43 protein-coding genes are annotated in these 45,639 nt (G+C 72.4%); 28 read left to right on the top strand and 15 right to left on the bottom strand.

Annotated elements, in window-relative coordinates:
* Positions 1–9: 9 nt before the first annotated feature.
* Together ACIA8N_RS25350 and ACIA8N_RS25345 are read right to left on the bottom strand one after the other, a co-directional pair.
* Positions 10–1,230, bottom strand: a complete 1,221-nt coding sequence (locus ACIA8N_RS25350; protein WP_365778677.1) for an acetyl-CoA C-acetyltransferase — start codon at positions 1,228–1,230, stop codon at positions 10–12.
* A 126-nt stretch (positions 1,231–1,356) separates the two neighbouring features.
* Positions 1,357–2,514 carry an SGNH/GDSL hydrolase family protein gene (locus tag ACIA8N_RS25345; RefSeq protein ID WP_365778679.1) on the bottom strand — a complete coding sequence of 386 codons (1,158 nt, stop codon included), beginning with the start codon at positions 2,512–2,514 and terminating at the stop codon, positions 1,357–1,359.
* Positions 2,515–2,617: 103 nt separating this feature from the next.
* On the opposite strand from ACIA8N_RS25345, the gene ACIA8N_RS25340 reads away from it, so the two are divergent.
* From ACIA8N_RS25340 to ACIA8N_RS25325, 4 genes are all read left to right on the top strand, one after another.
* Positions 2,618–4,006, top strand: coding sequence for a cystathionine beta-synthase (locus tag ACIA8N_RS25340; protein WP_030220318.1), 1,389 nt, complete (start codon positions 2,618–2,620; stop codon positions 4,004–4,006).
* Positions 4,007–4,443: 437 nt separating this feature from the next.
* Positions 4,444–4,866 (top strand): peptidase inhibitor family I36 protein, encoded by a 423-nt coding sequence (locus ACIA8N_RS25335; protein WP_365778681.1) that lies wholly within the window; start codon positions 4,444–4,446, stop codon positions 4,864–4,866.
* A 112-nt stretch (positions 4,867–4,978) separates the two neighbouring features.
* Positions 4,979–5,908: a hypothetical protein gene (locus ACIA8N_RS25330; RefSeq protein WP_365778683.1), complete on the top strand. Its 930-nt coding sequence runs from the start codon at positions 4,979–4,981 to the stop codon at positions 5,906–5,908.
* A 62-nt stretch (positions 5,909–5,970) separates the two neighbouring features.
* Entirely contained in the window at positions 5,971–6,804 is an 834-nt protein-coding gene (locus tag ACIA8N_RS25325; protein WP_365778685.1) for a MurR/RpiR family transcriptional regulator, read from the top strand.
* Between the two features lie 64 nt (positions 6,805–6,868).
* On the opposite strand, the gene ACIA8N_RS25320 is transcribed toward ACIA8N_RS25325, so the two are convergent.
* The 6 genes from ACIA8N_RS25320 to ACIA8N_RS25295 all read right to left on the bottom strand — a co-directional run bounded on the left by ACIA8N_RS25320 (position 6,869) and on the right by ACIA8N_RS25295 (position 10,972).
* The gene (locus ACIA8N_RS25320; protein WP_365778687.1) at positions 6,869–7,240 is read right to left on the bottom strand and encodes a hypothetical protein; all 372 of its coding nucleotides are present in this window, start codon (positions 7,238–7,240) and stop codon (positions 6,869–6,871) included.
* A gap of 41 nt (positions 7,241–7,281) precedes the next feature.
* Positions 7,282–7,674, bottom strand: coding sequence for a roadblock/LC7 domain-containing protein (locus ACIA8N_RS25315; RefSeq protein ID WP_359204577.1), 393 nt, complete (start codon positions 7,672–7,674; stop codon positions 7,282–7,284).
* Positions 7,675–7,715: 41 nt separating this feature from the next.
* Positions 7,716–8,486, bottom strand: a complete 771-nt coding sequence (locus ACIA8N_RS25310; protein WP_365778689.1) for a transcriptional regulator — start codon at positions 8,484–8,486, stop codon at positions 7,716–7,718.
* Entirely contained in the window at positions 8,483–8,914 is a 432-nt protein-coding gene (locus tag ACIA8N_RS25305) for a hypothetical protein (protein ID WP_365778691.1), read from the bottom strand. The genes ACIA8N_RS25310 and ACIA8N_RS25305 overlap by 4 nt, the downstream gene beginning before the upstream one ends.
* Before the next feature lie 187 nt (positions 8,915–9,101).
* On the bottom strand, positions 9,102–9,581 hold the full coding sequence (locus tag ACIA8N_RS25300) for an SRPBCC family protein (protein ID WP_365778693.1): 480 nt from the start codon (positions 9,579–9,581) through the stop codon (positions 9,102–9,104).
* 65 nt (positions 9,582–9,646) lie between these two features.
* Positions 9,647–10,972 carry a diaminopimelate decarboxylase gene (locus ACIA8N_RS25295; RefSeq protein ID WP_365778695.1) on the bottom strand — a complete coding sequence of 442 codons (1,326 nt, stop codon included), beginning with the start codon at positions 10,970–10,972 and terminating at the stop codon, positions 9,647–9,649.
* Between the two features lie 105 nt (positions 10,973–11,077).
* On the opposite strand from ACIA8N_RS25295, the gene hutU reads away from it, so the two are divergent.
* The 6 genes from hutU (at position 11,078) to ACIA8N_RS25265 (ending at position 18,195) form a co-directional block, all read left to right on the top strand.
* Positions 11,078–12,763 (top strand): urocanate hydratase, encoded by a 1,686-nt coding sequence (gene hutU / locus ACIA8N_RS25290; protein WP_365778697.1) that lies wholly within the window; start codon positions 11,078–11,080, stop codon positions 12,761–12,763.
* Positions 12,760–13,977 (top strand): allantoate amidohydrolase, encoded by a 1,218-nt coding sequence (locus tag ACIA8N_RS25285; protein ID WP_365778699.1) that lies wholly within the window; start codon positions 12,760–12,762, stop codon positions 13,975–13,977. The genes hutU and ACIA8N_RS25285 overlap by 4 nt, the downstream gene beginning before the upstream one ends.
* On the top strand, positions 13,968–15,305 hold the full coding sequence (locus tag ACIA8N_RS25280) for a formimidoylglutamate deiminase (RefSeq protein ID WP_365778701.1): 1,338 nt from the start codon (positions 13,968–13,970) through the stop codon (positions 15,303–15,305). Before ACIA8N_RS25285 ends, ACIA8N_RS25280 begins: the two co-directional genes overlap by 10 nt.
* Before the next feature lie 17 nt (positions 15,306–15,322).
* Positions 15,323–16,570 (top strand): imidazolonepropionase, encoded by a 1,248-nt coding sequence (gene hutI, locus ACIA8N_RS25275; RefSeq protein ID WP_365778703.1) that lies wholly within the window; start codon positions 15,323–15,325, stop codon positions 16,568–16,570.
* A 93-nt stretch (positions 16,571–16,663) separates the two neighbouring features.
* Positions 16,664–17,461, top strand: coding sequence for a hypothetical protein (locus ACIA8N_RS25270; protein WP_365778705.1), 798 nt, complete (start codon positions 16,664–16,666; stop codon positions 17,459–17,461).
* Between the two features lie 143 nt (positions 17,462–17,604).
* Positions 17,605–18,195, top strand: a complete 591-nt coding sequence (locus ACIA8N_RS25265; RefSeq protein ID WP_365778707.1) for a hypothetical protein — start codon at positions 17,605–17,607, stop codon at positions 18,193–18,195.
* Between the two features lie 52 nt (positions 18,196–18,247).
* Here the strand turns inward: ACIA8N_RS25265 and ACIA8N_RS25260 are convergent, their stop codons facing one another.
* A complete protein-coding gene (locus ACIA8N_RS25260; protein ID WP_365778709.1) occupies positions 18,248–18,601 on the bottom strand; it encodes an ADP-ribosylation/crystallin J1 in 354 nt (117 codons plus the stop codon).
* A 247-nt stretch (positions 18,602–18,848) separates the two neighbouring features.
* Between ACIA8N_RS25260 and ACIA8N_RS25255 the strand changes: the two genes are divergently transcribed.
* From ACIA8N_RS25255 to ACIA8N_RS25230, 6 genes are all read left to right on the top strand, one after another.
* The gene (locus ACIA8N_RS25255; RefSeq protein WP_365778711.1) at positions 18,849–19,940 is read left to right on the top strand and encodes a GNAT family N-acetyltransferase; all 1,092 of its coding nucleotides are present in this window, start codon (positions 18,849–18,851) and stop codon (positions 19,938–19,940) included.
* A 141-nt stretch (positions 19,941–20,081) separates the two neighbouring features.
* Positions 20,082–21,380 (top strand): glycosyltransferase, encoded by a 1,299-nt coding sequence (locus ACIA8N_RS25250; protein WP_365778713.1) that lies wholly within the window; start codon positions 20,082–20,084, stop codon positions 21,378–21,380.
* Positions 21,377–22,186 carry a polysaccharide deacetylase family protein gene (locus ACIA8N_RS25245; RefSeq protein ID WP_365778715.1) on the top strand — a complete coding sequence of 270 codons (810 nt, stop codon included), beginning with the start codon at positions 21,377–21,379 and terminating at the stop codon, positions 22,184–22,186. Before ACIA8N_RS25250 ends, ACIA8N_RS25245 begins: the two co-directional genes overlap by 4 nt.
* The gene (locus tag ACIA8N_RS25240) at positions 22,183–24,099 is read left to right on the top strand and encodes a hypothetical protein (RefSeq protein ID WP_365778717.1); all 1,917 of its coding nucleotides are present in this window, start codon (positions 22,183–22,185) and stop codon (positions 24,097–24,099) included. Before ACIA8N_RS25245 ends, ACIA8N_RS25240 begins: the two co-directional genes overlap by 4 nt.
* The gene (locus tag ACIA8N_RS25235) at positions 24,096–24,518 is read left to right on the top strand and encodes a hypothetical protein (protein WP_365778719.1); all 423 of its coding nucleotides are present in this window, start codon (positions 24,096–24,098) and stop codon (positions 24,516–24,518) included. The genes ACIA8N_RS25240 and ACIA8N_RS25235 overlap by 4 nt, the downstream gene beginning before the upstream one ends.
* Entirely contained in the window at positions 24,515–25,576 is a 1,062-nt protein-coding gene (locus ACIA8N_RS25230) for a glycosyl hydrolase (protein WP_365778721.1), read from the top strand. The genes ACIA8N_RS25235 and ACIA8N_RS25230 overlap by 4 nt, the downstream gene beginning before the upstream one ends.
* 9 nt (positions 25,577–25,585) lie before the next feature.
* On the opposite strand, the gene ACIA8N_RS25225 is transcribed toward ACIA8N_RS25230, so the two are convergent.
* From ACIA8N_RS25225 to ACIA8N_RS25215, 3 genes are all read right to left on the bottom strand, one after another.
* Complete coding sequence (locus ACIA8N_RS25225; RefSeq protein ID WP_365778723.1) at positions 25,586–27,685, bottom strand: lipopolysaccharide biosynthesis protein; 2,100 nt, start codon at positions 27,683–27,685, stop codon at positions 25,586–25,588.
* Complete coding sequence (locus ACIA8N_RS25220; RefSeq protein WP_365778725.1) at positions 27,682–28,872, bottom strand: DegT/DnrJ/EryC1/StrS family aminotransferase; 1,191 nt, start codon at positions 28,870–28,872, stop codon at positions 27,682–27,684. The genes ACIA8N_RS25225 and ACIA8N_RS25220 overlap by 4 nt, the downstream gene beginning before the upstream one ends.
* A 210-nt stretch (positions 28,873–29,082) precedes the next feature.
* Entirely contained in the window at positions 29,083–30,006 is a 924-nt protein-coding gene (locus tag ACIA8N_RS25215) for an RNA polymerase sigma factor SigF (RefSeq protein ID WP_365778727.1), read from the bottom strand.
* A gap of 222 nt (positions 30,007–30,228) precedes the next feature.
* On the opposite strand from ACIA8N_RS25215, the gene ACIA8N_RS25210 reads away from it, so the two are divergent.
* The 6 genes from ACIA8N_RS25210 (at position 30,229) to ACIA8N_RS25185 (ending at position 35,353) form a co-directional block, all read left to right on the top strand.
* Positions 30,229–30,597 carry an STAS domain-containing protein gene (locus tag ACIA8N_RS25210; RefSeq protein WP_365778729.1) on the top strand — a complete coding sequence of 123 codons (369 nt, stop codon included), beginning with the start codon at positions 30,229–30,231 and terminating at the stop codon, positions 30,595–30,597.
* Positions 30,598–30,770: 173 nt separating this feature from the next.
* A complete protein-coding gene (locus ACIA8N_RS25205) occupies positions 30,771–31,190 on the top strand; it encodes an ATP-binding protein (protein ID WP_365778731.1) in 420 nt (139 codons plus the stop codon).
* A gap of 110 nt (positions 31,191–31,300) precedes the next feature.
* Complete coding sequence (locus tag ACIA8N_RS25200) at positions 31,301–31,999, top strand: peptidase (RefSeq protein ID WP_365778733.1); 699 nt, start codon at positions 31,301–31,303, stop codon at positions 31,997–31,999.
* Positions 31,999–32,838, top strand: coding sequence for a hypothetical protein (locus ACIA8N_RS25195; RefSeq protein WP_365778735.1), 840 nt, complete (start codon positions 31,999–32,001; stop codon positions 32,836–32,838). Before ACIA8N_RS25200 ends, ACIA8N_RS25195 begins: the two co-directional genes overlap by 1 nt.
* Positions 32,835–33,917: a hypothetical protein gene (locus tag ACIA8N_RS25190; RefSeq protein WP_365778737.1), complete on the top strand. Its 1,083-nt coding sequence runs from the start codon at positions 32,835–32,837 to the stop codon at positions 33,915–33,917. The genes ACIA8N_RS25195 and ACIA8N_RS25190 overlap by 4 nt, the downstream gene beginning before the upstream one ends.
* Before the next feature lie 14 nt (positions 33,918–33,931).
* A complete protein-coding gene (locus ACIA8N_RS25185) occupies positions 33,932–35,353 on the top strand; it encodes a hypothetical protein (RefSeq protein ID WP_399416792.1) in 1,422 nt (473 codons plus the stop codon).
* A 68-nt stretch (positions 35,354–35,421) separates the two neighbouring features.
* Here ACIA8N_RS25185 and ACIA8N_RS25180 read toward each other — a convergent pair whose 3' ends face one another.
* Positions 35,422–36,942: an oligopeptide:H+ symporter gene (locus tag ACIA8N_RS25180; protein WP_365778741.1), complete on the bottom strand. Its 1,521-nt coding sequence runs from the start codon at positions 36,940–36,942 to the stop codon at positions 35,422–35,424.
* Positions 36,943–37,400: 458 nt separating this feature from the next.
* Here ACIA8N_RS25180 and ACIA8N_RS25175 point away from each other — a divergent pair, with 458 nt between their 5' ends.
* A complete protein-coding gene (locus tag ACIA8N_RS25175) occupies positions 37,401–38,078 on the top strand; it encodes a response regulator transcription factor (RefSeq protein WP_030555456.1) in 678 nt (225 codons plus the stop codon).
* 24 nt (positions 38,079–38,102) lie between these two features.
* Entirely contained in the window at positions 38,103–39,374 is a 1,272-nt protein-coding gene (locus tag ACIA8N_RS25170; RefSeq protein WP_365778743.1) for an ATP-binding protein, read from the top strand.
* A 9-nt stretch (positions 39,375–39,383) separates the two neighbouring features.
* Here the strand turns inward: ACIA8N_RS25170 and ACIA8N_RS25165 are convergent, their stop codons facing one another.
* On the bottom strand, positions 39,384–39,899 hold the full coding sequence (locus ACIA8N_RS25165) for a GtrA family protein (protein WP_365778745.1): 516 nt from the start codon (positions 39,897–39,899) through the stop codon (positions 39,384–39,386).
* Between the two features lie 134 nt (positions 39,900–40,033).
* Between ACIA8N_RS25165 and ACIA8N_RS25160 the strand changes: the two genes are divergently transcribed.
* The 4 genes from ACIA8N_RS25160 to ACIA8N_RS25145 all read left to right on the top strand — a co-directional run bounded on the left by ACIA8N_RS25160 (position 40,034) and on the right by ACIA8N_RS25145 (position 44,012).
* The gene (locus tag ACIA8N_RS25160; RefSeq protein ID WP_365778747.1) at positions 40,034–41,227 is read left to right on the top strand and encodes a 5-(carboxyamino)imidazole ribonucleotide synthase; all 1,194 of its coding nucleotides are present in this window, start codon (positions 40,034–40,036) and stop codon (positions 41,225–41,227) included.
* Positions 41,228–41,262: 35 nt separating this feature from the next.
* Positions 41,263–41,760 (top strand): 5-(carboxyamino)imidazole ribonucleotide mutase, encoded by a 498-nt coding sequence (gene purE, locus ACIA8N_RS25155; RefSeq protein WP_051751520.1) that lies wholly within the window; start codon positions 41,263–41,265, stop codon positions 41,758–41,760.
* Positions 41,757–42,965, top strand: a complete 1,209-nt coding sequence (locus ACIA8N_RS25150; RefSeq protein ID WP_365778749.1) for a dipeptidase — start codon at positions 41,757–41,759, stop codon at positions 42,963–42,965. Before purE ends, ACIA8N_RS25150 begins: the two co-directional genes overlap by 4 nt.
* 123 nt (positions 42,966–43,088) lie before the next feature.
* Positions 43,089–44,012: a membrane dipeptidase gene (locus ACIA8N_RS25145; protein WP_365778751.1), complete on the top strand. Its 924-nt coding sequence runs from the start codon at positions 43,089–43,091 to the stop codon at positions 44,010–44,012.
* Between the two features lie 62 nt (positions 44,013–44,074).
* Here ACIA8N_RS25145 and ACIA8N_RS25140 read toward each other — a convergent pair whose 3' ends face one another.
* Positions 44,075–45,400, bottom strand: coding sequence for a UDP-glucose/GDP-mannose dehydrogenase family protein (locus ACIA8N_RS25140; RefSeq protein WP_365778753.1), 1,326 nt, complete (start codon positions 45,398–45,400; stop codon positions 44,075–44,077).
* Positions 45,401–45,639 lie beyond the last annotated feature (239 nt).

Raw genomic sequence — 45,639 nt, 5'->3', positions numbered from 1 at the left:
CGCTCCGGCTCAGCTCAGGCGCTCGATGACCATCGCCATGCCCTGGCCGCCGCCCACGCACATGGTCTCCAGGCCGAACTGCTTGTCGTGGAACTGGAGGCTGTTGATCAGGGTGCCGGTGATGCGGGCGCCCGTCATGCCGAAGGGGTGGCCGACGGCGATGGCGCCACCGTTGACGTTCACCTTGTCCAGGTCGAGGCCCAGGTCCTGGTAGGACGGGATGACCTGGGCGGCGAAGGCCTCGTTGATCTCGGCGAGGTCGATGTCGCCGATGGTCAGGCCGGCGCGCTGGAGGGCCTGCTTCGACGCCTCGACCGGGCCGAGGCCCATGATCTCGGGGGAGAGGCCGGAGACGCCGGTGGAGACGATCCGGGCCAGCGGGGTCAGGCCGAGCTCGCGGGCCTTGGTGTCCGACATGATGACGAGCGCGGCGGCGCCGTCGTTCAGCGGGCAGCAGTTCGCGGCGGTGACCAGGCCGTCGGGGCGGAACACCGGCTTGAGGCCCTGCACGCCCTCCAGGGTGACGCCGGCGCGCGGGCCGTCGTCCGTGGAGACGACGCTGCCGTCCGGGAGCGTCACCGGGGTGATCTCGCGCTCCCAGAAGCCGTTCTTGACGGCCTGCTCGGCGAGGTTCTGGGAGCGGACGCCGAACTCGTCCATCTCCTGGCGGCTGATGCCCTTCCAGCGGGCCAGGTTCTCGGCGGTCTGGCCCATCGCGATGTACGCGTCCGGGACGATGCCGTCCTCGCGAGGGTCGTGCCAGGTGGAGCCCTCGGACGCGGCGACCTCCGCCGTGCGGGCCTCGGCCTCGGCGAAGAACGGGTTGTGCGTGTCGGGCAGCGAGTCCGAGTTGCCCTTCACGAAGCGGGACACCATCTCGACACCGGCCGAGATGAAGACGTCGCCCTCGCCGGCCTTGATCGCGTGCAGCGCCATCCGGGAGGTCTGCAGCGACGAGGAGCAGTAGCGGGTGACCGTGCAGCCCGGCAGGTGGTCCATGCCCATCTGCACGGCGACGATCCGGCCGAGGTTGTTGCCCTGCTCGCCGCCGGGCAGGCCGCAGCCCAGCATCAGGTCGTCGATGTCGCGCGGGTCGAGCTCCGGCACCTTCGCCAGGGCGGCCTGGACGATGGTCGCGGTGAGGTCGTCCGGCCGCAGGTCCTTGAGGGAGCCCTTGAAGGCCCGGCCGATGGGCGAACGGGCGGTCGAGACGATCACGGCTTCGGGCATCACGGCTCCATGAGGGTGCGGAGTGGGCGGACTGAAAGGGAAGTTACCCGTACGTACCGCAGGGGTCACCGCCCTGACAGTGTGACGCGGGCCTCTTTTCTAAGCGAGCGCTCAGTCAGAGCCCTCTCAATTATGACCCCCCGAGGCCGAACCCGATCCGGGGGCGGAGCCCGAACCCGCCCCTGACGCGGACTCCGGCCCCGCCCCTGACGCGGATCCCGAAGCCTCCGTGCCGATCTCCGGGCCCGATTCCTTGCCCGTCTCCCCGCCGGACTCCCCGCCCGTCTCCGACCCCGTCCCGGCCCGCGTCTCGCCCTCCGCCGGCATCGGCAGCCGCCGGCGCCGCCGGTGCTTGAGCAGGGCCCACGGCGCCCGCGCGCCCGTCACCTCCGTGCCCGCCTCCCTCGCCGCCTCGGCCGCCGCCTTCGCGACCGGCAGCATGTTCTCCCGGCGGGCCGGTTCCAGGCGGTCGGTCTCCGGCCATACGCCGAGCGCCGCGCACAGCGTCGGGAGGACGGCCATCGCCGCCGTCGCGTACCCCTCCGCCGAGGGGTGGAAGTTGTCCACACCGAACATCTCGCGCGGGTTCGCCGCGAACTCGGGACCGAGCAGGTCGCCGAGCGACACCGTCCGCCCGCCCTGCTCCACCACCACGATCGTCTGCGCCGCCGCGAGCTGCCGGGAGGCCCGCCGGGCCAGCCAGCGCAGCGGCTGGTACACCGGCTCGATCGTCCCCAGGTCCGGGCAGGTGCCGACCACCACCTCGGCGCCCGCCGTCCGCAGCCGCCGTACTGCCGACGCCAGGAGCCGTACCGACTCGGTCGGCGGCATCCGGTGCGTCACGTCGTTCGCCCCGATCATGATCACGCACACGTCCGGCGGCCCCAGGGGCTGGGCGAGCAGCAGGGACACCTGGCGCTCCAGGTCGTCCGAGCGCGCCCCGGACAGCGCCACGTTCCGCAGCACCACCGGTCGCTCGGCGACGGCCGCGAGTCCCGAGGCGAGCAGCGCGCCCGGCGTCTGACCCGAGCGGCGCACGCCCTGACCGGCCGCCGTGGAATCACCCAGAAGGGCCAGCCGCAGCGGGTCGTCCGTACCGAACGCCCGGCCGTACAGACCGTCGGCGCCGGGCGGCAGCGGCGCCGCCCCGCCGCCCACCGTCCGCTTCGCGAGCTGCATCTCCGCCAGCAGGACGCCCACGGACGCCACACCGAGCAGCCCGATGCTCCCGCCGCCGTACGCCGCACCCGCCGCGATCCGCCGCGCCACCCTCGCCCTCGACATGGGGGCGTCACCTCCTTCAAGCCGTTCAGGGTCTAACTGCCCCGTAACCCGCTCCGACTACGCATACGCTGACCACACCATTACGGAGACCCCGGAGATTACGGTGCAATTCCACGACTCGATGATCAGCCTCGTCGGCAACACCCCGCTGGTGAAGCTCAACAACGTCACAGCGGGCATTCAGGCGACCGTCCTGGCCAAGGTCGAGTACTTCAACCCCGGAGGCTCGGTCAAGGACCGGATCGCCGTGCGGATGATCGAGGCGGCCGAGCAGAGCGGTGAGCTGAAGCCCGGCGGAACCATCGTCGAGCCCACGTCCGGCAACACCGGCGTCGGCCTGGCGATCGTGGCCCAGCAGAAGGGCTACAAGTGCATCTTCGTCTGCCCCGACAAGGTGTCCCTCGACAAGATCAACGTGCTGCGGGCGTACGGCGCGGACGTCGTCGTCTGCCCGACGGCCGTCGACCCGGAGCACCCGGACTCGTACTACAACGTCTCGGACCGGCTCGTCCGTGAGACGCCCGGTGCCTGGAAGCCCGACCAGTACTCCAACCCGAACAACCCGCGCTCCCACTACGAGACCACCGGTCCCGAGCTCTGGGAGCAGACGGACGGGAAGATCACCCACTTCGTCGCGGGCGTCGGCACCGGCGGCACCATCTCCGGCACCGGCAACTACCTCAAGGAGGCCAGCGGCGGCTCCGTGAAGGTCATCGGCGCCGATCCGGAGGGCTCCGTCTACTCGGGCGGTTCGGGCCGCCCGTACCTCGTCGAGGGCGTCGGCGAGGACTTCTGGCCCACCGCCTACGACCGGAACGTCACGGACCGGATCGTCGCGGTGTCCGACAAGGACTCGTTCCAGATGACCCGCCGCCTCGCCAAGGAGGAGGGCCTCCTCGTCGGCGGCTCCTGCGGCATGGCCGTCGTCGCCGCCCTCGAGGTCGCCAGGGAGCTGGGTCCGGACGACGTCGTCGTCGTCCTGCTGCCGGACTCCGGCCGCGGCTACATGTCCAAGATCTTCAGTGACGAGTGGATGGCCGGCCACGGTTTCCTGGAGGACACCTCCACCTCCACCGTCGCCGACGTCCTGCGGCACAAGGAGGGCGTCATGCCCTCGCTCGTCCACATGCACCCGGACGAGACCGTCGGCCAGGCCATCGAGGTGCTGCGCGAGTACGGCGTCTCCCAGATGCCCATCGTGAAGCCCGGCGCCGGCCACCCCGACGTGATGGCCGCCGAGGTCGTCGGCTCGGTCGTCGAGCGCGAGCTGCTCGACGCCCTCTTCACCAAGCGGGCGTCCCTGGAGGACCCGCTGGAGCGCCACATGAGCGCGCCGCTGCCGCAGGTCGGCTCCGGCGAGCCCGTGGCCGACCTGATGTCCGTCCTCGGTGAGTCCTCCGACGCGGCGATCGTCCTGGTCGAGGGCAAGCCGACCGGCGTCGTGAGCCGCCAGGACCTGCTGGCCTTCCTGGCCAACGGCGGTACGAAGTAGGTAAGCCCCAGGTAAGAAGCAGGTAAGGCGCAGGTGCGCATCAGTTCGCACAACTGGTACGAGGGCGACACGTACGCGCAGCACCGGCTTAACACGCGTCCGGCACATTGGTGGTTGTCGGCGTCACGGACTAACGGAGCGGCTCCCGGGCCTCCTGCGGCGCCACGGACGCGGAGACCGGCCCTGACCCGGGCCCGTGTCCCTCGCGGGGACCGCCGTCGTCCCGCCCCCCGGTAACGGGGGTGCGGCGGTCCCCGCGCAACTCCCGTACGGCAACGGGCCCTTCGCTCACGCGAGGGGCCCGTTGTCATGTGATCCAGATCACCGGGTGATCACCCCGTGAGGAGCGCCCGATAGTAGTGACGTTGCGTCAATTCGCCGCCCTTGGCACCTGCTAGCTTCTGGCATTCCGCTTGCAGGGATCGAAAGGGAATCTGATGAATATCAAGCGCCTCGTCGCATCCAGTGGCATAGCCCTGGCCCTCACCGGATCGATGCTCACCTTCGCGGCGCCGGCCAACGCCGTCATCGGGTGCGAGGACTTCCACGCCTGCCTGTACTACAACTCCGACTACCAGGGGGCCATGTACAAGCAGGAGTACGACACCCCCGACTACGCCGGCCGCTACTTCGAGGCCAGCCTCGCCGGCAGCAACGGCGCGGGCGTGGTGGTCAAGAACAACGCCGCCTCCGTGGACAACTGGGACAGGCTCAGCCGTATTCGGATCTACTACAACTCGAACTACAACGGCTCCTACGCCTACCAGACCATCGCGGCGAACGGAAAGGCGAACCTCAACAGCACGATGAAGAACAACAACGCCTCCGGGAAGTTCATCGACTACGGCGGCGGCAAGTAACTCCCCGACGAGAGAAGGGGCATTCCGGCCGGGCGAATCCGGTGGAATCCGGCGGAGTGCCCCTCCCGTATGTCTTCGCCCCGGATCTCAGCCTTCGAAGGAACCGACGCTCATGGGCACGTCCCTCTCCCGCACTTTCCCGGCCGTCCTCGCGGCCCCGCTCGCGGCGGCCCTGCTCGCCGGATGCGGCGGCCCTTCGGAGGGCGGGGTCGTGAAGGCCACGGACGTTCCCGCGGCCCCTGCCCGGATACCGAAGATCACCACGGCGGTGATCGAACCCGTCCCCGTGGAGGCCTATCTCCTCACCGAGGAGCAGTGGACCACGCTCGGGAAGGCCGAGCACGCGCTGCGCGTGCGCTGCATGGAGCGCTTCGGCTTCGCGTACGAGGAGCCGCTTCCGGTCGGGGAGGCCTCGGGCCAGACCATCTCCCAGTACCGCTACGGCAAGCTGGATCCCGCGAAGACCGCCGTCCACGGGTACAGAATGCCGCCGGCTCCCTCCTCCTCTTCCTCCTCCGGGGAGGGGCGGAAGAAGCCCACCGCCGCCGAGCGCGTGGTTCTCAGCGGCACCGCCGACCTCACGGCGAAGAGCGGGAAGGGCGGCCAGAAGGTCAACGGCGGGACGGTGCCGGACGGGGGCTGTGTCGGCGAGGCGCAGCGGAAGCTGGGCGACTACGGGGACGCGCAGGTCGCCGACGACGTGAACCTCGGCAGCTTCGGCAAGTCGCTCAAGGACGGTCGGGTGCACGCGGTGTTCGCCAAGTGGTCGCGCTGCATGGCGGAGAGCGGCTACCGCTACGAGAACCCGATGGACGCCTCCGAGGACGAGAAGTGGCGCACCGAGACGCCCTCCGCCGAGGAGAAGACCGTCGCCACCGTGGATGCCCACTGCAAGATCAAGAACAATGTCGCGGGAGTCTGGTACGCCGTCGACGTCGCCTACCAGAAGCAGGCCATCGAGGAGCACGCCGAGGAACTCGACCAGGTGCGGAAGGCCATCGCGGGACAGCTGAAGACCGCCGCCGACGTCCTGGGAGACTGACCGACCCGGTTGTGCATATCCTTATACATGTTCTTCTTGGGTGAATAGGTGGGAGGGGCGGCATGAGCGACAGCCCGGCCGGTCGGCTGCAGGCGCTCTTCGAAGGGCACCGGCTGACCCCGACGCAGCGACGGATCGCGCACTGCATGGTGCGCCGCGCCGGTGACGTGCCGTTCCTCTCCAGCGTCGAGCTCGCCGAACTCGCCGGGGTCAGTCAGCCCTCCGTCACCCGCTTCGCCGTCGCCCTCGGCTTCGACGGGTACCCGGCACTCCGCAAGCACCTGAGGGAGAGCATGCCGGCGGCCGCCGAGGAGACCTCGGGCCACAACGAGTACCAGCAGGCCGTACTCGCCGAGATCGAGAACCTCCAGCACCTCGCGGGACTGCTTGCCGACCCCGCGCCCGTCGAGCAGGCCGGCCGGCTGCTCGCCGGCTCCCGGCCGCTGCCCGTCCTCGGACTGCGGGCCGCCTCCTCGCAGGCGCGCGGCTTCGCCTACTTCGCCGCCAAGGTGCACCCCGACGTCCGGCTCCTCGACGAGGCCGGCTCGATGCTCACCGACCGCGTCGACGCGGCCGTACGGGCCGGGGCCACCGCGCTGCTCTGCTTCGCGCTGCCCCGGCACCCGCGGGAGGTCGTCGAGGCCCTGGAGTACGCGCGGGCGGCCGGGCTCACGGTCGTGACCGTCGCCGAGTCGGCGTTCGCGCCCGTCGCCGCCCACAGCGACCTGCTGATCCCGGCCGCCGTCGGCACCGGGCTCGCCTTCGACACCGCCTGCGCGCCGATGATGCTCGGCCGGGTCCTCCTGGAGGCCATGGCGGACGAACTCCCGGACGCGCAGGCGCGCCTGGAGGAGTTCGACGCGAAGGCGGCGGCGCGGGGCCTGTTCGTCGAATAGGCCCACGCCCACGCCCCACGCCCCACGCCCACGCGCGCGCGTGGCCCGGGCTCGCGTGGGCCCGTCAGACGTCCAGCTCGGCCTCGATCTTCTTCAGCTGGTGGCGGGCCATCGCCAGGTTCGCCCGGTCCTTGTGGAGGGCCAGGTAGAGGAAGAGGCCGTTCGTCCCGCGCCCCTTGAGCAGCCGGATCAGGTGGTAGTGGGTGCCGAGGGTGATGAGGATGTCCTCGATCTCGTCGTTGAGACCCAGCATCTCCATCGCGCGGACCTTGGCCCGGACCACGTCGGTGTTGCCCGCCGCGGCCACGTTCAGGTCCAGCTCCTTGCCGCCGCCGATCGTGCCGAGCGCCATACCGCTGGTGTAGTCGACGAGGGCCGCGCCGATCGCGCCGTCGATGGAGGCCGCTTCCTTGAGGGAGGTCTCGGTGTTCGCCATGGTGTCGTACTTCTTCCTTCTCGGATGATTCGGACTCGGTGTCAGTTCAGGTCTCTGCGGTCGAGCGCGCCGTCGACGAGTTCGCCTATCCGGGCGCTGGACCTGCGGGCCTCCAGATGGAGCCGGCCCACGTTGATCCGGGGTTCGGCGAGCAGGGTCAGGACGGCCGCGCCGCCCGCCGCGTACGTCGCCACGTAGCCGTTCTCGCCGCGCACGAGCAGCTCGCGGAAGCGGCCCTGACCGGTGGAGTCGGTCAGCCGCTGCCCGACGCCGAGCGCCGCCGCGGTGAGCGCGGCCACGCTCTCCGCCTCGCCGTCCACGGTGTCGTGGGCCAGGACGAGTCCGTCGGCGCTCGCCGCGAGCGCCCCGGTGAGCTGGGGCAGTCGGGCCCGCAGCCGTCGGAGCTCGCCGAGGACCTCGGCTTCTGCCGTCATGAGCTGTTTCCTTTCGGCGCGCAGGCGCAGGGCACGCCTCATCACAGGTGTGCCTCCAGGGCGTCACGGAGCCGGCGCAGCAGGGCGATGTCGGGATCGGCCACCGGCAGGACCGGTAAGGGGGGCGGTGGCGTTGGTTCGGGTCCGGGGTCGAGCGGGGTCGCGACGAGCCCGGCGGCGGCGAGCCGCCGTACGTCGAGGAGGGTGTGGAAGGCGGGGCGGCCGAGCAGCCGGGCCAGTTCCGCCGGGGTCCGCTCCCCGTCCGCGGCGGCGAGCAGGGCGCGCCTGCGGGCCCCCACGGTCTGGCCGGGGGCGGCGGGGCGCGGCACGACGGGGGCGGTGTCCACGGCGGCGTACGGCCAGACGGCGTCGAGCAGTTCACGGCGGCGTACCGTCTCGCGCTCGACGGCCTCGGCGGAGACGGGCCGCACCGTCCCGAACCAGTGCCCCACCCCGTACCGGAAGCGGGTCGGTCCGCTGGTGGGGGAGAGCGCGAAGAAGGCCGCGTCGAAGACGGCGCCGAGGTGGCAGATCTCCAGCTCGCCGTCGTGGAGCCGGCCACTGTCGACGAGGAAGCGGCCGACGGCGCGGTGGGCTCCCGCCCGGTCGACGGCCTCGTCCCAGCCCTCGCGCGGCAGCCGTCCGCCGGTGGTGAGGAGGACGTCGACGCCGGGGGCGGCGGGGCTCTCGGCGTGCACGATCCTGCCGTCGACGAGGTAGAGGGTGCCGTGGTCGCGGAGCAGGGCGCCGGTGGCCTTCTCGGCGGCGAGCCGGACGAGCATCGGGGAGACGGGGGTGGCGACGGCACTCATCCGAGGACCAGTCTTTCGGCGAGGTCGCGGAGACGGATCCGGGCGAGGGCGAGGTTTCCGGTGTCGCGGTCGAGCCAGAGGTGCAGGAAGACGCTGCTGTCGAAGGAGGTCTCGACGAATCGGAGGACGTGGTAGCCGGTGCGGGTGGTGACGATCAGGTCCTCGACGTGGGGGCCGCCACCGGGGTTGTCGTCGGCGGCGCCCGCGAGGCCGTCGTTCCCTGTACTCTCGCCCCTCGTCCCGAAGGTGTCGAACTCGGCGGCGGAACGGGCTAGTTCGGCGGTCTCGGCGGCCGTCGTATCGTGGCATCCGACCGGTGAGTCGCCTGCCGTCCCGAGGGCGAGTCCGCTGGTCCAGTCGACCAGGGAGGCTCCGCGAGCGCCCGGCAGGGCCATGGCCTCCAGAAGGCACTCGTCGATTCCGGGCACGCGGGTTCCCCTCCCGATGCGGCGTGCGTATGTGCGGCAGTGACGGTGACGTTACTGAACGCAGCGCTCCGGGGCAGGCGTTCTGGCATTTTCCATCGGAACATGCCAGCAAACCTGTATGGGCACGGGCCGGTCGGCGGGCGAGCGGCGGCGGGTCGACGGGCGGGTCGACGGGCCGGTCGGCGGCTCAGATGCGTGACTCCACGGTGTTCGCGATGTCGGACAGGTCCTTCGCGAGCGCCTTGGCGACGGCCTTCGCGCCGAAGCGCGCGAGCAGCCGGGTGAAGAAGCCCGGGGTGCGGCCGTGGGCGGGCCGGGCGGAGAAGGTCATCCGCAGCGTCGAGCCGTCGGCGCCGTCGGAGGTGAGGGTGAGTTCGGAGACGTAGTGCATGCCGTGCGAGTCGGCGACCGCGACGTACCGGTCGGGCGGCTCGCACTCCGTCACGGTCATCTCCTCCGTGGCCTCCTTGCCCAGCATCCGCCGCGTCTCGCGCCAGCGGGTGCCCACCCCGAAGCCGCCCTCGGTGAGCACCTCCACCTTCTCGACGCCCGAGAGGACGCGGGGCATGTCCGGCAGGTCGGTGATCGCCTCCCAGACCCGCCCGGGGGAGGCGGCGACCCGGCGCTCGACGACGACGGAGGTGGTGTCCGAACCGGTTCCAGTCATGGCTTCATGGAAGCCGGGCCGCCGGGCCCGCGCTACCGGACGCCTCCGTTCCCGCGCCGCCACCGCTACCGCAGCAGGGCGTCCGCATGCGCCCCGCCCGACTCGGCGACGATCTCGGCGAGCGTCTGGGGCGTCCGTACCGTCGTGAAGGCGACCGTCCCGTCGTCGGCCACCGTGAAGCCGTGGATGCCGGGCCGGGGCAGGCTGTTGTACGCGTAGTGGTGGGCGAAGTAGTACGCGCCGGTGTCCGGGACGGCCACGACGTCGCCCGGGTGGAGCAGCGGCAGCTCCCGGCTGGTGGCGAGCAGGTCGCCGGCGAAGCAGGCGGGGCCCGCGACGTCCTGGACGGTGGTCTCCCCGGCGCGGGGGCGGCCCTCCGAGTCGTACGCGAGGACGCGCAGCGGCCAGGACTCGGGGGCGTAGACCGTACGGGTGGCCAGTTGCACGCCCGCGTGGGTGACGGCGATCGGGCGGCCGCCGGAGGTCTTGGTGTACTCCACCCGGGCGAGGACCGTGCCGTGCTTGGCGAGCAGCGAGCGGCCGAACTCGGTCACCAGGCGGTAGCGGCCGTCGAAGAGTCCGGGGACGGTGTCGGCGAGCAGCCGGGCGTACTCCGCGTACGTCGGCGTCTCCTCGTCGGAGTCGAAGTTGACCGGCAGGCCGCCGCCGATGTCGAGGGTGTCGATCTGCTGCCGGCCGGCCGTGCGGTTGATCTCCTCGGCGAGGACGTAGGCCTCTCCGATCCCTTCCGCCATCAGGGCGAACGGGACGCCCTGGGAGCCGGTGTGGGTGTGCAGCCGGGTCAGCCAGGGCCGGTCGAGGAAGGCCTGGACGACGGCCTTGCGGGCGCCTTCGTCGCGGAGCGTCACGCCGAACTTGGAGGTGGCCGTCGCGGTCGAGAGGGCGCCGATGGAACCGGCTCCGACCTGCGGGTTCACCCGGAGGCCCAGGGGGGAGGCGGTGGGCGCCGAGGCGACGAGGGCGTCGATCCTGGCCAGTTCCTGGAGGTTGTCGGCGTTGACTGCGATGCCGAGCGCGAGGGCCTGGCGGAGTTCGGCGGGGGTCTTGGCGGGGGAGTCGAGCACGGTGTGCGAGGGCGGGACGCCGGCGGCGCGCGCGAGGGCCAGCTCGCCGGGGCTGGCGACCTCGACGCCGAGACCGGCGTCGTGGAGCAGGCGCAGGACGGGGACGAGCGGGGCGGCCTTGACGGCGAAGGCGTGCAGGACGTGGGTGTCGGTGACGGCGGCGAACGCGCTGGTCAGGGCGGCGGCGGAGGCGCGGATCCCGGCGGTGTCGAGGAGGGCGACGACCGGTTCGGAGGGGGAGAGGAGTCCTTGATCGACGGAGGCTCGGACGGCGAGATCACGACGGTAGGAGGCCATGGTGCCCATCCTCGTCCATGGCGTCACCGGGACGGGTGAGGGCGGCCCTGTTGACTACAACTATTCATCAGGTCAGGATGTGAATATCTGTACGACATCCAAGGAGGCACCGCCATGTCAGGACCCCGCCCCGTACGAGCAGCACGCGGTACGGAACTGAGCGCCCTGGGATGGCAGCAGGAAGCCGCCCTCCGGATGCTCCAGAACAACCTCGACCCCGAGGTCGCCGAGCACCCCGACAAGCTCGTCGTCTACGGCGGCACCGGCAAGGCCGCCCGCGACTGGCGCTCCTACGACGCCATGGTCCGCACCCTGCGCACCCTCAAGCAGGACGAGACGATGCTCGTCCAGTCCGGCCGCCCCGTCGGCGTCATGCAGACCCACGAGTGGGCCCCCCGCGTCCTCCTCGCCAACTCCAACCTGGTCGGCGACTGGGCCAACTGGGAGGAGTTCCGGCGCCTTGAGCACCTCGGCCTCACCATGTACGGCCAGATGACCGCCGGGTCCTGGATCTACATCGGCACCCAGGGCATCCTCCAGGGCACGTACGAGACCTTCGCCGCCGTCGCCGCCAAGAAGTTCAACGGCACCCTCGCCGGGACCATCACCCTCACCGCCGGCCTCGGCGGCATGGGCGGCGCCCAGCCGCTCGCCGTGACCATGAACGACGGCGTCGCGATCTGCATCGACGTCGACCCGCGCGCCATCGAGCGCCGCATCGAGCACCGCTACCTGGACGTGAAGGCCGACAGCCTCGCCCACGCCCTCGCCCTGGCGACCGAGGCCCGCGACGCCCGCCGCCCGCTCTCCATCGGCCTCCTCGGCAACGCCGCCGAACTGCTCCCGCGGATGCTCGCCGAGGGCGCCCCGATCGACATCGTCACCGACCAGACGAGCGCCCACGACCCGCTCGCGTACCTCCCGGTCGGCGTCGCCTTCGACGACATGGCCGACGCGGCGGCGAAGGACCCGGCCGGCTTCACGCAGCGGGCCCGCGAGTCGATGGCGAAGCACGTCGAGGCCATGGTCGGCTTCATGGACGCGGGCGCCGAGGTCTTCGACTACGGCAACTCGATCCGCGGCGAGGCCCAGCTCGCCGGCTACGAGAGGGCGTTCGCCTTCCCCGGCTTCGTCCCGGCGTACATCCGCCCGCTGTTCTGCGAGGGCAAGGGCCCGTTCCGCTGGGCCGCCCTCTCCGGCGAGGCCTCGGACATCCACAAGACCGACAAGGCGATCCTCGATCTCTTCCCGGAGAACGAGTCGCTCCACCGCTGGATCAAGATGGCCGGCGAGCGCGTCCACTTCCAGGGCCTGCCCGCCCGCATCTGCTGGCTCGGCCAGGGCGAGCGCGACAAGGCCGGCGACATGTTCAACGACATGGTCGGCAACGGCACCCTCGCCGCCCCGCTCGCGATCGGCCGCGACCACCTCGACTGCGGCTCCGTGGCCTCCCCGTACCGCGAGACCGAGGCCATGCTCGACGGCTCCGACGCCATCGCCGACTGGCCGCTCCTCAACGCCATGGTCAACGTCGCCTCCGGCGCGTCCTGGGTCTCCATCCACCACGGCGGCGGCGTCGGCATGGGCCGCTCCATCCACGCCGGCCAGGTCTCCGTGGCCGACGGCACCAAGCTCGCCGGCGAGAAGATCCGCCGCGTCCTGACGAACGACCCCGGCATGGGCGTCATCCGCCACGTCGACGCGGGCTACGACATCGCCGAGCGCGTCGCCGACGAGAAGGGCGTCCGCGTCCCCATGCGCGAGGGTTCCGAAGAGGGTTCTGAAGAGGGTTCCGCGTGAGCGACAGCTTCCACGCCATGTGGCGGTCGCTGCGGCCCATCGGCCGCAGCGCCGCCACCGGCGGCTACCGCCGCTACGCCTGGACCGAGGCCGACGCCGACTGCCGGCTCTGGTTCCGGATGCAGGCCGAGGCCCGCCGCCTGGACGTCGAGACCGACCGCAACGGCAACCAGTGGGCCTGGCTCGGCGACCCCACCGCGGGGAACGCCGTCGTCACCGGCTCCCACCTCGACTCCGTACCCGACGGCGGCGCCTTCGACGGCCCCCTCGGCGTCGTCTCCGCCTTCGCCGCGCTCGACGAACTGCGCTCCCGCGGCGTCTCGTTCAAGCGGCCCCTCGCCATCACCAACTTCGGAGACGAGGAAGGCGCCCGCTTCGGCCTCGCCTGCGTCGGCTCCCGCCTCACCGCGGGCCGGCTGACGAAGGAGCAGGCGTACGAGCTCCGCGACGCGTCCGGCACCAGCCTCCCGCAGGCCATGGAGGCGGCCGGTCACGACCCCTCGGGGATCGGCCCGGACCCGGAGCGCCTTGCCCGCATCGGGGCGTTCGTCGAACTCCACGTCGAGCAGGGCCGCGCCCTCGACCTGTCCGGCGACCCCGTCGGCATCGCCTCCTCCATCTGGCCGCACGGCCGCTGGCGGTACGACTTCGCCGGCGAGGCCAACCACGCCGGCACCACCCGGCTCGTCGACCGCCGCGACCCGATGCTCACCTACGCCGAGACCGTCCTCGCCGCCCGCCGCGAGGCCGAACTCGCGGGCGCCGTCGCCACCTTCGGCAAGATCGCGGTCGAGCCCAACGGTGTCAACGCCATCCCGTCGATGGTCCGCGGCTGGCTCGACGCCCGCGCCGCCGACCAGGACGCCCTGGACAAGGTCGTCACCGGCGTCGAGGCGGAGGCCAGGGCGTACGCCGACCGCCACGGCATCGACCTCACGGTCGTCCAGGAGTCCTTCACCCCGGTCGTCGACTTCTCGCACACCCTGCGCGACGAACTGTCCCGGATCCTCGGCACCACCGGAAAGGTGCCGGTCCTCGGCACCGGCGCGGGACACGACGCGGGCATCCTGTCCGAATCGATCCCGACCGCCATGCTGTTCGTACGGAACCCCACCGGGGTCTCGCACTCCCCGGCCGAGTTCGCGGCCGAGGACGACTGCGCGGCCGGTGTCATCGCACTCGCCGACGTACTGGAGGAGCTGGCGTGCCGCTGACGACGTACTGGCTGGAGCACGCCTGGCTCGACACGCATGTCGAGCCGGGCGTGACCCTCGAGGTGGTGGACGGCAGGATCGCCGCCGTACGCACGGGAGCGGAGGCGCCCCCGCCCGGCGCCGTCGTCCTCCGCGGCCTCACGATCCCCGGCCTCGCCAACGCCCACTCGCACGCCTTCCACCGCGCCCTGCGCGGCACCGTCCAGGTCGGCAGCGGCACGTTCTGGACGTGGCGCGAGGTCATGTACAACGTCGCCCAGCGCCTCACCCCCGACAGCTACTTCGCCCTCGCCCGCGCCGTGTACGCGGAGATGGCCCTCGCGGGCATCACCTCCGTCGGCGAGTTCCACTACCTCCACCACGCGCCCGGCGGCGCCCCGTACGCCGACCCCAACGCCATGGGCGAGGCCCTGATCGCCGCCGCCGCCGACGCCGGCATCCGCATCACCCTCCTCGACACCGCCTACCTCTCCTCCGGCTTCGGCGCCGCACCCGAGCGGCACCAGCTCCGCTTCACCGACGGCACCGCGGGCGCCTGGGCCGAGCGCGTCTCGGCCCTGAAGGACCGGGACGGCGTACGCGTCGGCGCGGCCATCCACTCCGTCCGGGCCGTCCCGGCGGACCAGCTCGCCACCGTCGCCCGCTGGGCCCAGGACCGGCGGGCCCCCCTCCACGTCCACCTCTCGGAGCAGACCGCGGAGAACGACGCCTGCCAGGCCGCGCACGGCATGACCCCCACCCAGCTCCTCGCCGAGCACGGCGTCCTCGGCCCCCGGACGACGGGCGTCCACAACACCCACATGACGCGGACCGACGTGGGGCTCATCGGCTCGACATCGACCGGCACCTGCATGTGCCCCACCACCGAACGCGACCTCGCGGACGGCATCGGCCCGGCCGTGGCCCTCCAGCGCGCCGGCTCCCCGCTCTCCCTCGGCAGCGACAGCCACGCGGTCATCGACCTCCTGGAGGAGGCGCGGGCCATGGAACTGAACGAGCGCCTGCGCACCCGCACCCGCGGTCACTGGACGGCGGCGGCCCTCCTCCGCGCGGCGACGGCGGACGGCCACGCGGCCCTCGGGTGGCACGAGGCGGGAACGCTGGAGCAGGGCGCGCTCGCCGACTTCACCACGATCGCGCTCGACTCGGTCAGGACAGCGGGACCGGCACCGCGTCTGGCAGCCGAGACGGCGGTATTCGCAGCGTCGGCCGCGGACGTCCGGCACACGATCGTGGGCGGCCGCCATGTCGTACGGGACGGGGTCCACGCCTCCGTACCGGACGCGGGCCGTGCCCTCGCCGACTCGATCGCCGCCCTGCGCGACTGAAGGAGACACCCCTCACCATGAACAACGGCCCCGCGGCGACGAACAACCCGGCGGCGATCTCCGCCCCCACGAGCGCGAACAGCGCCGTGGCGAAGACCGCCACCGCCATCGTCAACATCGCCAGCCTCGTCACGAACGATCCCTCCCTCGGTGATCACACTCCCCTTGGCCTGATCCAGGACGCGGCCGTCGTCATCGACGGCGACCGAGTCGTCTGGGTCGGTGAATCCAGCAAAGCACCGGCCACTGACAACCGGGTCGACGCGGGCGGCCGGGCCGTGATCCCAGGCTTCGTCGACTCCCACTCGCACCTCGTCTTCGCGGGCGACCGCACGGCCGAGTTCAACGCGCGGATGTCGGGCGAGGCGTACAAGGCGGGCGGCATCCGCACCACGGTCGCGGCCACCCGCGCCGCGAGGGACGAGGACCTGGAGCGCAACGTGACGCGCTACCTCGACGAGGCACTCCGCCAGGGCACGACCACCTTCGAGACGAAGTCCGGCTACGGCCTGACCGTCGAGGACGAGGCCCGCGCCCTGCGCATCGCGGCCGGACACACCGACGAGGTGACCTACCTCGGCGCGCACATCGTCTCCCCGGACTACGCGGACGACCCGGCGGCCTACGTGGACCTGGTGACGGGCGAGATGCTGGACGCCTGCGCCCCGTACGCCCGCTGGATCGACGTCTTCTGCGAGAAGGGCGCCTTCGACGGCGACCAGGCCCGCGCGATCCTCACCGCGGGCAAGGCGAAGGGCCTCCACCCCAGGGTGCACGCCAACCAGCTCACGTACGGCCCCGGCGTCCAGCTGGCGGTGGAACTCGACGCGGCCAGCGCGGACCACTGCACCCACCTGACGGACGAGGACGTGGACGCCCTGGCGCACTCGTCGACGGTCGCCACCCTCCTGCCGGGCGCGGAGTTCTCCACCCGCGCCCAGTGGCCGAACGCCCGCCGCCTCCTGGACGCGGGCGCGACGGTCGCACTCTCCACGGACTGCAACCCGGGCTCCTCCTTCACGTCCTCCGTCCCCTTCTGCATCGCGCTCGCGGTAAGGGACATGGGCATGACGCCGAACGAAGCGCTCTGGTCGGCCACGGCCGGCGGCGCCGCGGCCCTCCGCCGCACGGACGTGGGCCGTCTGACGCCCGGCGCACGGGCGGACCTGACCGTCCTGGAGGCCCCGTCCCACGTCCACCTGGCGTACCGGCCGGGCGTACCGCTGGTGGCGGAGGTCTGGCGGAAGGGCGTACGGGTGGTCTGAGCACGCGGGTGTGAGCACGCGCCGGGCGAAGGGCGCGGCGGTTGAGTAGGCGTACTCATGTGCGCCCCCACCGCCCGCGCGCAGACTTCCGGCATGACCTCCTCGCTCGTAACGCCCTTGAAGGACAGCCGAGTCGGCGCCGCCGTGGCTGCTGCGCTGTGCGCCCTCGCGCTCACCGCCTGCGGCACGGAGACGGCCGGAGGCGGGACCTCGGCGGGCGCGGGCGCAAGGTCCGGAGCCGCGCAGATCGCGGCCCCGGCGCCGGTCGCCACGCCGCCCGCGACCGCGACCCCGACCGCACCGGTCGGCGACCCGGCGGACGACCCCCGCCTCACCCCGGAGCAGCAGGCGGCGGAGTTCAGGATGCTGGAGCTCGCCGTCGAGCTCGCCGAGCCGTGCGTCGTGGACGGCCCGCCGCCCCTTCCGCCCGAGGTCGCCCCGGGGGAACCGGACGGCCCGCCGCCCGCGTATGGCGAGAAGCCCCCCGCCGGTCTCCCCTCCGAGCGTCCCTCCGGACCTCCGCTCGCGGAGGAGGAGCCGCCCTCCGAGAAGCCCTGGGACTTCGAGCGGGCCCGCCAGGAGACCGAACTGGGCGACGTCGAGAAGTGCGTGGCCCCTCTCCACGGCAAGCGCATCGCGAAGGCCCTGGACGGCAAGGCCGATCCGGACCCGGCCTCCGTCGAGAAGGTCCTCCACGGCCTCGGCTACGACATCGACTACCGCCTCCACGGCCCTCAGGAGGCGAACGGCGAGGTCGAGTTCACCCTCGACCTCCGGTTCATGGGCGCCGAACTGTGCCTCACCGGCCGCTACGACGGCACCCGGACCACCTTCGACCCGTACGGCGCCTCCGTGGAGGTCCGCTGCACGGACGTGAAGCGCCGCGCCTGAGCGGCAGGCCTGAGCGCCGCGCCTGAGCGCCGCGCCTGAGCGCCGCGCCTGAGCGCCGCGCCTGAGCGCCGCGCCTGAGCGGCGGGCCGGCCGCGAGGATAAGCGGTGGCCCGGGGGCGGGGCCTCGTGCGAGCGTGGGCGGCATGGGGAACTCACGGGCGCACGCCGTCTTCGCGACCACCGACGCCGAGGAGGCGTACGCCAGGGCGCGACGGCTCGTCGGGCTCCTGGAGCACGTCGACGCCGAGGTGTACGTGGACGCCGAGGTGCGCACGGTCGAGGAGGCGCGACGGGTCGCCCAGCTGCTGCCGGGCGCGGCCGTCGACTGGGCGGAGGACAGGCGTGACCCCGTGACCGGGGAGTACCTCTACTGCGCTCTCGACCCCGGGACGGCGGCGGACGACGAGATCCGTGCCGAACTGCCGCTGTACCTCTCCGCCGACGTGCCCGCCGCGACCGTCGGGCCGGAGATTGTCCGGGCCGTCGGCGAGGGCACCACCGAGATCGGCTGGCACGGACGGTGGCCGGACGACCCGGAGACGGACAGTCACAGCTCCGCCCAGTACGACGGCGTCCAGCTCGTCCTGCACGGCGACCGGGCCCAGATCGACGCGTGGACCCCGCACCACACCGTCTTCGTCCACGTCAGCAAGTGGGGCGACCGTACCCGGGCCGAGAAGCTGGCCGCCGAGATCGGCGGCGAGGTGATCGGGGACGTCCAGATCGGCTGGTAGTCCCTGATGGTCCCTGCCGGCCGGGGGCCGGCCGATCCGGGCCCCCGGGTCGTCAGTGGAACTCGTGGACCACCTGGATCTCACCGACGATGTGCGCGTTGAACTCGTCCAGCTCCTCCGCGGGTACCCACAGTTCGAGGATCGTCCGTCCGCCGGCCTGCTGGACGGGGTACCTGCGCAGGAACTCCGTGTCGACCTCGAAGCGCGTCACGAAGCCGGCGCCGTCGTGCTTGACGTTCCAGTCGCGGGCGATCCGGATCGCGTACTCCTCGTCGAGGACCGGATAGAAGATCGGCTGCTCGGGCAGCCGCGGCGGCCAGGCGCGCAGGTCGAGCTCACGGACCAGGGCCAGCTCGACCGGTCCGGTGGGTCGCCACAAGGTGGTCGTCGTGCGCTCGCTGGTCATCGGTCGCTCTCCCCTGGAGGTGCTGGAGGCCCGACGGTAGCCACCGTCACCACCCGGCGGCCAGCGGGTTTCGCGGCGGTCGGCCAACTCCACCGAGAAGCGCGGTCCTTGGGCGACCCCTCTCCCGACGTGTCCCACCTTCACGGGTTGGTCACGGAAAGACCGAGTATCCCTGTCTCGGAGGGTTCCGGACCGGTACCGTCCTGTCTTGGCAGCACTCAGGGGGGAAGACCGGGGGGTCGGCTAGGTGAGCGCTTTTCGTGTGCGGATCGTGAGGCCGGGGGAGCTGAGCGGGCGCGAGATCGAGGCATGGCGGGAGCTGCGGGCCAAGGCCGGCGTTCCCGCGAACCCCTTCATGGAACCGGAGTTCACGCAGGCCGTGGCCGCCGTGCGCCCCCGTTCGCGGGTCGCCGTGTGGCAGGAGGGGGACGAGCCCGTCGGGTTCTTCCCCTTCGAGAAGGGGCCGTGGGGTCTCGGGCGCGCCGTCGGGTTCGGCGTCTCCGACAGTCAGGGTGCCGTCCTGCGGCCCGGTCTGCGGCCGGGCGCGCGGGCCGTGCTCCGTGCCTGCGGGATCGCGATGTGGGAGTTCGACAACCTGGAGGACGGCCAGCCCGTCTTCGAAGGGGCCGCCACCGAGTCCTTCGCCTCGCCCGTGATCGACGTCGGCGAGGGGTACGCGGCCTACGAGGCACTGCTGCGCGTCCAGTCGCCCAAGTTCCTCAGGACCACCCTTGCCAAGGAGCGCAAGCTCGGCCGCCAGGCCGACGGCGAGGTCCGGTTCGTCTTCGACGAGCGCGACCCGGCGGCCCTGCGCACCCTCATGGAGTGGAAGTCCGCCCAGTACCGCAGGACCGGTCGCGGCGACCGCTTCGCCAAGGAGTGGATCACCGCCCTCGTCCGGCGCCTCCACGAGCAGCGCACGCCCGGCTGCTCCGGGGTCCTGTCCGTGCTGTACGCGGGGGAGCGGCCGATCGCCGCCCACTTCGGGCTGCGGTCCGCGACCGTGCTGTCCTGCTGGTTCCCCTCGTACGACCCCGAGTTCGCGAAGTACTCGCCCGGCCTCGTCCTGCATCTGCGGATGGCCGAGGCGGCGGCGGCCGCGGGGATCGGGATGCTGGACCTGGGCCGCGGCGACGCCGAGTACAAGGACGCCCTGAAGACGGGCGAGCTGACGGTCTCCGAGGGGGCCGTCTTCGTGCCGGGCGCGCGGGCCGCCCTGCACTGGCTGCGGCGCGAGCCCGCCCGGCGCGCCCACAGTTTCGTCCGCGGCCGGCCCGCCCTCGCGGCGCGGGCGCGGACCGCGCTCAACGGGGTCGCCCGGCTGCGGGGGAACCGCTAGCCGCGGCGGCTCCCCGCCCGGGCCCCGGCCCCAACGCGTCGCCCCGCCGCGTACCCGCCCCCGTACCCGAACACCTCCTACCGCTCGTCCTCCGTACCCGAACGCCTTCCGTACCTCCCTGACCTCCCTGGGGGATCCCCGTTGAGCAGTCGACCGCCCCGCGTCCGCGCCCTCTCCGTCGCCGAGCTCGACCTCGACGCGCCCGACGGGACCGTCCTGTCGCTCCGGCCCGCGCCCGGCGGCCCGGACCTCGCGGACGGTGACGTGTACGCGCTCGTACGGCTCCGGGGCCGGCCCGTCGCCACCGTCGTCGGGACCGTCGCGGCCGGCGAGGACCCGGCCCCGGTGCTCGCCGCACTCGCCCGCGAGCGGCTCGCGGCGGCCGGGCCGCGCGGTGACGCCGAGCGGCTCGCCGCCCGATCGGAGCCGAAGCCCGGACCCCCGCCCCGTACGTCCGTCGTCGTCGGCACCCGTGAGCGCCCCGAGCAGCTCGCCCGCGCCCTGGACTCGCTCCTCGTCCAGGACCACCCCGACTTCGAGGTCGTCGTCGTCGACAACGCCCCCTGGTCCGCGGACACGTACGACCTCGTGACCGGGAAGTACGCCGACCGCGTCCGCTACGTCCGGGAGGACACCCCGGGGCTCGCCGTCGCCCACAACACCGGGCTCGCCGCCGCCGACGGGACCGTCGTCGCCTTCACCGACGACGACGTGATCGCCGACCCGCACTGGCTGACCGCGCTCACGGAGCCGTTCGCCGCCGACCCGGGCCTCGGCTGCGCCACCGGTCTGATCCTGCCCGCCCGGCTCGGGACGCCCGCGCAGGTCCTCCTCGAATCGCACGGCGGCTTCGCCAAGGGCTTCGCACCCCGCCTGTACGACCCGGCGGAGCCGCCCGCCGACGAGCCGCTGTTCCCGTTCACCGCGGGCAGCTTCGGCTCCGGCGCCAACATGGCCTTCCGGGCGGACGCCCTCCGCCAGGCCGGCGGCTTCGACCCCGCGACCGGCACCGGGACCGCCGCGAAGGGCGGCGACGACCTGTATGCCTTCGTCGCCGTCCTCTCCGCCGGCTTCCGGCTCCGCTACACCGCCGAGGCCCTCGTCTGGCACCACCACCGCGACACCTGGCAGGACGTACGGAACCAGGCGTACGGCTACGGCGCCGGCCTCACCGCGTACCTCACCGCGACCCTCGTCCGCAGCCCCCGCCTGCTGCCCGCCCTGCTCGCCCGACTGCCGCGCGGCCTCGCTCACGCCCGCACGATGACCGCCCAGCGCGGCGAGACGGCCGGAGGGGCGGCCGACGCCGGCGTCCCCGGCGCGCACGGCACCCACCACCACCCCTGGCCCCGAAGCCTCTCCCGACTGGAGCGACGCGGCATGCTCTACGGCCCGATCGGATACGCGAAAGCCCGGCTGAGGCAGGCGGGCGCCCGATGACCCCAGCCCCCCTCACCGGCCGGATCCCCGTCCTCCTCTACCACGCGGTGATGGACGACCCTCCGGACTGGATAGCCGAATTCACGGTCAGTCGGGCGGAGTTCGCCTCCCAGCTCGACGCGATCGTCGCCAGCGGCCGTACCCCGGTCACCGTAGGCACCCTGGCCGCGCACCTCGCCTCCGGCGCCCCGCTGCCGGACCGGCCCGCCGTCATCACCTTCGACGACGGCTTCGCCGACCTGGTGGGGCCGACGGCCGAGGCGCTCGCCGCCCGGGGCCTGCCGGCCACCGCGTACCTCACCACCGGGGCCATCACCCGGGGCCGGCCCTGCCTCCTGCCGCCCGCGCCGATGATGAGCCTCGCCCAGGTGCCGCGCCTGGAGGAGTACGGGATGGAGGTCGGCGCCCACACCGCCACCCACGCGCAGCTCGACACCCTGCCCCCGGCCGCCCTCCGGCGCGAACTGCGCGAGTCCAAGGCGGTCCTGGAGGACGCCCTCGGCCACGAGGTGCGGCACCTCGCCTACCCGCACGGCTACAACAGCCCCGCCGTGCGCCGGGCCGCCGCGGCCGCCGGCTACACCTCGGCCGCCGCCGTCCGGCACGCCCTGAGTTCAGGGAACGACGAGATCTACCGCATCGCCCGGCTCATCGTGCGCCGCACCCACACCGCCGCCGACGTGGAGCGGTGGATGGAGGGCCGGGGCGCGAAGACCGCCCCGTACCGGGACTCACTGCCCACGGTGGGCTGGCGGATGTACCGGAGGACGCGCGCGTTGGTGCGAGGAGTGGAGTTCGCGGGATGACGAAGAACGTGTTCACACCGGTCGCGGAGAGCGGTGTGCCGCCGTCCCCGGCCCGGGACCAAAGCGGTACGGCTGTGCCGCGCGCCAGCCGTACCGCGCTGCCCGATCTTGTCTGGCTGCCGCCCGCCGTGCTGCTGCTCGGCCTCGGTCTGTGGGCGTTCGCCCTGCCCGGGATCGAGTTCCGCACCATGGGCGACTACGGGCTCCTGGACCGGCTGCCCGCCGCCTTCTACGCCTCCCTGCTCGTCCTCACCGCCGGGTTCCTGGCTGTACTGCGACGCGCCGGGACCTCGCCGGGGTGGCCGCTCACCTACTGCGTCGCGCTGCTCGTCGCCCTCAAGGCGCCCCCGGCCCTCCTCTACGACTCCGTGCGCTACCCCTGGGCCTCCAAACACGACGCCGTCGTCAACGTCGTCCTCGGCGCAGGAGAGCTGCGGCCCAACGCGGCCCTGTCCGGGAACATGTCCGCCTACGAGCAGTGGCCGGGCTTCTTCACCCTCAACGCTGCGCTCGTCCGCGCCTTCGGCGTCGAGAGCACCGCCGTCTACCTCAACTGGGCGCCGATCGTCCTCGGCCTGATCGCGCTTCCCCTGCTCGTGCTGATCTACCGAACCTTCGCCGAGGACTGGCGGCTGGTGTGGACGGCGGTGTGGATCTTCCAGCTCGCCAACTGGGTCGGTCAGGACTACCTGGCGCCACAGGGGCTCGCGTACATCCTGCACCTGTCCGTACTCGCTGTCGTGATGCGGCACTTCGTACGGCCCGGTTCCGCGGGGCGGCTGCGCGACCGGGCGTACCTCGACCCGGCCGCGACCGCCGTGCCGCCGCCGACGGGTCTGCGGCAGCGCGCGGTCTGCGTGTTGATCATCTCGCCACTCATCTTCGCGATCAACGCCGTCCACCAGCTCACGCCGGTCATGCTCTGCGCCGCGCTGTTCGTCCTCGCCCTCACGCGCCGCTACCGCAACTACGGCCTGCTCGTGGTCACCGGGCTGCTGATGCTGACCTGGAACCTCACCATGGGCCGGCCGTTGTTCCTGGAGACGCTCGGCACGCTGCGCGAGTCGATCGGCCGGCTCACCGAGAACTCCCGTGCCGGATACGCCGGACAGCTCACCGGCCCCGGACCCGAACTGGCCGGCCGGGCCGGCATCGTCATGGCACTCACCGTCGTCGTGCTCGCGGGGATCGCCGTGCTCGGCCGCCGCCGGCTGACCCGCAGCGCGCTGCCGCTGCTGCTCGTCTCGATCGCCCCGGTCCCGCTCTTCGCCGTCAACGACTACGGCGGCGAAATGCTCTTCCGGGTCTATCTGTTCGGCCTGCCCGGCGCCGCGTTCTTCGCGGCGGCCGCCCTTGTCCCCGCTGCCGCGGGCGCCCGCCGGAGCCGTGGCGCCCTCGTCCGGCGCCGCGTCGCGGCCGTCGCCCTGCCGGTCGTCCTCATCGCCCTGACGGCCGGGTTCCTGCCCGCGTACTACGGCAAGGAGACGATGTACTACACCCCGCCCGCCGAGTCGGAGCTGGTCACCCGTGCCATCGACCGGCTGCCCGAGGGCGGTCTGCTCCTCGCCACGGCCGGCTCGTTCCCGGAGGCACTGCACCGCTACGACCAGGTCGAGCACTGGTTCTTCGCCGAGCAGGAATTGCCCGAGAACGAGAAGATGCTCGCCGACCCCGCCCGCTACCTCGCCGACGGCATCCCCCGCGGCACCACCGCGCATGTCGTCCTCACCCGGACCCAGGACATCTACACGGCGGGAGAGGGCCTGCTGCCGCCGGGCGGCTTCGAGGCCCTGCGCACCCGGCTGAAGGCCTCCCCCCTCTTCAGGACCGTCGAGGAACATCCGTACGGAATCGTCCTCGCCTACACCCCGGCGTCCCCAGCGACCCCGGCCACCTCGGGCGGTACACCGTGAAGTCGACCCAGAACCGGATCAGAGGAGCCGTCGCCGTCTCCGGATGGGTGGCCCTCGCGGCGACCCTGCTGCCCGGCGGCTCGCCCCTGCGCTGGCTGCCCGTACTGCTCTTCGTCTGCCTCGGTCCCGGCCTCGCCCTGCTCCACCCCCAGCCGCGTGGGCTGCGGCCCGGCGCCCGCCTGGAGGCGTTCGCGCTCGCCGCGCCGATCAGCCTCTCCCTCGCCGCGCTGACCGCCACCCTCCTCTTCCTCGTCGAAGGGTTCTCCGTGACCGCGTTCCTCGTCCCGCTCGCCGCGTTCTCCACCGTTGTCGCCCTCCTGCCAGGCCTGCCGCTGCCCGCAGCCACTCGTGGCGCGGTCGAACCCGAGGGAACCGGATCGTTCCGGTTCCGCAAACGAGGGCCCGGTGGAGGTCGATGACCGGGCGCCACTCCAAGGCCGACCCCTGGACCCGGCTCGCGATCGCGCTCGCCGCCGTAGGCGCGCTGACCGCGGGGATAGGAGTCTGGTCGACCGTCGCCGAAGGCGACGACCCGTGCGCGTCCGACGCCCGGCTCGTCGCCCCCTGCGGGGCCTGGTGGGGCGCGTACATCCCGTACGACGACGACAGTTCGCTCACCCGGCCGGTGCTCGCCTTCGAGAAGAAGATCGGCCGTCGCCTCGATCTCGTGTACACGTACCACGACATGTCGGGCAACGAGCTCGACGGGACCCTCCTCACCCCCGACGAGCGGGCCCTTGGCCGGGACCGGATGCTGATGCTCGCCTGGGAGTCCACGGTATGGAGGGAACCGCACCACGCCGGGTACACCGAGACCCAGCTCGGCTGGAAGAACATCGCCTCCGGACAGTACGACGCCGAGATCCTCGATCCGCAGATCCGCCGCATCAAGGACTACGGCAAGCGGGTCTTCCTCTCCTTCGACCAGGAGGCCGACGCCCGGATCAAGGAGGGAGCGGGCACCCCCGCCGAGTACGTCGCCGCCTATCGCCATGTCTACGACCGGTTCAGGAAGCTCGGTGCCGACAACGTGGTCTGGGTGTGGACGGTCTCCGGATACCTGGGGAGCGCGTCGTCGATGAAACAGCTCTACCCCGGCGACGACTACGTCGACTGGATCGGTATGGACCAGTACAACTACTACCTCTGCCACGGGTCATCGAACTGGCTGGACTTCGACAAAAGCCAGCGGCCCAGCTACGACTGGCTCCGGAAGAACATCTCCGCCGACAAGCCCGTCATGCTCTCCGAGTTCTCCACCGCCCCCGACCCGGAGCGGCCCGAACGGCAGCGCGACTGGTACACCGCCATCCCGGAGGTCGCGCCGACGCTGCCGGAGGTGAAGGCGTACGTCCACTGGAACCGTGCCGTGCCAGGACCCGGCTGCGACCTGACCATCGACTCCGGGCCCGGCCTGGAGGGCTACCGGATCGCCGGCCAGGACCCGTACTTCCGGCAGGATGTGCCGCGGGGCTGAGCGGACGCCTCAGCGGCGGCCCGCCGCAAGGCCCCGGAAGGCGCACACCGCCATCGTGGCGCCGGCCAGGCCCAGGAACAGCGGGAGCGGGGCGGCGGCGAAGGCCTGCTGCCCCGCCCAGCCCGCCCAGACCAGGACCCACACCGCCCCGGCCGTGACCCGGTCGCCCACGCCGATCACCCGCAGCAGCACGGCCGCGAGCAGCAGGCACAGCGCCTGGAGGGCGATCGGGGCGACGGCCCGTTCCGCCCCGTCGCCCAGGAGCGCGGCCCCCGGCCCGCCCGCCTCCGCCGGCCGCAGGCCGAGCAGGGGCGGCGCGGTGTGCAGGGCGAGGAAGGTGGCGAGCAGGACCGTTCCGGCGAACACCGGCCGGAAGACCCGCAGTCCGACGGCGGCGCCCTGGAGGGCGACGAGCAGCAGCCCGGCTCCCAGCGTGACGGGCGGGAGCGCGGTCAGCAGCCCGGTGCCGGAGATCCGCTCCACGTCGAGCGCCCCCGAGCCGGCGAGCGGCAGCCAGAAGAGCCCGGCCGCCAGCCCGAGGAGCAGCCACAGGCACATCGTCCACCTGCTGGGGACGGAGGCCGTGCTGGGCGGCTCCGGCGCGGGCTTTCCCAGGAGACCCGCGGGCTCGCCGGTCCGCTGCCCGGGTACGTACACCGGGATCCCGAACGCCGGCGTCACCGAGTCGTGCGCCCCCCGCAGATAGGCGCTCTCCCGGGCCCAGCTGGTGCCGTAGGCGTCCTTCGCGCGCTCCTGGACCCTGGGTGCCCGGCCCTTGAGCGCGGCCCGCAGACCCGGTACGCACACGACCGCCATCACGGTCATCCCCCCGAGGACGGCGTACCCGGCCCCCGCGATGCCGAGCGGCCCGAGGAGGAAGGCCGCGCTGCCGAGCACCAGGACGCACATCGCGCCCTGGAGGGCGGCGAGCATGCCCGTACGGCCCTGGACGCGCAGCACCCCGATGTACAGCTCGACGGCGACCCGGGGCAGCGCGGCGGCGGCGAGGAGCCGGAGGACCGTCGTGCCGTTCTCGGCGTACTCCGCCCCGAAGGGCGCCAGGAGCAGCGGGGCGAGCACGACGAGGAAGAGGACGACGGGGACGAGCAGCAGCACCATGCGGCGCAGCGCGCCCCTGACCCCCTCGGCGAGGGAGCCGGGGCTGTGCGAGGCGTGCGCGGTGAGCGAGGAGGCCATGTTGATGGCCATGAACTCCATCGTGCCGCCGACGGTGTACGCCGTGTAGAAGAAGGCGTTGTGGGCGGCGTCGAAGCGGACGGCGACCATCATCGGCAGCAGGCTGATCATCAGCAGGCTGAAGACGGAGCCCACGGAGTCGCCGGCGAGGAACCGGCCGATCTCGCGCAGGCTGGGCGGCTCGCGGTCCCGGTCGGCCTGTTCCTGCCGGGGGATGAGGCGCCGGAAGACGAGCCAGCCGATCGGCACGACGGAGAGCGCGATCGCCGCGGCCCAGGAGACGAAGACGCCGAGCACGGGCAGGCCGACGGCGAGGACGACGAGCAGGACGAGCTTGCCGAGCGAGAAGACGGCGTTGCCGACGGGGACCCAGATGGCCCGTCTCAGGCCGGTGAGGACGGCGTCCTGGAGGGTGAGCAGGGCCCAGCCGATGCTGGCGGCGGTGAAGAAGATGCCGGCGGACAGGGTGCCGAGGGGGGCGTACGAGGGTCCCCACCAGTCCAGGGTGAGCAGGAAGACACCGCAGGCGACGCCCACGACCAGGGTGCTGACCAGGTACAGGCGGACCACCAGGGGCCCGGTGGCGCGCCCGGCCCTGGGGACGTACCGGACGACCGCGCCGGTCAGCGTCGTCGCGGTGAGGGAGGCGAGCATCCGCTGCGCGGCGATGGCGGCGGAGCCCTGCCCTACGGCCTCCTCCGTGTAGTAGCGGGCGGCGACGAGCCAGAAGCCGAGCCCGAGGGCGGCGGAGACGCCGGTGGAGAGCATCAGCGCGTAGGCGTTGCGGAACAGGGAGCCCTCGCCGGAGCCGTCGCCGTCCCCGTCCTCGGGGGAGGGCTGCGGTGCGGTGCCCTTGGGCTCCTCGGCCGCCGGGTGGTGGTCGGTACCCCGCAGCCGTACGGACTCGGTCACCGGGCCCCGCCGGGGGTCGGCGACAGGTGCGCGGGGCGGATCCCGGCGGTACGGAGCACGGCGAGGACCTCGTCGGCCCGGCGCGGGTCGACCGGGAGGGCGTGGCGGGCGAACCGGGCGGCCGGTTCCGGCGCGGGCGAGAGGTCGGTGAACGCCTCGCCCGCGTAGCTGTCGAGCGGCGGGTCGTAGAGGTAGCCGGTGGTGATCCGGCGCCGGGCGAGGGCGGCGATGGCCGCGTCCCGGTCGTCGACGAGCAGCGGCACCCGGAACAGCGGCTGGACACCGCCGTCCCCCGGTGTGCCGTACTCGCTCGCCAGGAGCCGCTCGGTGCCCACGCGGTGGGCGGCGAGGACGTCGTCGAGGCGGGCCAGCCTGCGGGTGGTGCGGCGGAGCCGGCCGGGGCCGGGGCCGAGCCGGTAGTCGTGCATGTCGACCCGGACCCAGGAGTGGAAGGGTTCGAGCGCGGGCGCGGCCGGGAGGGCCCGTGCCAGGGCGTCGGCGCGGAGCGGCATCCGTATCTCGGTGCGTTCCTCCGCGCCGAGGAGCCGCAGGGTGGTGCGGGCGGCCCCGACGAGGCGCAGGCCGCGTACGGCGGCCTCCGCGTACGGCCGTGCAAGGTAGGCGAGTTCGCCGGTCCTGCGGGGCGGGCGCAGCAACGCGTCCCGGGTGGCCGCGAGTTCCTCGCGCCGTGCCGGGTCGGCGAGGGTGAGGAAGCCGCCGGTGTTGGCGGCGGTGTGCTTCGACAGGCTGAAGACGGAGGCCTCGCCGTACGTGCCGACAGGGCGCCCCCCGACGGTGGAGCCGATCGCGTGGGCCGCGTCCTCGATCAGCGGGATGCCGAGCCGGTCGCACCGGGCCCGCAGCTCCGGTGCCGGGTCGGGGTTCCCGTACAGATTGGTGGTGACGACGGCGGAGAGGCCCTGCCAGACGGACTCGGGCACGGCGGCCGGGTCGATCGAACCGTCCCGGGGGTCGAGCGGCGCCTGCACCGGGCGGAGGCCGGCGGCGAGCACGACGAAGAAGATGACGTCGTCGTTGACCGGCGACATCAGCACCCGGCCGCCGGGTTCGCACCAGTGGCGCAGCGCGAGATAGAGCCCGAGGCGGCACGACGGCACGTAGAGGCACTCCCTGCCCCCGAGCCGGTCGCGCATCCGCCCTTCCAGTTCCGCGTACGCAGAAACCATGTGATTCCCCCCTGAATCCCCGGGCTCAATGTGGCCCAATCCGGACGGCGCGTCAACAAGGCCTGCCGACGGGTGCGTTCCGGTCGTGCGGAAGGGCCCGTCCCGGGTCCGAAGACCGTGAACGGGCCCTTTCCGCAGCCATCTTGGCGGCTCACGGGAGGTGGCGGAGGTCATTCCTCCAGAGTGAGGTGATTCCTCCTGGGCTGAGGCTCACTCCTCCAGGGTGAGTCCGCGCCGCAGCCGGCCGAGGGTGCGGGCGAGCAGCCGTGACACGTGCATCTGCGAGATGCCGAGCTCCGTGCCGATCTCCGACTGGGTCATGCCGGAGACGAAGCGGAGGGAGAGGATCTGGCGCTCGCGGGCGGGCAGCGAGGCGATCATCGGCTTCAGGGAGGCGATGTACTCGATGCCGGTGAGGCCGTGGTCCTCGTAGCCGAGCCGGTCGGCGAGCGCGGCCTCGCCGCCGGAGCCTTCCTCCTCGTCGGGCTGGGCGTCGAGCGAGGCCGCGGTGTACGCGTTGCTGGCGGCCATGCCCTCGACGACCTCCTCGGGGGAGATGCCGAGTTCCTCGGCGAGTTCGGCGACGGTCGGGGCGCGGTCGAGGCGCTGGGCGAGCGCGTCGCCGGCCCTGGCGAGGTCGAGCCGCAGTTCCTGGAGCCGGCGGGGGACGTGCACGGACCAGGAGGTGTCGCGGAAGAAGCGCTTGATCTCGCCGATGATCGTCGGCATCGCGAAGGTCGGGAACTCGACGCCACGGGTGAGCTCGAAGCGGTCGATCGCCTTGATGAGGCCGATGGTGCCGACCTGGACGATGTCCTCCATCGGCTCGCTGCGGGTGCCGAAGCGGGCGGCGGCGAACCGGACCAGGGCCAGGTTGAGCTCCACCAGGGTGTTGCGGACGTACGCGTGGTCGTGGGTGCCCTCTTCGAGCTCGGCGAGCCGGGCGAAGAGCTGCTTCGACAGGGCGCGCGCGTCGACCGGTCCGATCCGGTCGAGGGGCCGGTCGAGCGGGCGGTCGAGCAGGTCGTCGAGGGGTGCGGCCGGGTGGCCGGGGTAGGGGGTGGTCGGGTGGACGAGGGGGACTGCTGCCGACGGCGCGTCGGGGGTACGCGGGGCGTCGAGCCGGGGTGACATGGGTCTCCTCCTTGGTTCCTCTGCTGCGGTTTGCGGCGCCTCCGAAGCCGGTCGTGTCGGGTGTCGTCTTCTAGCCCTACCTGCTTCACACGCAAGGTCGCAAGTGTCGACAATCCGCTTTGTCCTGGTATGTGGCGGACCTTGTGTGCACGGGAGGGTGACCCGCTTGTAGGGTTCGAGGCACGTCAGTCGGCATCCGCGAGAGCGAGAAGAGGCACGGCCATGGACCGCGAGCACATCGGCAGCGCACCGCCCGCGCGGCTGCGGGTCGAGGTCCGGAGCATGGGCGCGAGCGAACTCCTCGCGCCCGTCGGTGAGCTCGATCACCACACCGCCGACCTCCTGCGTTCCCCGCTGGACGGCGCGCTCGACGCCGGCCGCTCGCGCCTCGTCGTCGACTGCGCGGGCCTGGAGTTCTGCGACTCGACCGGACTCAACGTCCTGCTCGGCGCCAGACTGAGGGCGGACGCCGCCGGCGGCGGGGTCCATCTGGTGGCGATGCGGCCCGCGGTGGCCCGGGTGTTCCACATCACGGGCGCCGACGCCGTCTTCACCGTGCACGAGACACTCGCCACAGCCCTCCCCGGCTGAGCCCTCCGACCCGCCGGGTGTGCCCCACGCCACCCCGCACCCCCGCACCACCCGCACCGCCCTGTGTTCCCGCACCGCCCGCACCGCCCGCACCGCCCGCACGGCCCGTACGTCCTGCCCCCTGTCCCGTGTTGTCCCGTCTCTGTCCCGTCGATCGGTGAGGTGAAGCGCTGATGGACCAAGCTTCCGACGTCCGTACGCTCGCCCTCGGCGAGACCAGCGGCACGGTGCCGCTCGCCCGCGACTTCACGCGGACCGCGCTCCAGGAGTGGGGCTGGCTGCCGGCCGCCACCGCCGACCGCAGGGCCGCCGCCGAGGACGTCCTCCTCGTCGTCTCCGAGCTCGTCACCAACGCCTGCCTGCACGCCGAGGGCCCCGAGCGGCTCCGCGTCCTGCGCCTGCCCAAGGTGTTGCGCCTCGAAGTCACCGACCGGGGCGCCGGCCAGCCCGCACCCCGCAGCCCGCACCGCTCCGGGCGCCCCGGCGGCCATGGCATGTTCATCGTGCAGCGGCTCTGCCTCGACTGGGGCATCGAGCGCACCCCGGGCGCCCCCGGCAAGACGGTCTGGGCCGAACTCGCCGCGCCCGCCTGAGACTTTCACAAGTTCACCCGTTCCCCTGCCTTCCCTCCGTGAGGCCCCGGGCGTACCTTGACGGCCAATCTGAAAGACCGTCAGTTACGTCGCGGTGAGGGGTGCTCGGGGTGACCAAGGAGCCGAACCGGAGGAGGACGGCCGCCGCGCTCGCGGCGGCGGTCACGGTGGCGGGCGCGGCCGTGCTCGCCGGCGCACCGGCCGCCCAGGCGGCCGTCGTCGACGTCCACTACGCCTGCGAGACGAAGATCGGGGCCAAGAGCGCCGTCTCGCCCGTCGACATCAAGGCCGTCAAGAACGGCAGCGCCTACACGATCACCATGTCGTTCGAGAAGGGCGTCTCCGACAGCCCGATCGAACTCCCCAAGGGCGTCATGACCCCCCGCGCCGAACTCGTCCTCGGCGGCGACGCCGAGGGCACCGTCAAGGTCAAGGGAACGCCCAACACGGCCGCCATCCCGCCCGACACCCCCATCAGGATCGGCACCCTCACGGGCACGTACACCCCCACCGAGAACGGCAAGGTCACCTTCACGGCCGGGAAGCTCACCGTCCACGCCCTCGGCATGGACGCGGCCGTCTGCCTTCCCAAGAACAACCCGAAACCGTCCCTCGAACTCCAGGTCACCGGCCTCCCCGGCGGCTCCGGCTCCCGGACGCCGCCGCCCGCGGAGGAACAGGAACCGCCCGCCGAGCTGCCCAGGACCGGGCCGCTCGACTCCGCCACGGCCCTCGGCACCCTCGGCGGCACCGTCCTGCTGACCGGCGCCGCCGGAGTCCTCTGGCTCACCCGGCGCACGGCACGCTGATGCGGACGGCGGCACGCTCCGGGCTCGTGGCCGCCGCCACCGCCCTCCTCGGCGCGGTCGCGGCGGCTCCCCCCGGCGCCCAGGCGTGGACGGCGACGCCCGCCGCCGGACGGCCGTACGCCTACCTGGAGGGCCCCGCGGGCAGCGTCCTCCAGGACACCCTGTCCCTGACCAACCCGGGCGCCCGGCCGCTCACCGTACGGCTCAGCGGGCAGGGCGCGCCGGTGTCCTTCGCCGCCAGGACCGTGACCGTGCCGGCCAGGACCAGGGCGGACGTCCCCTTCGCCGTGACCGTCACCGCCGACACCCCGCCCGGTGAACACCGGGGCGCCGTACGGGCCACCGCGGCGGGCCACGAACTCCGCGTCGACCTGCGGCTGCGGGTCAGCGGCCCCCGGCTCGCCGCCCTCACCGTCGAGGACGTCCACGTCGACACCGCGACCGGCTCCCTCCGGTACACCCTGGTCAACCGCGGCACCACGGTCCTCGCCCCGCGCCTCGCCGTCCGCGCCGACGGCGTCCTCGGCACCGTCCTCGACCGGCCGGACCGCCCCCTGCCGCTCACCCTCCGCCCCGGCGAGCGGGCCACCCGCACCGAACCCTGGCCCGACCCGCCCGCCCTCGACTCCGTGACCGTCCGGCTCACCGCCACCGCCGAGGGCGCGGCCCCCGCCACCGCCCGTGCCGAGGCCTCCTTCGCCCCGGTCCCGGCGCCGGCCGGGGCGGCCGGCCTCCTCCTGGTGGCGGTCGGCGCCGGATACGCCGTACGGCGGCGCGGAAGGTCCCGTACCCGTACCCGTACCCGTAACCAGGCAGCGTCGGCGGGAGCGACCCCATGACAGGCAGCCGCACCACGAGGTGGGCGCGCACGGCCGCCGCGCTCCTGACCGGCCTCGCCCTCGCCCTCCTCCCCGCCGCCCCCGCGACGGCGGCCCCCGGGCCCGTCGTCGAACTCTCCCGCGCGGAGGGCGGCAAGGGCGGCGAGATCACCGTCAGCGGCAGCGGCTGGAAGCCGGGCGCGCTGCTCATGCTCCTGGTCTGCGGCCAGGCGGCCCCCGGCAGGGGCGTCATCGGCGGCACCAACTCCTGCGCCAACACCGACGGCCGGGCCGCCACCGTCGACGCGCGCGGCGCGTTCAGCGCGAAGCTCCCGGTCGCCGAACCGCCCAAACCCTGCCCCTGCGTCGTGCACGTGGCCGGAGTCACCGGCCAACAGGACGCGGTCGACCGGGAGTTCACCGTCGCCGGGCACCCCACCGCCCCGCTCCCCGAGGCCTCGGGCGACGGGCGGCTCGCCGTCCTGGCCGCCGTGCGCCTCGACGGATCGAGCGGCCTCCTCACCTGGTTCGGGGCGCCCCCGAGCCGCGAGGTCGTCTTCACCGTCGGCAACCTCGGCTCCGCCCCCGTCAAGGACCCCGTCTTCCAGGTCGGCACCGGCCACGGCGTCTTCGCGCCGCAGTACGAGGAACGCCAGTGGCGCGGCACGGTCCAGCCCGGCAGGAAGGCCCTGGTCCGGCTCCCCGTCGAGCTCGCGGCGGGCGCGCACGGCGACTACCAGGTCTCCGTGCGGTACGCCGGCAAGGTCCTGGTCGAGCAGCCGTGGGGGGTCGGCAGGCCCTGGGGCGTGACGCTCTTCTGGCTGCTGCTCGCCGTCGTCGTGCCCACGGCCCTGTTCCGTATCGGGATGGCCGTGGTGGACCGCGTCCGTCCGGCCGCGAGCCCCGCCGCGGCCCGGCCCCCGTGGCGCCGTCGGACCGGGACCTCCAGCCGTACCCGTAGCCGTACCCGTACCCGTACCTCCGTTCCCGCGCGGCGGGAGGCGGGGGACGACGAACCGACCGCGGTCCTGCCGTGGTTCAGCCCTGACTCCGCACCGTCAGCCCCAGAGAGCAGCCCGACGACGAAGGGACAAGCGTGAGTACGCAACGGAGGATGAGCGCGGCCGGAGTCGCGCTGATGCTCGGCGGCGCGGGGATCCTGATTTCCGCCGGACCCGCACAGGCCGCCGAGGTCTCGTACAAGACGGAGTGCATCCCGCCGTCCATCTCCGGACTTCCGCCCGTGCAGGGCACGACGAAGGTGCTGATCACGGCACCGGCGGAGGCCAAGGTCGGCGACGAGGTCGAGATCGTCTGGAAGACGGTCCAGGCCGCGTCGAAGAACCCCGACGTGCTCGACCTCGGCGCGGACACGGTCAAGCCGACCGGCGTCCTCACCGTGGGCGGCGCGGCGACCGGCACCGTCGCGATGGAGGGGCCGCGGAAGAACCCGCCGATCCCCAAGAACAGCCCGATGGTGCTGCCCGAGATGAAGGGGAAACTGAAGCTGGACAAGGCGGGCGAGATCACGCTGACGCCCGACAAGTACACGATCAACGTCTCCAAGCCGATCTCGACGGACACGAAGTGCGCGCCGAAGGAAGCGGTCCCGGTCGGCGCGACGATCAAGGTGACGGCGGGCGGCGGCGGCACGACGACCTCCGGCGGTACGACCACGACTTCGGGCGGTACGACGACCTCGGGCGGTACGACGACCTCGGGCGGTACGACGACCTCGGGCGGTACGACGACCTCGGGCGGTACGACGACCTCGGGCGGTACGACGACCACCTCCGGCGGCACCACGACCTCCGGCGGCAGCACCACCACCTCGGGCGGCGGCACGACCACCTCCGGCGGTGGTTCCGGTGGCGGGCAGACCGACTTCCCCGGCAAGGAGGTCACCGTCGCCTTCGCCTGCCAGGCCCCCGGCCCGCCGGACATCAACTCCAAGGTGACGATCAACGCCAAGAAGAACGGCGCCGTCTACGACCTCACCGTCAAGACGGCCAAGGGCGTCATGAACAGCCCCGCAGCCCTCCCCAAGGGGGCTCTCACCCCGTCCATGGCGGTGAAGATCGGCGGCGCCGACAGCGGCACGGTGAAGGTCACCGGCGCACCCAACCCCACCGCGCTCGCGGCGGGCGCCCCGGTGAGCCTGGAGGACATGAAGGGCACGTACAAGCCGGGCGCGACCGGGAAGTCCACGCTCAGCCCCGGCGCGCTCACCATCTCGGTCACTCTCGGCGAGGCCAAGATGGAGATCCCGTGCCAGGTCAAGGGAGCGGTGAACGCTTCCCTGGAGCTGGACACGAGCAAGCAGGCCGGCGGGGCGAGCGGCGGATCGGGAACCTCGGGTTCGGGCTCCGGCGGCGCTGCCTCCGGCGGGTCCGGTGGGTCCGACGGCGGGAACCTCGCCGAGACCGGCGCCGAGAGCGACGGCGCCCTGCGTGCCCTCGCCCTGGTCGCGGGCACGGTGATCCTGCTCGGCGGCGCGGTGTTCACCTTCACCCCCTGGGCGCGGCTCAGGAGGTGACGGAACGACGGAGGCCGCCGCACCGAACCCGGTGCGGCGGCCTCCGTGGGGGACCAGGACCACAGGCGTCAGTGGACGTCGCCCATGAGGCCCTGGACCTTCTTGCGGTACATGTAGATCGCGAATCCTGCGGCGACGGCGAGCGTCGCCTGCATCGCGATGATCCCGGTGCCGTTGAGGTCGACGCCCGCGATGGAGAGCAGACCCGTGGTGCAGTCACCGGCGGTGACGGCGAGGAACCAGACACCCATCATCTGCGAGGCGTACTTCTGCGGCGCCATCTTCGTGGTGACGGAGAGGCCGACGGGGGAGAGGCACAGCTCACCGATGGTCTGGATCATGTAGATCGTGACCAGCCACATCGGGGAGACCTTGGTGCCGTCGCCCGCCATGTTCATCGGGACGATGAAGACGAAGAAGGACGCGCCGACCAGGACGAGACCCATCGCGAACTTCACGATGGTGTTCGGCTCCTGGTTCTTGCGGGCCAGCCACAGCCACATCCAGGCGAAGACCGGGGCCAGCGCCATGACGTAGAGCGGGTTCAGCGACTGGTACCAGGTGGCGGGGAAGCCGAGGCCGAAGATGGTGTCGGCGGTCTTGTCGTCCGCGAACAGGGACAGCGTCGAGCCGCCCTGGTCGTAGATCATCCAGAAGATGGCGGCGGCGACGAAGAACCAGATGTAGCCGGTCACGCGGGACTTCTCGCCGGCGGTCAGGTCCTTGTCGCGCTTGATGCGGGCCAGGACGGCGACCGGGATGATCAGACCGGCGAGGGTGATCGGGACCATCGCCCAGTTCAGGGTGTACATGCCGAGGGCGACGACGGCACCGTAGAACGCGGCGATCACGACGGTGACGACGGCGGCCTTGGTGATGACGGCCTTGCGCTCGTCGGCGGACAGCGGGTTCGGGACCTCGCTGCTCTTCGGGTTCAGCGTCTTGCCGAAGATCAGGAAGACGGCGAGGCCCAGGCCCATGCCGACGGCGGCGAGGGCGAAGCCCAGGTGCCAGTTGACCTTCTCGCCGACGGTGCCGATCACCAGGGGAGCGAGGAACGCGCCCAGGTTGATGCCGATGTAGAAGATCGTGAAGCCACCGTCACGGCGCGGGTCGTCCGCGTTCTTGTAGAGGTGGCCGACCATCGTCGAGATGTTGGCCTTCAGCAGACCGGAGCCGACCGCGACGAGCGCGAGGCCGACGAAGAACATCGCCTGGCCCGGCAGGGCCAGCGAGACGTGGCCGAGCATGATCACGGAGGCCGCGATCGTGACGGTCTTGCGGGCGCCCCAGACGCGGTCGCCGAACCAGCCGCCGGGCATGGCCATCAGGTAGACCATCGAGACGTAGACGGAGTAGATCGCCGTCGCCGTCGCCGCGGTCATCGCGAGACCGCCGCCCTGGCTGCCCGTGGCGGCGTCCACGCCGCCGGAGACCAGGTACAGAACGAGAAGGGCCCTCATGCCGTAGTAGGAGAAACGCTCCCACATCTCGGTCATGAAGAGAGTGGCCAGGCCGCGGGGGTGGCCGAGGAAGGTCTTCTCGTAGCCGAGGGGTTCGGCCGAGTCCTTCGTCAGGCTGGACGCCATGTCGATCCTTGCTCTGTCGGGACGCGCGCCTTGTGAGCGTGATGCGCCCGGTGGGGGAGGCCGGCACCGGCTGAGTCGTCGGACTCACCGGGATCCACGCCCCGGGAGACGCGCTGTCGCGTCCCGGGACCCGGCCCACAGGTCGTTCACCGTCTTCGAGGATCGGCGGAGCCGACCTCACGCAGAAAGAGGACCTTGGCACGCGAAGCGAGCCAAAGGTCCCCAATACCGCTACAGACGTCGAGCAACCATACGACACGACAGTGCCGGATATGGAAGGACTTGAGAGATGGATCACAGGCGGAAGTGCAACCGGAGAAGGCTATTCGAAGGTCATGCACAGGATGCCCACAGGATCCCCAGGGGTCATCTCGCCCCCGGGCCCCGGACCCCGGCCCCGGGGACCGTCCCCCGCCATCCCGCCCCGGCCCGGCACCCGTGCGGACTACCATCACCCCATGACCCGTGTACTGCTCGCCGAGGACGACGCATCCATCTCGGAGCCGCTGGCCCGCGCCCTGCGGAGAGAGGGGTACGAGGTCGAGGTCCGCGAGGACGGCCCCACCGCCCTCGACGCCGGACTCCAGGGCGGAGTGGACCTGGTCGTGCTCGACCTGGGCCTGCCCGGCATGGACGGCCTCGAAGTCGCCCGGCGGCTGCGCGCCGAGGGGCACACGGTCCCGATCCTGGTCCTCACCGCACGGGCCGACGAGGTCGACACCGTCGTCGGGCTCGACGCGGGCGCCGACGACTACGTCACCAAGCCCTTCCGGCTCGCCGAACTCCTCGCCCGCGTCCGGGCCCTGCTCCGGCGCGGCTCCAGCGAGCCCGCCGTCGCCCCCGCGACCCACGGCGTGCGGATCGACGTCGAGTCGCACCGCGCCTGGATGGGCGAGGAGGAACTCCAGCTGACGGCGAAGGAGTTCGACCTGCTCCGGGTCCTGGTCCGGGACGCCGGCCGGGTCGTCACGCGTGACCAGCTGATGCGCGAGGTCTGGGACACCACCTGGTGGTCGTCCACCAAGACCCTCGACATGCACATCTCCTGGCTGCGCAAGAAGCTCGGCGACGACGCCGCGAACCCGCGCTACATCGCCACCGTGCGCGGAGTCGGTTTCCGCTTCGAGAAGAGCTGAGCCACCCCGCCCCCGGAGAGCACCATGCGCCGCCGTCTGATCAACTCCACGCTCGCCGTGGTGCTCGTCGTCATCTCGGTGTTCGGGGTCTCCCTCGTCATCGTCGAGACCCGCACCATCACCAGTACCGCCCAGGAGCGGGTGGACACCGAGGCGGTGCGGCTCGCCTCCATCGTCGACAGCCGGCTCATCGGCGGCGAGCCGGTCAACCCGGACATCCTCGCCGAGCAGAGCGGCGCCAAGCGGTTCGCCGAGATCCGGATCCCCGGCCGCCCGTCGATCGAGATCGGCACCCGGCCCACCGGGGACGTCATCCGGGGCCTCGCCGAGGGCGAGCGCGGCGAGACCGTGATCGTCGAGGAGTCCCGCTCCACCGTCACCGAGGAGGTCGGCCGCACCCTCCTGATCATCGGCGCGGTGGCCCTGCTCGCCGTCGTCGCCGCGATCCTCCTCGCCGTACGGCAGGCGAACAAGCTCACCTCCCCGCTCACCGACCTCGCGGAGACCGCCGAGCGCCTCGGCTCCGGCGACCCGCGCCCCCGGCACAAGCGGTACGGGGTGGCCGAGCTCGACCGCGTCGCGGACGTCCTCGACGCCTCCGCCGAACGCATCGCCCGCATGCTCACCGCCGAGCGCCGGCTCGCCGCCGACGCCTCGCACCAGCTCCGTACGCCGCTGACCGCCCTCTCCATGCGCCTGGAGGAGGTCGCGCTCGCCGACGACCTCGACACGGTCAAGGAGGAGGCGACGATCGCGCTCACCCAGGTCGAGCGGCTCACCGACGTCGTCCAGCGGCTCCTGACCAACTCCAGGGACCCGCGGACCGGCTCCGCCGTCGCCTTCGACCTGGACGAGGTCGTCAAGCAGCAGATCGAGGAGTGGCGGCCCGCCTACCGCAGCGCGGGCCGGGCCATCGTCCACTCGGGCAAGCAGGGGATGCGGGCCGTCGGCACCCCGGGCGCCGTCGCCCAGGTCCTCGCGGCCCTGATCGAGAACTCGCTCATGCACGGCGGCGGCACGGTCGCCCTGCGGACCCGGGTCATCGGCAACCAGTCCGTGATCGAGGTCACCGACGAGGGCCCCGGCGTCCCGGCCGACCTCGGCTCGCGGATCTTCGAGCGGGCCGTCAGCGGCCGCAGCTCCACCGGCATCGGCCTCGCGGTCGCCCGCGACCTGGCGGAGGCGGACGGCGGCCGTCTCGAACTGCTGAAGGAGCAGCCGCCGGTCTTCGCGCTCTTCCTGAGCCGGGAGGTCAGGAGCGTCTCCGACGAGACGCGGGAGCGCCCCGTCAGGTGAGAAGGCTGGTCAGACGCGGTCGGGCTGGCGCCGGACCGCCTGGCGCGGGGGCTGCTCCAAGAACGATTCGGCGGCCTGGACCGCCTCCTTCGCGGGCAGCGTGCGGAACACCCAGCTGCGGTAGGACCAGAAGCGAAACAGCGTGCCGATGCCGATGCCGAAGAACTTGAAGAAGTTGCTCGCGAGCGGGCCGTCCCAGCCGAAGCCGTACGTCGCCGCGTAGAGCACACCGTTCTCGATGACCATGCCGACGACGCTGAACAGCAGGAACAGCGACATCTCCTTGGTCCGCCCCGACTTGTCCCGGTCGCGGTAAGTGAAGTAACGGAACCCCACGTAGTTGAAGACGATGGCGACGACGGTGGCGATCAGGCTGGCCCGCACCATCGGAATCTCCGTGGTGCCGCGGACGAGGTTGAAGACGCCGAGGTTGACCAGGACGCCGAGACCGCCGACCACCCCGAACTTGGCGACCTCACGGAAGAGCCCGTTGAGTCGCGTGCGCAGCGCGCCGGGTTCACTCATGGTGATGGCTCTGTCCCGTCCGTCAGGATGACGCCCGGATGACGTCAACCCAACCCATGCTAACCAGCCCTCCTGTCACCCGCCCGGGTACCTCGTAAACCACTGGAGAACCCGCTTCCCGCCCCGCCTTTCTTGTGCCAAACCACAGCCGGACGAGGCTTCCGGGATGGTGCGGATACCCTAAGAGGGTGACGTTCCCCGTAGTAGGCATGGTCGGCGGCGGGCAGCTCGCCCGTATGACGCACGAGGCGGGCATCCCCCTCGGCATCAAGTTCAAGCTCCTCAGCGACACCCCCCAGGACTCCGCGGCCCAGGTGGTCGGCGACGTCGTCATCGGCGACTACCGCGACCTGGACACGCTGCGTGACTTCGCGCGCGGATGTGACGTGATCACCTTCGATCACGAGCACGTCCCCACGGAGCACCTGCGGGCCCTCGAAGCCGACGGCATCCCCGTCCGGCCGGGCCCCGACGCGCTGGTGCACGCCCAGGACAAGGGGGTGATGCGCGCGAAGCTCGACGAGATCGGCGCGCCGAGCCCGAGGCACCGCATCGTGGCGGACCCCGAGGACGCCGTGGCCTTCGCGGCCGAGGGCGGGGGCTTCCCGATCATCCTGAAGACGGTGCGCGGCGGCTACGACGGCAAGGGCGTCTGGTTCGTCCGTACGCCCGAGGACGCCCGTGACCCGTTCCTCGCGGGGGTCCCGGTGCTCGCCGAGGAGAAGGTCGACTTCACGCGCGAGCTCGCCGCGAACATCGTCCGCTCCCCGCACGGCCAGGCCGTCGCCTACCCGGTCGTGGAGTCCCGGCAGGTCGACGGCGTCTGCGACACCGTCATCGCGCCCGCGCCGGACCTCGACGGCGAGCTGGCCGGCCAGGCGCAGGAGCTGGCCCTTCGCATCGCCAAGGAGCTGGGGGTCGTCGGCCACCTCGCCGTCGAGCTGTTCGAGACCACCGACGGCCGCATCCTCGTCAACGAACTGGCGATGCGCCCGCACAACTCCGGTCACTGGACCCAGGACGGCGCGATCACCTCGCAGTTCGCCAACCACGTCCGGGCGGTCCTCGACCTGCCCCTCGGCGATCCGCGCCCGCGTGCCCCGTGGACCGTGATGTGCAATGTCCTGGGCGGTGACTACCCCGACATGTACGCGGCGTACCTGCATTGCATGGCGAGGGACCCGCAGCTCAAGATTCACATGTATGGCAAGGACGTGAAGCCCGGCCGCAAGGTGGGGCACGTCAACACCTACGGCGACGACCTGGACGACGTGCTGGAGCGCGCGCGTCACGCCGCCGGATATCTGCGAGGAACGATCACCGAGTGAGCAGCCACAGCACCTCCCCCGTCGTCGGCATCGCCATGGGATCCGACTCCGACTGGTCCGTCATGGAGGCCGCCGCGCAGGCCCTCGACGAGTTCGAGATCCCCTACGAGGTCAACGTCCTCTCCGCGCACCGGATGCCGCGCGAGATGATCGCGTACGGCGAGGAGGCCGCGGGCCGTGGCCTGAAGGCGATCATCGCGGGCGCGGGCGGCGCCGCCCACCTGCCCGGCATGCTCGCCTCCGTCACCCCGCTCCCCGTGATCGGTGTGCCGGTGCCGCTGAAGTACCTGGACGGCATGGACTCGCTGCTCTCCATCGTGCAGATGCCGGCCGGCGTCCCCGTCGCCACGGTCTCCGTCGCCGGCGCCCGCAACGCGGGCCTGCTCGCGGCCCGGATGCTCGCCGCCCACGACGCCGACCTCCTCGCCCGGATGAACGAGTTCCTCCAGGAGCTCAACGACCAGGCGACCGAGAAGGGCAAGCGGCTGCGGGCCAAGGTCGAGGGCGCCGACTCCTTCGGCTTCGGCAAGTGAGCGGCGCGGCGGACCGTCTGTCGGAGGCCCGCGAACTGCTCGCGGGCCACCCCGTCGTCGACGGCCACAACGACCTGCCGTGGGCGCTGCGCGAGCACGTGCGGTACGACCTGGACCGCATGGACATCGGCGCGGACCAGACCGGCGCGCTCCACACCGACCTGGCGCGGCTGCGGGCCGGCGGCGTCGGCGCCCAGTTCTGGTCGGTGTACGTGCCGTGCCGGCTCGCCGGGGACGACGCGGTCAGCGCGACGCTGGAGCAGATCGACATCGTCGACCAGCTCCTGGAGCGGTACGCGGGCGAGCTGGCCCCCGCCCTGACGGCGGACGACATGGAGGCGGCCCGCGGGCAGGGCCGTATCGCCTCCCTGAAGGGCGCCGAGGGCGGCCACTCGATCAACAACTCCCTCGCCACCCTGCGCGCCCTGCACGCCCTCGGCGTGCGCTACATGACGCTCACCCACAACGACAACAACGACTGGGCGGACTCGGCGACCGACGAGCCCGGTGTCGGCGGGCTCTCGGCCTTCGGCCGGCAGGTCGTCCGCGAGATGAACCGCTCCGGCATGCTCGTCGACCTCTCGCATGTCGCCGCCACCACCATGCGGGACGCCCTCGACGCCACGGCGGCGCCGGTGATCTTCTCGCACTCCTCGGCCCTGGCGGTGTGCGACCACCCGAGGAACATCCCGGACGACGTCCTGGAGCGGCTGCCCGCCAACGGCGGCGTCGCGATGGCCACCTTCGTGCCCAAGTTCATCCTCCCCGCGGCCGTCGAGTGGACCGCGCGGGCGGACGAGAACCTCCGCGAGCACGGCTTCGACCACCTCGACACCACCGCCGAGGCGATGAAGCTGCACCGTGCCTTCGAGGAGGAGAACCCGCGCCCGATCGCCACCGCCGCCACGGTCGCCGACCACCTCGACCACATGCGCGAGGCCGCCGGCATCGACCATATCGGCATCGGCGGCGACTACGACGGAACGGCCTTCACCCCGGCCGGTCTCGACGACGTCGCCGGCTACCCGAACCTGATCGCGGAGCTGCTGCACCGCGGCTGGTCGCACCCGGACCTGGCCAAGCTGACCTGGTCCAACGCGGTCCGCGCCCTCCGGGACGCGGAGGCGGTCTCCCGCGACCTGAAGAGCCGTACGGCACCGTCGAACGCGACCATCGACGCTGTCGACGGACCCGACGCGCCGTAGCCGGACGGTCACCCGAACGGCTCAGTCCGCCGGGCCCCGGCAGGGGGCCGGTGGCACGGTGGACGGTACTGCCCCGCCGGTCGAGGCGGGGCGGTACTGCATCGCCGAGTTCGGAGTGACCCCATGGCGGAACTGCTAGACGACCCTCCCAGCCTCTCCACCGTCCCTGCCGCCGCCGGCGAGCCCGACGTACCGGAGCCATCCACGGCGCTCGACGAGACGTCCCGCGCCCGCGCCATCCTGGCCGCCCAGCCCGTCGTCGAGGGACACACCGACCTGCCCCCGTCCCTCGATCCGGAGGACCTGCCGCCGATGCGCGCGAGGGAGGCCGGAGCCCAGTTCTGGTCCCTGCGCGTCGAGGCCGACGAGGGCGTCATCGGGACCCTGCGGCGCATCGACGCCGTCCGCGCGCTCGTCGCCGCCTGCCCGGAGGACCTGCGTCTCGCGCACACCACGTCCGAGATGGCCCACGCCCGTAACTGCGGCCGTGTCGCGGCCCTCCTCGGGCCGGTCGCCTGGACGGCGCTCTGCGGATCCGCCGCGACCCTGAGGGCCTATCAGGCCCTGGGTGTACGGGCCGCCGGCCTCGCCGGCTTCGACCGCTTCGCCCGCGACGCGGTACGGGAGATGAACCGCATCGGCCTGGCCGTGGACCTGTCCGGAGCCGACCAGGACACGGTCCGCCGCACCCTCGCGGTCACCCGCGCCCCGGCCCTGCTGACGCGGGCGGCCCCCGAGGAGCTCCCCGACGACGTCCTGGGCCTCCTCGGCGAGAACGGCGCCGTCTGCATGGTCACCGTGACGGACGACCCGGCCGCCGCCGCGGACGTCCTGGACCGGGTGCGCGCCCTGGCCGGCCCGCACTGCGTGGGCGTCTCGCACACGACGGCCCCGGCCGTCGGCTACGTGCCGCTGTTCGCGGAGCTGCTGCGCCGGGGCTGGCCGGCCCAGGAGCTGGTGGGCCTCGCGCACGCGAACGTCACCAGGGCGCTGCGCGAGACGGAGTTCCTGTCCCGCACGAACCGCATCCGGCCGGCCGCGGCCTGACCGGCCGTACGAAGAAGGGAGGGGGCGCGACCGCGCCCCCTCCCTTCTCGTGCCTCCTCGTGTCAGGCGCGCGGGCGGCCCATCGCCCGGTACGTCCAGCCGGCCGCCCGCCAGCGCTCCGAGTCGAGCGCGTTGCGGCCGTCCAGGATCACCGGCGACGACACGACCTCGGCGAGTTCCGCCGGGTCGAGCTCGCGGAACTCGCGCCACTCCGTCAGGTGCAGCACCACGTCCGCCCCTACGACGGCCTCGCGCGCCGAGTCCGCGTACCCGAGGGTCGGGAAGACGCGCCGGGCGTTGTCCATGCCCTTCGGGTCGTAGACGGTGACCTGGCCGCCCTGGAGGTGTATCTGCCCGGCCACGTTCAGCGCGGGGGAGTCGCGGACGTCGTCCGAGTCGGGCTTGAAGGTGGCGCCGAGCACGGCCACCCGGCGGCCGAGGAAGGAGTTCCCGCCGAGGGTCTCCCGCGCCATCTCCACCATCTGGCCGCGCCGCCGCATGTTGATCGAGTCGATCTCGCGCAGGAAGGTCAGCGCCTGGTCGGCGCCCAGCTCGCCGGCGCGGGCCATGAAGGCCCGGATGTCCTTCGGGAGGCAGCCGCCGCCGAAGCCGATGCCGGCCCGCAGGAACTTGGGGCCGATCCGGTCGTCGTGGCCGAGTGCCTCGGCCAGCTTGGCGACGTCGCCGCCGGCGGCCTCGCACACCTCGGCCATCGCGTTGATGAAGGAGATCTTGGTGGCGAGGAAGGAGTTCGCGGACGTCTTCACCAGCTCGGCGGTCGGGAAGTCGGTCACCACGAAGGGCGAGCCCTCGCCGACGGGTACGGCGTACACCTCGCGGAGCGTCTTCTCGCCCCGCTCGCCGCGGACGCCGACCACGATCCGGTCCGGGTGCAGGGTGTCGTTCACGGCGAAGCCCTCCCGCAGGAACTCCGGGTTCCAGGCGAGTTCGACACCCTCCGGCAGCAGGCCCGCGAGCCGCTCGGCCGAGCCGACGGGGACGGTCGACTTGCCGACGACCAGGGCCCCTTCGCGTACGACTCCGGCGAGGGAGGTGAAGGCCGCGTCCACGTAGCTCATGTCGCAGGCGTACTCGCCGTGCTTCTGCGGGGTGTTCACGCAGACGAAGTGCACGTCACCGAAGGCGCCGACCTCCTCCCACGAAGTGGTGAACCGCAGCCGCCCGCTCGAACCCTCGATCCCGGCCACGTGTCTGGCGAGGAGCTCCTCCAGGCCCGGCTCGTACATCGGGACGCGCCCGGACGACAGCAGCTCGATCTTCTCGGGGACGACGTCGAGGCCGAGGACCTCGAAGCCCAGTTCCGCCATGGCCGCGGCGTGGGTGGCGCCGAGGTAGCCGGTGCCGATCACAGTGATCTTGAGGGCCATGCGGGTCTCCAGTGAACGTCGGGCGGAATGCCTGCCCGAGCATAGTCGTGCCCTGGTCCGGGGCCTGGTCACGCCCTACCATTTGGGTTACTTAACGGTAGTTAGCAAGCGTGGGAGTGAGTGAGCGTGTCAGGTTCCGCTGATTTCGACCTGTATCGGCCTTCCGAGGAGCACGACATGCTCCGGGAGTCGGTGCGTGCTCTCGCGGAGGCGAAGATCGTGCCGTTCGCCGCCGCGGT

The sequence above is a fragment of the Streptomyces sp. NPDC051822 genome (assembly GCF_044452745.1).
Lineage (GTDB): Bacteria > Actinomycetota > Actinomycetes > Streptomycetales > Streptomycetaceae > Streptomyces.
Note: the sequence above shows the minus strand (reverse complement) of the source record. Positions and strands in the feature narration are given on the sequence as shown.

Excerpts from the sequence above, each read along its gene's own strand:
- ACIA8N_RS25325 (WP_365778685.1), top strand. The coding sequence starts at position 5,971 with ATGAGCGACAGCCCGGCCGGTCGGCTGCAGGCGCTCTTCGAAGGGCAC.
- ACIA8N_RS25140 (WP_365778753.1), bottom strand. The coding sequence starts at position 45,400 with ATGGCCCTCAAGATCACTGTGATCGGCACCGGCTACCTCGGCGCCACC.
- ACIA8N_RS25295 (WP_365778695.1), bottom strand. The coding sequence starts at position 10,972 with ATGGGCACCATGGCCTCCTACCGTCGTGATCTCGCCGTCCGAGCCTCC.
- ACIA8N_RS25320 (WP_365778687.1), bottom strand. The coding sequence starts at position 7,240 with ATGGCGAACACCGAGACCTCCCTCAAGGAAGCGGCCTCCATCGACGGC.
- ACIA8N_RS25270 (WP_365778705.1), top strand. The coding sequence starts at position 16,664 with ATGACCTCCTCGCTCGTAACGCCCTTGAAGGACAGCCGAGTCGGCGCC.
- ACIA8N_RS25330 (WP_365778683.1), top strand. The coding sequence starts at position 4,979 with ATGGGCACGTCCCTCTCCCGCACTTTCCCGGCCGTCCTCGCGGCCCCG.
- ACIA8N_RS25190 (WP_365778737.1), top strand. The coding sequence starts at position 32,835 with ATGACAGGCAGCCGCACCACGAGGTGGGCGCGCACGGCCGCCGCGCTC.
- ACIA8N_RS25265 (WP_365778707.1), top strand. The coding sequence starts at position 17,605 with ATGGGGAACTCACGGGCGCACGCCGTCTTCGCGACCACCGACGCCGAG.
- ACIA8N_RS25170 (WP_365778743.1), top strand. The coding sequence starts at position 38,103 with ATGCGCCGCCGTCTGATCAACTCCACGCTCGCCGTGGTGCTCGTCGTC.
- ACIA8N_RS25145 (WP_365778751.1), top strand. The coding sequence starts at position 43,089 with ATGGCGGAACTGCTAGACGACCCTCCCAGCCTCTCCACCGTCCCTGCC.
- ACIA8N_RS25315 (WP_359204577.1), bottom strand. The coding sequence starts at position 7,674 with ATGACGGCAGAAGCCGAGGTCCTCGGCGAGCTCCGACGGCTGCGGGCC.
- ACIA8N_RS25220 (WP_365778725.1), bottom strand. The coding sequence starts at position 28,872 with ATGGTTTCTGCGTACGCGGAACTGGAAGGGCGGATGCGCGACCGGCTC.
- ACIA8N_RS25195 (WP_365778735.1), top strand. The coding sequence starts at position 31,999 with ATGCGGACGGCGGCACGCTCCGGGCTCGTGGCCGCCGCCACCGCCCTC.
- ACIA8N_RS25245 (WP_365778715.1), top strand. The coding sequence starts at position 21,377 with ATGACCCCAGCCCCCCTCACCGGCCGGATCCCCGTCCTCCTCTACCAC.
- ACIA8N_RS25260 (WP_365778709.1), bottom strand. The coding sequence starts at position 18,601 with ATGACCAGCGAGCGCACGACGACCACCTTGTGGCGACCCACCGGACCG.
- ACIA8N_RS25345 (WP_365778679.1), bottom strand. The coding sequence starts at position 2,514 with ATGTCGAGGGCGAGGGTGGCGCGGCGGATCGCGGCGGGTGCGGCGTAC.
- ACIA8N_RS25310 (WP_365778689.1), bottom strand. The coding sequence starts at position 8,486 with ATGAGTGCCGTCGCCACCCCCGTCTCCCCGATGCTCGTCCGGCTCGCC.
- ACIA8N_RS25230 (WP_365778721.1), top strand. The coding sequence starts at position 24,515 with ATGACCGGGCGCCACTCCAAGGCCGACCCCTGGACCCGGCTCGCGATC.
- ACIA8N_RS25180 (WP_365778741.1), bottom strand. The coding sequence starts at position 36,942 with ATGGCGTCCAGCCTGACGAAGGACTCGGCCGAACCCCTCGGCTACGAG.
- ACIA8N_RS25175 (WP_030555456.1), top strand. The coding sequence starts at position 37,401 with ATGACCCGTGTACTGCTCGCCGAGGACGACGCATCCATCTCGGAGCCG.
- ACIA8N_RS25185 (WP_399416792.1), top strand. The coding sequence starts at position 33,932 with ATGAGCGCGGCCGGAGTCGCGCTGATGCTCGGCGGCGCGGGGATCCTG.
- ACIA8N_RS25210 (WP_365778729.1), top strand. The coding sequence starts at position 30,229 with ATGGACCGCGAGCACATCGGCAGCGCACCGCCCGCGCGGCTGCGGGTC.
- ACIA8N_RS25300 (WP_365778693.1), bottom strand. The coding sequence starts at position 9,581 with ATGACTGGAACCGGTTCGGACACCACCTCCGTCGTCGTCGAGCGCCGG.
- ACIA8N_RS25215 (WP_365778727.1), bottom strand. The coding sequence starts at position 30,006 with ATGTCACCCCGGCTCGACGCCCCGCGTACCCCCGACGCGCCGTCGGCA.
- hutI (WP_365778703.1), top strand. The coding sequence starts at position 15,323 with ATGAACAACGGCCCCGCGGCGACGAACAACCCGGCGGCGATCTCCGCC.
- ACIA8N_RS25205 (WP_365778731.1), top strand. The coding sequence starts at position 30,771 with ATGGACCAAGCTTCCGACGTCCGTACGCTCGCCCTCGGCGAGACCAGC.
- purE (WP_051751520.1), top strand. The coding sequence starts at position 41,263 with ATGGGATCCGACTCCGACTGGTCCGTCATGGAGGCCGCCGCGCAGGCC.
- ACIA8N_RS25240 (WP_365778717.1), top strand. The coding sequence starts at position 22,183 with ATGACGAAGAACGTGTTCACACCGGTCGCGGAGAGCGGTGTGCCGCCG.
- ACIA8N_RS25335 (WP_365778681.1), top strand. The coding sequence starts at position 4,444 with ATGAATATCAAGCGCCTCGTCGCATCCAGTGGCATAGCCCTGGCCCTC.
- ACIA8N_RS25165 (WP_365778745.1), bottom strand. The coding sequence starts at position 39,899 with ATGAGTGAACCCGGCGCGCTGCGCACGCGACTCAACGGGCTCTTCCGT.
- hutU (WP_365778697.1), top strand. The coding sequence starts at position 11,078 with ATGTCAGGACCCCGCCCCGTACGAGCAGCACGCGGTACGGAACTGAGC.
- ACIA8N_RS25350 (WP_365778677.1), bottom strand. The coding sequence starts at position 1,230 with ATGCCCGAAGCCGTGATCGTCTCGACCGCCCGTTCGCCCATCGGCCGG.